Raw genomic sequence first — 46,966 nt, forward strand, 5'->3', positions numbered from 1 at the left:
AGCGGCGCCTGGCATTATCCTCAGCAGGAACTCGGCGACCCTTCCCGCTTTCTTAGCCACTGGCTACAGCTTGAGGGACCTGCGTTTACGCTCTCCACCGCCTGCTCCTCAAGCGCCAGGGCGATTATCAGCGGGCGACGCCTGATTGAAGCCGGGCTTGCCGATGTTGCCATCGTCGGCGGAGCCGACACGTTAAGCCGCATGCCGGTCAACGGCTTCCACAGCCTTGAGTCACTTTCCGCCGAGCTGTGCGAGCCCTTCGCCAGAGATCGCCACGGCATTACAATCGGTGAAGGCGCCGCGTTAATGCTGCTGACCAAAGCGCCGCAGCCCATCGCGCTGCTTGGCGTGGGTGAGTCCAGCGATGCTCATCATATTTCAGCCCCTCATCCGGAAGGTGAAGGGGCTATTCGCGCTATTCAACAGGCGCTTGCCGACGCAGGAATGACGCCGGGCGAGGTCGGCTACGTCAACCTGCACGGCACCGCCACGCCGCTAAATGACAAGGTTGAGTCCAGCGTCATGCACGCGCTGTTTGGTGAGCAGGTTCCCTGCAGCTCGACCAAGCATCTTACGGGGCATACGCTGGGGGCGGCGGGCATTACCGAAGCGGCCATTGCCATGCTGATTTTGCAGCGGGACCTGCCCCTGCCTCCGCAGGATTTCAGCCGTTCACCTCGCGATCCGGCCCTGCCGCCCTGCGGCATTATTGACAGCACGAGGCCGCTTGAGCGCCCGGTTATCCTCTCAAACTCTTTCGCCTTTGGCGGAAACAACGCCAGTATTCTGCTCGGGAGAATGCCATGAGCCACTACTTACACCCGGCGGAATACCTGCCGCACGACACGCCAATGCTGCTGCTTGAAGACGTCATCAACGTCACGGACGACACCACCATTTGTGAGGTGACGGTCACCGAAACCGGCGTGCTGGGGCCGTTTATTGATGATCGGGGGAGCCTGCCGGGCTGGTATGCGCTTGAGCTGATGGCACAGACCGTCGGCGTCTGGTCCGGCTGGCATCGTAAACAACATGGGCAGGACAGCATTAGCCTTGGCATGGTGCTTGGCGCACGAGAGCTCGTCTGCGCGGCCGGCATACTGCCTGCAAACGCCAGGCTCACCATTACGGTAAAATTATTAATGCAAGACGAGCGCTTCGGCAGTTTCGAATGCGCAATTAGCGTAGGCAATGAGACGCTGGCAACCGGCCGGATCAACACTTTCCAGCCCACCACAGAAGAGTTAACAACGCTTTTTCATCAGGGATCTACAGCATGAGTCGTTCTGTTCTGGTTACCGGTGCCAGCAAAGGCATTGGCAGCGCCATCGCCCGCAAGCTTGCCGCCGATGGGTTTGTTATCGGCGTACATTACCATCGCGATGCCGAAGGGGCGCAGCAAACGCTCGATAGCATCCTGGCCGCGGGCGGTGCCGGCCGCCTACTCTGTTTTGACGTGGGTAACCGCGAACAATGCCGCGAAGTGCTCGAGCAAGATATGGAAGCACACGGCCCGTGGTATGGCGTGGTGAATAACGCAGGTATCGCACGTGATGCGGCGTTTCCGGCGCTCAGCGACGATGACTGGGATGCGGTGATCCACACTAATCTGGACAGCTTCTACAACGTTATCCAGCCGTGCATTATGCCGATGATTGCTACTCGCCGGGGCGGTCGCATCATCACGCTTTCTTCGGTGTCCGGCATAATGGGTAACCGCGGCCAGGTTAACTACAGCGCGGCCAAAGCGGGTATTATTGGCGCAACCAAGGCACTGGCCATTGAGCTGGCAAAACGTAAGATTACCGTGAACTGCATCGCTCCGGGCCTTATCGATACCGGCATGATTGAAATGGAAGAGGCGGCGCTGAAAGAGGCGATGTCGATAATCCCCATGAAGCGCACCGGCCAGGTAGAGGAAGTCGCCGGGCTGGCCAGTTATTTAATGTCTGATATTGCGGGCTACGTAACCCGACAGGTTATTTCCATCAACGGAGGGATGCTATGACACGTCGTGTCGTGATTACGGGCATGGGCGGCGTCACCGCCTTTGGAGAGGACTGGCAGAGCGTATCCGCCAGGCTGCTGGCGTATGAAAATGCGGTGCGCAAAATGCCGGAGTGGCAAGTTTACGACGGGCTGCATACGCTGCTCGGCGCCCCCATTGATGACTTTACACTACCGGAACACTATACCCGCAAGCGCATTCGTGCCATGGGGCGGGTCTCACTGATGTCGACCCGCGCGACTGAACTTGCCCTGGAGCAGGCAGGGTTAATCGGTGACGCCGTGCTGACCAACGGCGAAACGGGCATTGCTTACGGCTCATCAACCGGCAGTACCGGCCCGGTGAGTGAGTTCGCCACCATGCTGACGGAAAAGCACACCAATAACATTACCGGCACGACCTATGTTCAAATGATGCCGCACACCACCGCCGTCAATACCGGGCTGTTCTTTGGTCTGCGCGGCCGGGTTATCCCGACCTCCAGCGCCTGTACATCTGGCAGCCAGGCCATTGGCTATGCGTGGGAGGCTATCCGCCACGGTTACCAGACGGTGATGGTTGCCGGAGGCGCCGAAGAACTCTGCCCTTCCGAAGCCGCAGTGTTCGATACCCTGTTTGCCACCAGCCAGCGTAACGACCAGCCTAAAACGACCCCCTCGCCTTTCGACCAGAAGCGCGACGGCCTGGTGATCGGCGAAGGTGCCGGTACGTTGATTCTGGAAGAACTGGAGCATGCGAAAGCGCGTGGTGCCACCATCTACGGTGAGATAGTTGGCTTTGCCACCAACTGCGATGCGGCGCACATCACCCAGCCGCAGCGCGAAACCATGCAAATCTGCATGGAACAGTCGCTAAAAATGGCTGGCCTGAGCGCGCGGGATATGGGCTATATCTCGGCTCACGGTACGGCAACCGACCGCGGTGACATCGCGGAAAGTCTGGCCACAGAGGCTATCTATGGCAACAGCGTGCCAATCTCTTCGCTGAAAAGCTACTTCGGACATACGCTGGGCGCCTGTGGTGCACTCGAAGCCTGGATGAGCCTGCAGATGATGCGTGAAGGCTGGTTTGCTCCGACCCTAAACCTGAGCCAACCGGACGAACAATGCGGCGCACTGGACTACATCATGGGTACAGCGCGGAAGATTGACTGCGAGTTCCTGCAGAGCAATAACTTCGCTTTCGGGGGGATTAATACCTCTATTATCATTAAGCGCTGGGCTTAATATTTTTCCCTCACCGTGGCCCTCTTCTACAGGGGAGAGGGCATTGTCGTGCTGTTCATACTTTTCCTACAAGGGCAGGCTGTTAGTCATAAATACCTACGCTTATGCAGGGGCGGCTAAGGTTCCGTTCACCCGTAGATCTATTTTCCCTGCACGTTCAGAGACGGTGAACGTGTCAGGTGGCATTACGCCATGCCCCCTGACGACCCCCGGCGCCCGGCGAGCTCATCGCCGCTGAAGCGGTAAACCCACCGGCTATCACCCAAACATTCGGGGTCGTTCGCGATTCGTTCCCGACGATCGCTCTCTTTCGCTGCTCCCGGCAGCTCAACCCCGTCTGAGTTGGGTCATAACCGGGGGCGATGAGAGCCGGGGACAAGGGCGTGGCTGTAGGTCTTGAAGCGACAGTGACTTTCAGAATTGCTGCGGGTTTAAAGCGAGGCTCGGTTCCGGCTTAAATCGCCTCGGTTTTCTCTCCGACTGGCCGGGAGTCCGGGTTCTTAGGGGAGTGACGGTGACTCCCCTAAGACGTTCACCGGTTCGGTGGTGACATATGAAACAGGACTAGAAGTGAACGGAACCTTACCCAGGCCTGCATAAGTGTCGATATTTATGACTAAGTGGCAACTCTGGCAGGGTGAGGCTCATTACTTCCCGCCAAGCTGCTCCTTCCCGGCGGCGGTCAAATCCTGGCCGGTCGCGCGGCCAACAAAATCCACCTCAAAATCGTCGGCAGCGAAATCCGGCGGCGTTTTGCCTTCGACAAAGGCTTCCCACTGGCGCGGCAGGTACTCTGCGTTCTTCTCGCACCATGGCGCGGCGGCGATGTACATCACGTTGCTGTCGAACTCGCCGAGGTGTTCATTCTCGACGGAATGAATCACATCGCAGTGCCAGAAAACAGTGTCACCCGGCTCCATATCGGGAATTGAGGAAATCCCAGTCAGTAAAAGGGGATGCCACGCTTTGTTAATGGATAATGCTCTTCCGGGCTTTGCCTCGCACAACGATTCTTCCGGCACATCATCCTGCAGCGCGCGCAGCAGGATCCAGGCCATGGCGTTGGCGACCGGCAGCAAATTCAGCGTACCGCCGTGCTTGCGCTGCGGGGTGAGTGCCGTCCAGCCCTGAAAAGTACGGAACATCGAACAGACGGCGGGAGACGGAAACTCCCTGACTTCAGTACGCCCTTCGGCGGCAAACGGATCGTAATCCTGCCACTGGCCGGAAAACACGTGGCGATAGACGTGGCGGAAGTTCTCGTCCAGCCAGCGCTCAACCGAGCCGCCGTCAACGTGTGGGGAAAGCCCCAGCGAGCTTGAACGAGGCGGGCGGCGGCGGGTACGGTCCGCGTATGACACGACACGGTTTGGGTCGAAGTGCTGCCTGCCGCTGCTTTCTGTTTGCCAGAGATTATTGAGGAACACCTGCACCGCTTTCATGCGTTCGTGCTGGCGGGCTTCGGTCTGCGGTTTCGACCAATAAATGCCATAAATTTGCGGCTTACTGTCGGCTAGCGTGCCGAAATAGTTATCTTCGGCGGCATTTTTCAGGCGCTCGACAAAATGGTTACGTTCCAGATAATTGCCGATTTCTTCATTCCATGCGGCGGCCTGCTCCTGCGGGAAAACGCCCCGCACCGTACAACAGCCGCGCTGGCGGATCAGCGCTTTTTGCTGCTCGCTGACGCGGCCTTGCAGAATGTCGTCGGCGTCGAGCTGCGGAACCGGGTTCTCACCCCGATCCATTTCAGCGCGGATCGTCTCGATCTGTTGACGAATATTGGCCTCAAGTTCGGCGAAAACCGACTGATAATCAGGCAGATCGTGGCGCAGCTTTTGTTTTATCTCGCGGATAGCTTTTGGCAGATCGTTAATGTCCAGGTGCATAGGTGGCTCCATCTTTCAGAGGGTAGGTTACTGAGTTGTTGCTACCTGGTTAATGTATGCCTGATTTGGAAAATGAAATAGAGATGACTTTCATTTGAAACTTCCTGTTTTATGTCACGGAAAAAATATTTTCACTTCCCCCTCGACAGGTGATTTTTATTCAGGCTATTTTCAAAACAGGCCACATCGCGTGGCAGCGTCGCTCGGACGGTCCGGGCGCTCACGTTACTCTGAGGAATTTATGGCTGACTCCAGTCCAAAACGTCGTTTTTCGCGTATCGATCGCTTGCCCCCTTACGTTTTTAACATCACTGCCGAACTGAAAATGGCTGCGCGACGCCGCGGCGAAGACATTATTGATTTCAGCATGGGCAACCCCGATGGGGCGACGCCGCCGCACATCGTTGAGAAGCTTTGCACCGTGGCCCAGCGTGAAGACACGCACGGTTATTCCACCTCGCGAGGGATCCCGCGCCTGCGCCGCGCCATTTCACGCTGGTACAAAGACCGTTACGATGTGGATATCGACCCGGAAAGCGAAGCCATTGTGACTATTGGCTCCAAAGAGGGACTGGCGCACCTGATGCTGGCGACGCTGGATCACGGTGACACCGTGCTGGTGCCGAACCCAAGTTACCCGATTCATATCTACGGGGCGGTGATCGCCGGGGCGCAGGTTCGTTCCGTGCCGCTGGTGGAAGGGGTGGATTTCTTTGCCGAGCTTGAGCGAGCGATTCGCGAAAGCTACCCGAAACCTAAAATGATGATCCTTGGCTTCCCGTCTAACCCAACCGCGCAGTGCGTAGAGCTGGAGTTCTTCGAAAAGGTTGTTGCGCTGGCGAAGCAGTATGACGTGCTGGTCATCCATGACCTGGCGTATGCCGATATTGTTTACGACGGCTGGAAAGCGCCATCTATTATGGAAGTACCGGGCGCGCGCGACGTGGCGGTTGAGTTCTTTACGCTGTCAAAAAGTTACAATATGGCGGGCTGGCGCATTGGTTTTATGGTGGGGAATCAGGAGTTGGTCAGCGCGTTGGCGCGTATCAAAAGTTACCATGATTACGGCACCTTTACGCCGTTACAGGTTGCGGCTATTGCTGCATTAGAAGGTGACCAGCAGTGCGTGCGTGACATTGCAGAACAGTACAAGCGCCGCCGTGATGTGCTGGTAAAAGGCCTGCATGAAGCCGGTTGGATGGTGGAGTGCCCGAAAGCATCGATGTACGTGTGGGCTAAAATTCCTGAACAGTACGCGGCAATGGGATCGCTGGAGTTTGCCAAAAAGCTGCTGCAGGAAGCCAAAGTCTGCGTTTCACCGGGGATTGGTTTTGGCGACTATGGCGACACCCACGTCCGCTTCGCGCTGATTGAAAACCGGGATCGTATTCGCCAGGCTGTACGCGGCATTAAAGCGATGTTCCGTGCCGACGGGCTGCTGCCGCCGTTGCCCAAAAATGCCGCCGAGAACGCTGAGTAATAAAACCAAAACAGGAGCCTTTTGGCTCCTGTTTAATGTGATGACAAACAGCCGAAAAACGTGGTTTTCGACTGTTTGGGGTAAATCAGAGAAAGTAATTCATTGTTTTTATTAAATCATGCTCTGATTTGATAGCAAACTTGCTTATCAGAAACCAAAACAGGAGCCTTTTGGCTCCTGTTCTGTTTGCGCTGCTGCCTGTGACCGTTTATTCAACCATCAGGAAGAAGGTGCCGGCCCACAACACAACAATCACAGAAATACCCATCAGAAAATATTTCACTTCACATCACTCCGCGCTGGCGCGCATCTCAACAGGTACATAATAAGCTGAAGCCGCAAACCGATTTTTGTTGCCGCTCCATCTGGTATTCGGAGGTAAACCTTACCCGGACGGCGCTAATGTACTCTCAAATCCAAAATGAAAACAAGTGTCTCAAAATTGTGACAGTTGTCTATTTTTTAAACTTTTGATTGGTGCTTTTTTTTTGTCATAAATCGTTTTAAAAACATTTGGTTAGATTGAGTTTTTGTGGGTAAATTACCACAAAAAATAAGTGCATTTGCTCACAATAAAATTTATGAATTTTTATCGTTAACAAAGGGGAAATTATGATCGTTTCAAAAGAAAATGCGGAACACTATCTGTGGGGCGGTGGTTGCGACGGATGGCACTTGCTAAAGGATCCTGCGCTAAGCGTGATTCACGAACGCATGCCCGCAGGTCGGGCCGAGCAAAGACACTATCATTCGACGGCGCAGCAGTTCTTTTTTGTGTTATTCGGGGAATTAACGATGGTGCTGGAAGGGCAATGTTATGTGGTTTCATCCGGAAAGGGGATCCCGATTCCGCCACAGGTAAAGCATCAGGCCCGCAATGATTCCGGGAACGAGGTCGAATTTTTGGTTATCTCCCAGCCCATGACGCGCGGCGACAGGGTTAATCTGGAATAACGAAGTCAATGCGCTTTTCAGAGTTTTGATGCAGCTTAGGCGGGGTTTAAGCAGGTATCTTTACACTTTCAGCAAACCGCCCGGGCGAACTGATTCCCCCTTTAACGAAAACGACGATGACAACTTCTGAAACCACTTCAGCCGGCTTGCCGAAAACAACCTCCGTGCGCCTGCTTTTCGCCGCCCTCATGTTAGTCATGCTGCTGGCTGCGCTGGACCAAACCATTGTTTCTACTGCCTTGCCTACCATCGTGGGAGAACTGGGCGGGCTGGACCGGCTTTCCTGGGTTGTGACGGCCTACCTGCTTGCCTCGACGATAGTGGTTCCGTTGTACGGAAAATTCGGCGATCTGCTGGGGCGTAAAGTCGTGCTGCAAACGGCCATTGCGGTGTTTCTTCTCGGTTCAGCGTTGTGCGGCCTTGCTCAAAACATGACGCAGCTTATTTTAACGCGCGCGCTACAAGGGCTGGGGGGCGGTGGGTTACTGGTGGTCACCATGGCGGCCGTAGGAGATGTGATCCCGCCTTCTGAACGCGGTAAATACCAGGGACTGTTCGGCGGGGTATTCGGCCTGGCAACGGTGATTGGCCCGCTGATTGGCGGTTTTCTGGTGGAACATTTTTCCTGGCGCTGGATTTTCTATATCAACCTGCCGCTGGGGATTTTTGCCCTATTGGTCATCGGCACGGTGCTCAGGTCCCAGACCGCACGTGTGCGCCACCAAATTGATTTTCTCGGCGCGGGTTATCTGACGATTTCACTGACTTGCCTGATTTTATTCACCAGCGAAGGCGGCACGGTGTTTGCCTGGTCCGATCCCCAATTGTGGTGCGTCTTTGCGTTCTTTGTCGTGACGCTTGCCGGGTTTATCTATGAAGAGCGGCTGGCGATTGAACCGATGATCCCGCTGCACCTGTTCCGTAACCGCACCTTTTTATTGAGCTGCCTGATTGGGTTTATCGTCGGCATGTCATTGTTTGGATCGATGACCTTTTTGCCCCTCTACCTGCAGGTTGTGAAATTCTCTACGCCATCCCAGGCGGGGATGCAAATGCTGCCGCTGATGGGCGGGCTTATCCTGACCTCAATCATTAGCGGGCGCATCATCAGTAAAATAGGCCGTTACCGCATCTTTCCTATTATTGGCACGTTGCTAAGTTTTATCGCTATGGCGCTGCTCGGTACGCTGAAGCTTGATACCCCGCTCTCTACGCTCTATTTGTACATCGCGCTGCTGGGGCTTGGTCTCGGTATGGTAATGCAGGTACTGGTGCTGGCGGTGCAGAACAGCGTGGAAATCAAGCTCATCGGCGTGGCGACCTCAAGCGCGACGCTGTTTCGCTCCATCGGTGGATCTATCGGCGTGGCCGCGTTTGGCGCGGTGTTTACGTCAGTATTACGCCGCAACCTCGAAACGCTGATCCCCGCAGGCACGCAGCTGCCGCGTCAGACTGGAGCCACAGCGGTGCACCAGTTGCCAGAAGCCATCCGTAACGACTATCTTCAGGCTTTCGGCTCCGCCATTCATTCCGTATTTATTATTTCGGCGAGTGTGATAGTGCTGGGGTTCGTGCTGGCGTTATTTATGAAAAATGAGCCTCTGCGTAAGGAATAACGATGAAAAAAAGAATCGATTTAAACAGCGACTTAGGCGAAAGTTTTGGCCAGTGGACGATGGGAGATGATGCCGCCATTTTGCAGATTGTCAGTAGCGCGAACGTTGCCTGTGGTTTTCATGCCGGATCTCCCGCGGGCATTCTGGAAACGCTTCGTGCCGCCAGAGTACAGGGTGTGGCCGTGGGAGCTCATGTGGCTTACCCGGATCTCGTTGGTTTTGGGCGGCGCAATATGGACATTGCCAGCGACGAACTGACGGCGGATGTTATCTACCAGATTGGTGCGCTACAGGGGCTGGCGCAGGCGGCGGGGACAAGCGTGCGTTACGTGAAGCCGCATGGCGCGCTGTACAACACGATTGCCGATAACCGGCGCCAGGCCGATGCGGTACTCGACGCTATTCTGTCGGTCGCACCCGCTCTGCCGCTGGTGGCGCTGGCGGGCTCACCGCTGCAAGCATGGGCGCGGCAGAAAGGGGTAAGAACCATTGCCGAAGCCTTTGCTGACCGGGCCTATCACTCTGACGGTTCACTGGTGTCGAGACGCGAACCCGGTGCCGTTTTGCATGATGCCCGGCAGATTGCCTTGCGCATGTTCAGGCTGATTACCGAAGGCGGCGTTGAGTCGATAGAAGGGGAGTTTACCCCTGTTCAGGCCGACTCTATCTGCGTTCATGGAGACACCGCCGGAGCCATCGCCATGGCGGGAGAAATCCGCAGGTTATTTGAAGCGGAAGGGATCGTCATTCAGGCTTTCGCCTGATAAGTAAGATGGCATGTTAGAGAACGATCGTTGCCTCTTTATTTTTCGTGGCAATTGAACGTAACCCATTGCAGACGCTGCTGGCAATGGGTTCTGGCAGGCGGCATAGTCCGCTTTTTACTTGTCCTGTAGCATGCTCATTCCCTTTTCTTTTGTCTTCCGTGATTAACAATAAGATAACATTATATCTAACAAAATTGTGACAAAGCACAATATACATATAACTTAATATGTTTTATAAAATGTAGCCATTGCCTGCAACTATGCCACCTAAAGAGAAAGACATATGGAACAGACATCTGCTACAAAAAGTACCGTACCGCCGCCGGAGAAGGGCCAGCAGTTCAACCGCTCCATCGGCCTTGTGTCCAACTTTGCGCTTGGCTTTACCTACCTCTCGCCGTTGACCGCCGTTTATTCCCTGTTTGCGCTGGCGATAACCCTCGCCGGGCCGCCGGCTATCTGGTGGATCCTGATTGCCGCCTGCGGGCAGCTGCTGGTAGCGCTGGTGTTCGGCGAAGTCGCTTCGCAATATCCGATAACCGGCGGGCTATATCCGTGGGCCAGAAGGCTGTGGGGGAAAAAATACGCCTGGATTGCGGCGTGGATTTACCTTTGGGCGCTGGTGGTGACGATTACGTCTATTGTTGAATACACCTCGACCTTCGTGGCTTCGCTCTTCCATTACGGCGATACGCCGCTGGCGATGCTGCTGACTTCCGTGGTGCTGCTCACCATCATGATGGGCGTGAACATGTCAGGGACGAAAAACCTGGCCAGAGTCGCCGGCTTCGGCTTCTGGTGCGAAATCATCAGCGTGATTGCGCTCGGTATTTACCTGTTGATTTTCCACCGCAATCAGCCATTCTCCGTGGTGTTTGACGCCATGGGCGCGCTGGCGAAAGATGGCAGCTACGGCACGGCGTTTATGTCGGCGTCGCTGATGGGCCTGTTTATGTTCTTCGGCTTCGAAGCCTGCGGCAACGTGGCGGAGGAGGTCAAAAATCCAGGGCGTAAGATCCCGGTGGCGATGATCCTCAGCATTGTCTTCGGCGCGATCTCCGCGGTGATCTCTATCCTCGGCTATCTGCTGTCATCCCCGGACCTGATGAACATCGTTAATGGCAAAATTGCCGATCCGATCCCGGCGATTCTCAATGACGCGCTGGGCGAGAAGGGCGCAACCGTGTTTATCGTGATTGCCATCGTGGCGATGCTGTCCTGCATTCTGTCTCTTCAGGCCGCGCTGAGCCGCCTGATCTTCTCGTTCTCCCGCGACAAAATGCTGCCGGGCAGCGAGTGGATGGCGAAGATTTCGAAGCACAGCGTGCCGGACAACGCGATGCTGATAAGCTGCCTGCTGCCGATGGTGATTTGCGTCTGGGTGTACTTCCAGCCGGGTAACCTGGCCAGAATCACCGCGTTTGCGGTTATCGGCATCTACGTTTCGTTCCAGATGGTGATTCTTGCCGCGCTGCGCCAGCGGCTCAAAGGCTGGAAGCCTGCGGGAGAGTGGACGCTGGGGGCGTGGGGCATGCTGGTTAACGTGCTGGCGCTGGCCTACGGCATTGGCGGCATCTGGCTGCTGGCCCAGCCTGCCGATAGCGCAACCTTTCTTGACCGCTGGACGGTGCTGATTGGCCTGGCCCTGGTCATTGGCTCGGGGCTGGTCTATATGTCGATAGCCAGGCCGTTCGGCCACTCTGATGCGCCAGAAAATGACGCCATTGAATACGCTAAACGGCTAAATCTTTCTCGCGAATATTAATAAAAAGGGCCTTATGGCCCTTTTTTTCTGTATGCTTTTGTCCACATTATTCATGGGGCTTATGCCCCTTTTTTAATCAGCTCATACAACGTGCAGTATTCTGTTTTATAGACTTCGACCGCGTCATTGTCGTTCAGCAGTTCACCTACGCGATATTTTGGATAAGTAGAGAAAATAATCCGCTTATCTAAATTAGTCAGAATAACTTTGTGGTTATTAAACAGCGGAAGTAATTCTTGCTCCACTTCGCTGACCAGCACATCAATAGCGGCAACGCCGATAAAACGTCCGGCACAATAAACCGGCATCGCCGACGTCAGGGTATAAGACGTATTACAAACGTAATCCACGTAGGGGCCATGAATATAGGCTTGACCGTTCTCCTGAGCATCTTTAAACCACTCGAAGGTCCTGAAATCCAGCCGCTGCTGGGTGGCCTGGTCCAGGTCGAGGTTAACCTTTTTCACGCCATCAGCTTTTTTGTACCACCACTCCAGCAGCCAGTACTCTTTATCTTCATTGCTGCCTTCAATATGGCTGGCAAAGCCGGAACCGGAACAGTAAGGCGTCCGGTTGAGCGTCTCTTTGATATGCTCCTGAATAATGCGTTTTATCGAGGGATCCAGCAGCAGTTTGAGGTTATTGCCCTGGCACGCTGCCAGGGTGGACTCGACCTGTTCGGCAAGGGCGATGGTTGCGTCAATGGTGGTGGTAATGATGTCGTCAATTTTACGGGTAAAGGGGGTTAGGGTTGCAGGTACATTCATAGTGATGCCCGTGTTGTTGTGTTGGTTTTATTTATATTTTAATTTACTTTCAATAAGATAGAAGGTGAATGTGTCGATAAGCTGCGTGGCTAACCGCACCGCCTCCTGCTCGTTATGGTTCTCCAGTGCAGCGATCAATTCGGTGTAGACATCAATAATTTCGCGGTGAATAGCCTCGTCGCGATAAAGAATGGCAACCAGTGAAGCCCACTCAGCCTGAAGCAGCAGCTCCTGGTTGGCGAGCCTTGCGGACTGAGAACTGGCGGAGAGCGCCAGCAGGCAGCGCATATCGGCCTGCGTTTTAAGCTCCGGCGTGCTGGCGGACTTTAGCGCCTCAACAAATTCCCGTAGCCGGGTAATATCCGCCGTGGTCATTCTTCTGGATGCCAGCTTTGCGCTGTGGCTTATTATTGCGCAATGCATTTCACCCAGGTCAGAAATATAGTCGGAGCTAATGTTCTTAAAGGGGTGAAGGGAGGTATTAAATTCACCGCTATTTTCACAAACAAAGCTGCCGCCGTTACGCCCACGAACCGTATGGATTAAATGGTTTGCCCGTAGGGTATTTAATGCTTCCCTGATGGTGATGTGTGAAACCCCCATCATTTTGGCAAGGTCGGCCTCATTAGGCAGCTGCTCATTAGCCTCAAGTAAACCAGTAATAATTGCATTTGAAAGGCGCTGCACAATCTGATCGGAACGACTTGCCTGTCCTATAGGTGCGAATATTACTGCATGAGTAATCATATTCATCTCTGATTAAAAGTCCCTGAATCAACGGTTATTGATAGCACAGGCAAGCCTTTTAAGAAAGGTTTTGGCAGGCTACCAGAACCGGGCGTTTTCTCATTTTCTCGATCCTTGTCATGTAAGAGCATTGTTAAATTGTGGGGTTGATCATGTTGCAGCTAAGTGTAGATTGAAAAGCTATCGATCAAAAGATATTACATAATATTGTTTATGTTTAATCTGAGGAGAAGGCGATGCAAATCCTGAAGCATTTCATCAACGGCCAGTATGTGGCGGGCCAGCAGAATGCGCTGTTTGATCTGATCAGTCCGATTAACGGCGAAGTGTATGCCCAGTCGCCTGACGGCGGCGCTGCGGAAGTTAGCCAGGCTTATGCGGCGGCAAAAGCGGCTTTCGCGATATGGAAACATTCACTGCCGTCCGAGCGGCAGCGTGCATTGTTGAAGCTTGCTGACGAAATTGAACGTAACGCTGCACGCATTGTTGAAGTGCAAAGTCAGGAAACCGGCCAGCTTAAGCGCTTTATTGAGCGCGATGAAATCGCTGCCTCCTGCGATGCAATTCGCTTCTTCGCCGGGGCGGCTCGCTGCCTTGAGGGCAAGGCTTCCGGAGAATATGCCGCCGGTTTTACCTCTACCATCCGCCGCGAGCCACTGGGCATTGTCGGCCAGGTTACGCCCTGGAACTACCCGTTCATGATGGCGGTGTGGAAAATCGCACCGGCGCTTGCGGCGGGCAATACCGTCGTGCTTAAACCAAGCGATACCACGCCCATCAGTACCTTACTCCTGGCGGAAATTGCCGCGCCGATTTTTCCTCAGGGCGCGTTTAACGTGGTACTGGGCAAGGCCAATACCGGGTCGCTGGTGGTGTCAAACCCTGAGGCGTCGCTGGTGTCGATTACCGGCTCCGTCCGCGCCGGGCTACAGGTCGCTGCTTCTGCTGCCGCGAACCTGACTAAAGCTCACCTGGAGTTGGGCGGTAAAGCGCCGGTGGTGGTGTTTGCCGATGCGGACATGAACAAAGCGGTAGAGGTCATTACTGCCGCAGGCTTCTCGAATGCCGGGCAGGATTGCACCGCGGCAACGCGCATCATCGTTGAAGCTTCCGTTTATGACGCCTTCCTTGAGAAGCTGATTCAGAAAACAAAAGCGATTACCTTTGGTGAACCGGATGATCACAATGCGCTTTACGGCGCCCTAAACAGTCGCAACCAGCTGGAACAGGTCACGGGATTTATTGAACGGCTTCCGCCTCATGCAAAAATTGAAACCGGTGGCAAAAAGGGCGCAGGCCCTGGCTTCTACTTTGAGCCGACGATTATTTCCGGGCTGAAGCAGCGCGACGAGGCTATCCAGCACGAGGTCTTTGGTCCGGTAATGACCATTCAATCTTTCAGCAGCGAAGAGGAAGCGCTCAGCAGAGCCAACGATGTGGAATATGGCCTGGCGGCAAGCGTCTGGACCAGCAGCCACAGCCGGGCACAGCGCTTCAGCACCCGGCTGGATTTCGGCACCGTGTGGATCAACAACCATATCCCGCTGTGTGCGGAAATGCCCCACGGCGGCTTTAAAAAGTCCGGCTACGGCAAAGACCTTTCTTCCTATTCACTCGACGAATACACCCGCATCAAACACATCATGTGCGATATCACTGAATAAGGATTTTTGCGATGAAAATAATCAATGCCGCTGCGCTGTCGCTGGTTCTGTTCTCAACCCTGGCGCTGGCCGAAAGCTCTCCGCTCACGGTGGTGAAAAACTACATGGCCGCGTGGAACGCCCATCAAGCCGGACAGGCGGCGGAATACCTCGCCAGCGACATGGTGTATTACGACGCCGCGGTCGGTACGCCCGTCGAGGGTAAAGAAAAAGCGGAAAAAGAGGTGATTGGCGCGTTTATTAAAGCGGTGCCGGACCTGCGCTGGCAGATGACCAGCGAGCCGGTTTACAACAAAGATACCATCGCCTTTCGCTGGACGTTCAGCGGCACCAACAGCGGCGAATGGAGCGGCAGCCCGGCGACCAACAACCCGATTAAGTTTGAAGGCGTGAGCTTCATCAAAGTCAGCCACGGCAAAATCAGCTGGCAGGGCGACTATTACGACTCGAAGAAACTCGACGAAGAGCTGAAGCCGCGCAAATAGACGACAGAGCGCCGCTGCCGGGCGGTTTCCGGCCAGCGGCGTGCAGGCCCCCGTTACCAGAAATGACATCAGAGCTAACAGGCTTATCGCGTAGCGAAGCGGCAATGAGTTTGTTATCATTTAGTGAATAATATGTCTAAAGGACTGATAAAAAAGGTTATCTATGTCTATTACCCGACGTGACTTTCTTAACGGGATGGCCATTGCAATTGTCTCTGGTTTAACGCCTCTGCAACTGGTGAGAGCTAACGGCAACGCGCCCGGCAGCGCCGTTATCAATACAGATTACTATCCTCCGAGCCTCACCGGGCTGCGCGGTAACCATCCCGGATCGTTCGAAATGGCGCACGCTCTTGGCCGCGAGCACGAAAAATTCGACTTCGGCAAGCTGCCGGTAGAAGAAGAGTACGATCTGGTGATTGTCGGCGGCGGCATTAGCGGCCTGGCGGCAGCCTGCTTCTGGCAGGAAAAAATGGGCAAGGAGGCTAAAATCCTTGTCCTCGACAACCATGATGACTTCGGCGGGCACGCCAAGCGCAACCAGTTTAACGTTGGCGGAAAAACGCTGCTCGGCTACGGCGGCAGCGAGTCATTCCAGTCGCCCAACAGCAACTTCAGCCCGGTGGTTCAAGGCCTGATGGACTCCCTGGGCGTTAGCATCACGCGCATGAAGAGCAGCTTTGACACGACCTTCTACCCGGACCAGCACCTGAGCCGCGGTGTGTTCTTCGATAAAAAGAACTTTGGCGAAACCAAAATCGTCAGCGGCGACCCTGGCCGCGCGGTGTCGGACGACATTCCGCCGGACAGGCTGAATGGCCGCAGCATCGAAGCCTTTATCAACGACTTCCCGCTGAGCGAAGCAGACCGCAAGGCGCTGCTGGATCTTCACGTAAACCCCGCCGATTACTTGCAGGGGATGACGGTCGAGCAGAAAACCGAATGGCTGGATAATCACAGCTACCATGAATTCCTCGAGATGAAAGTCGGCTTAAGCAAAATGGCGCTGATGTACTTCCAGCAGCGCACCAACGACTTCTTCGCCATTGGCATTGAAGGCGTGAGCTGCGGCGACGCGCGTGCCTGTGCGCTTCCGGGGATGGAGGCGATGGGCCTGCCGCCGCTGGATGGTGAGGCGCTGGCCGACCTTGAAGAGCCGTACACCTATCACTTCCCGGACGGCAATGCCGGGCTGACGCGCCTGATGGTGCGCAAGCTGATCCCTGAAGCGCTGCCGGGCAGCACGATGGAAGATTCCGTCACCGCCAGGCTGCACTATGAGCTGCTGGACAGGCCGGAAAACGGCACCCGCATTCGCCTCAACAGCAGCGTGATTAACGCCGCCAATGTCGATGATGGCGTGGTGGTGAGCTACATCAACAATCAAAGCGGCAAACTGCACCGCGTGAAGAGCCGCAACGCCATTATGGCCGGCTACAACATGATGATCCCGTATATCGTGCCGGAGGCGCCGGAGCAGCAGAAAGAAGATCTGCGCCTCAACGTCAAAGCGCCGCTGGTTTATACCAACGTGGTGGTGAACAACTGGCGAGCCTTTAAGAACACAGGCGTGCATGAATTCTATTCCCCGGCCGCGCCGTACAGCCGCGTGAAGCTCGATTACCCGGTAAGCATGGGCGATTATCATCACCCGCAGACGCCGGATGATCCGATGTGTATCCACATGGTTTACGTCCCGACCTATCCGGGCAGCAACATGTCTCCGCGCGAGCAGTTCCGCCGGGGGCGCGCTTTCCTGCTGGGCTCCACCTTTGAAGCCCATGAGCAGATGATTCGCTCCCAGCTGCAGGAGATGCTGGGCCATACCGGTTTTGACCACGCGCGCGATATCGCGGCGATTACGGTCAACCGCTGGGCGCACGGCTATGCCTATTACGCTAACTCCCTGAGCGATGATATGGAAAAGATGCCCGAGATTATCAACCGCGCTCGCCAGCCGATAGGCCGCATCACGATTGCTAACTCTGACTCCGACTGGAGTGCTTATGCTCATGCGGCGATTGACCAGGCATGGCGTGCGGTGAACGAACTTGTGGCGATGGGGTAACCAGACATGAAACGTATTTTAGCGGCTATCTCCCTTCTCTTTTCCGCCAGCGGCTATGCTGCCGTTTCGCAGGGCGAGTACGTGGCGCGCGCCTCTGACTGCATTGCCTGCCATACCGTAGACGGCGGCCAGGCGATGGCCGGAGGCAAGAAATTTGCCACGCCGGTGGGTGATATTTACTCCACCAACATCACGCCGGACAAAACCCACGGCATCGGGGATTACAGCTACGAAGATTTCGAGAAGGCTGTTCGCCAGGGTATTGCCAAGGATGGCCACGCGCTCTACCCGGCGATGCCTTATCCTTCCTACGCCAAAATGACCGATAAGGACGTGAAGGCGCTGTACGACTACTTTATGAAGGACGTCACTCCGGCGGCGACCGCCAATAAAGAGAACGACATTCCGCTGCTGCTGTCGGCCCGCTGGCCGCTGCGCGTGTGGAACGGCCTGTTCGTGGATGATGTAAAATCCGGTGGAGTCGTGGTTGAAGCCCGTGGGGATAGCGCCGAGAAAATCAAACGTGGCGCCTATCTGGTGCAGGGGCCGGGCCACTGCGGCGCTTGCCATACGCCGCGCGGCATGGCAATGCAGGAGAAAGGCTACGATGACTCAAGCCCGGAATTCCTGAGCGGGGCGATGATCGACGGCTGGTATGCGCCTTCTCTGCGCGGCATGAATATGTCGACGCAGGAAGTGAAAGATCTGCTGAGCAAAGGCCGCAGCCAGCATCACGCCATTGCTGGCCCGATGGGCGAAGTGGTGACTCAAAGCACCCAGTACCTGACGGATGCAGACCTGGAGGCTATCGCGCTGTATATCGCCAACTTCACGTCGCAAAAAACAGCGGCCACGCCGGTGAATGCTGCCGTGTTCTCACAGCCGTCCGATGGAAAAACTCTCTACATGCGCTATTGCTCAACCTGCCACAGCCCGGACGGGAAGGGCACCGACTATAACGTACCATCGCTGGTGGGGAATTCTGCTGTGATGGCGAAAGATCCGTCGTCGCTGATCCGCGTGATAGCCGACGGCGCGCATACGCCGCAAACCCAGGGCACTATTCCGTTTATGATGCCCGGCTACAAAGGCGTGCTGTCGGACAAAGAGATGGCCGATGTGGTGAACTATGTACGCGGCTCCTGGGGCAACGGCGCGCCGGCCGCAAGCGAAGCTGACGTGAAGACGATTGTCGGGGAAGCTAAGTAACAAGCTTACCTGACCAGTCATAAAGGGGTCTCTATGACCCCTTTATGGTTTCCAGCTACCGTATCCTGCAGAATTATCCGCGTGTGGTTAAATTCTCAATGTGTTTTCAATAGTAGAAACATATTTAATGATAAAGTTATTGATGCTTCCTCTCTTACAGGAAAGTTAAGTTCACCATGAGAGTATGGCAGGGGGATTAGGCATTGATTGGCTAATTCTTGCTTGTTATCAATAATGCTTTTATTTTTAACTGTAATTCTTCTCATTAGCTGTGATGAATTTTCTTATTTTATGATGGCGAATGTTGATAATGGTTGAGTGGCTTACCCACCATAACGAGTTATGGCTTGCATGGTTTTACCCTGAACCTATGATGTTCAAAGAGTAAATGTAAATAAAGGAGCTATATAAGCTGTTCGCTGAGCATGGTATCGGTTAACCTGCTTAAAACAAAACATTCAGCCATGCCAGGGTACCGCGCCCCGTGTATGCGCTGTCTACCCTCTTGATGACTATTGATGCCACCCTCGGGTGGCATTTTTTTTTACCCACGCACGCCGCTGATTTGTTATCAGGTGAGAGGGGCTGGTGATTATTATAAGTCGTTACATACCCGACATGGCGATATAAATATTTTGTAATCATTAGCCTTATTAATCAGAGAGAAGTAAAAAATTCTCTATAACTCTTAATACATTTCAAATGAGATCTCTGATGAATAATGAGCTTCTTGATTGTTCAGACGTTTGGTGATAGTTTTCCGGCAAAAAAATAAAAGCATATAATTGATTCTAAGTTAAATCTTATTCTCAGCTGCGAAGAGGGAGGTTGCAGAAAATGGATGTACATTGTACCGCAGACCAGAGTGATTCATTGATTTATATACTGGAGAATGGAGTGAGATTTTTCCCATCCAGGAGGTATATCACTGCTCGCTCTGGCGTTGTCATCAATCTTACAGAAAATAGCTATCGTTTTTTAACGTTGCTACTGAAGGGGGAGACAGATAAACAAAATATCATTAATCAGGTTTGGCATGAGCAGCGGGGAGCGGTAAGCGACAGCAGCTACTACGGGCAAATATACTTACTAAGAAAAACGCTGGATCAGGTTGGTATTTCAAGCGCGATGATAAAAACACTGCCTCGTCGCGGTGTTAAGTATATGGGGAAAGTAGAAATGATACCGGATATGGCGGAACTTTCTCCCACACCCCTTAATCATAACGAGTCCTCCAGGATGCAGGAGAATAAGCCTGAAGCAGAGCCTGTTATAAGAGAGCTGTCAACGTCGGTAGTTTCTAATATTAATAATAAATTCTCGGAATTCGCTTGGTTTAATTCCCGGCACTTTCATCTGTTGGTAACTATTATTGCTATAATCGCCGTTTGTTGGCTTTCTACGCTGGCGGTGGCGGTTTTTATTTTCCTTATCTAAGGTAAGATAATCTGAAGGATAATATGACCACATTGAGGATTTTCAAGAATTGGATTGTTAGCATAGTTCTCGTTTACTGGTGTGAACAAAATTATATTAACAACTTAAAGAAAAGGACTCTCAATGAAAAACTTTATGATTAAAAGTCATGTTAATTGCATGCTGCGTTTTGAGCAGTTTTGCAAAGATCAAAAAGGGGTGACGGCAATTGAGTATGCGCTGATTGGTGTGGCTATGGCGACGCTTTTAGCCTTTATTCTCGGCGATCAAGACTCAGGTTTCCTGGGCGCATTAAAAGAAACCTTCGATAAAATTGCTGAAGCGATTAGCAGCGTGACTATATCAGGCTCAGGTAGCTAAAAAGCACGTAATACAAATAGCTGCAAGTCATCTTGCAGCTATTTTGTCTGCGCAAAATGGAGGTTGCTTGTGGACAATATCCTACAGGGTTTGGCATATATTGACTTTGCAATAATTACTTGCCTGTTATTATTTATATCCTGGCAAGATATTCTTCTTAGAGTTATCTCGAACAGTAGCCTGATTGTTTTACTATGTTTAATTGTTCCCTTTATAGCAATACAGCAGCGTGTCCCCAATATCGTTGCAGCACTGACTGTGATTATCGTTCTCTTTCCACTCTTTATTTATAATATTATGGGGGGGGGAGACATTAAACTCATGGCGGTATTATCGCTGTCGTTTTCATGGCATCAGGTCGCCGACTTCTTCTTTATTATTATTTTCCTTGGTGGCGTTGTTGGCCTGGTTGGAATTATTTTCTTTCGACAATCAGTTCGCGAACGAGGCATACCCTATGGCGTCCCTATTTCATTAGCTTTTATTTTATTCAATGCTGTTGTATTTAACTGAGGTAGATATGAATCACCGCGTGCTTTTTTTTCTCGCAATTACTGCTATTGCCGTCGGTATCGTCGGTATTTTTGTTCAGCGTTATCAGAATCCCTCAGGAAATCAGCTACAGGTGGAGCAACTCTCCGGTGTAAAGGTTATTACAATTGCTGAGGCCAGCAGAGCATTACGACCTTATGAGCTTATAGAGAGTGGTGATTACAGAATAAGAACGGTTGAGGTTGATAGTGCGAAGAAAGATATTCGCGACTTATCTTCTTTATCCTCATTGAATCTCAATGGTTATTTGGTTCGTAACAATATCCCGGAAGGAAGTGCTATTATCCCCGAATTAATTGAAGCGCCGGGAAGTAAAAATTTCATAATGAATAGCCTACGAGGTAATGAGTTGTCTTATGGTTATATAGTGAAGTCTCGGGAGGGATATCTTTTATCTTCACTCAAAGTAGGAGAGAAAGTTTCACTTTTTATCAGGGTTATTGAAGTAGAAAAAGGGAAGAAAAGTGATGTGACCTACGTACCAGAGGGAAGCAATAGTCCCGGTAAAAACATGAAGAAATACGCACTTTCTCCTGTATTGAGCGGGCTGAGCATTTTGGATGTTCAACAGGAGAAAATGAAAGAGGAAAAGAACCACTTATCCGATCCAGATGCCGTGGTGGGGAAAATTATTCTGAGAATGAACCAACAACAGCTTGCCGATCTCAGGGTGGTTGAAAATGCGGGTGAGCTGATTCTTTTCCCGGCTGAAGGCGGCCAGGAGAATAATAAGAAAAAGGGAATGGATGAGGTATTACCTCAGTTCCGGGCAATTAAAGAATTAAGAGGTGGGAAGTGATACATCTTATAAAAATGTCTCATTGCTGGCGTGCTAGTGTTGTGAAAGTGAGCGTCATTTTTCTATTTTTGACTATCTCTTACGCACACGCGCGCGATATCTATATGGTACCGGGTGATTCCCAGGTTATCCAGGTACAGGACAACATTGATACAGTATTTATTTCCTCACCCGATGTGGCTGATTATGAAATTATCGGCGATCGCAGCGTGATGATTTACGCGAAGTCTCAGGGGCGTACCGATTTTGCGCTTTTTGATAAAGAAGGAGAGGTGATAAGCAAAAGTACGTTAGTGGTCGATGCGCTACTCAGCGACATCCAAAAAAAGATTTCGCAAATTGCACCGGACAGTCAGGTGACAATCGAGAAGCTGGGACGAAGCTACGTTATTAGCGGCACCGTTGCCACGGAAGAGGACCGCGACAAGGTTTATCAGATTGTCGGCGAGGGCGTTGGCGCGCAGAAGGCAGTGACGAAAAAGGATGTTGCCAGTACCGGTGGCGCAGGAAACGGTGAAGGGGCAAGCGGCTGGCTTGACTATGTGGCCTATCAAGGCGTGCTCAATAAGCTACAGCTCCCCATGACTAACCAGATCAACGTGAAGTTGTCGGTTGTTGAGGTGACAAAAAGTTTTACTGACAACGTTGGCATTGATTGGGGAACATCAGGATCTACTCCGGGCACGTTCCGCTTTGTGAAATTTGATGCTGAGACGCTCACCGGCCTGGTTCATGCCATAAGCAACGACTCGGTTGCGCGCGTGCTGGCTGAGCCTAATCTGTCTGTGCTGTCGGGAGAAACGGCGGAGTTTCTGGTAGGAGGAGAGGTGCCTGTCGTCACGACGTCTGCTAACAATGGCACCAACGTGCAGTACAAGGAATTTGGCATCAAGCTCAATGTGGGTGCCAAAGTCAGCAGCCGCAAACGTATTCGCATCACCCTCAGCGAAGAGGTCAGCAATATCGATACCGCTTACAGCAGTAAGGCGGGTGACAGCTTTCCTGCTTTGCAAATGCGCAGAGCGCGGACGACGGTAGAGCTGGCGGATGGCGAAAGTTTCCTGCTGGGCGGCCTGCTCAGCAATAACGAGACCGAGGCGCTTGCCCGCATCCCGTTTATTGGTGATGTCCCGATTCTGGGCGCGCTGTTCCGCAATGCCTCTACCTCCCGCACGCGCAGTGAGTTAATGGTTGTGGCAACGGTTAATCTCGTTAAGCCTGTTGGCCAGAACGCAATCGTAGTGCCCGATTTTCAGCGTACCTCTACCTGGGCTCGTTTTTTGAATCTTGATGGCATTCTGAATGCGAGGGATCGAAATATGGCCCAGGAGTTTATTGAACAAGGAGGTTTTATTAAATGAAAAGCAGCGGTTGCGTACTTTTATTGACGTTATTTCTTGCTCCCTGTTTACAGGCTGAAACCTGGGGGGATCCCAGAATAGAAGAGAGGGACATGACGTTAACCAATACTGGCCCGATAGCGCTGGAAATCATGGTTAATAAGATTATCGGTCAGAGTATTAATAAATTTGACGGCAACATCCGCCTTGGCTGGGCCGATGATAACTACTCGGAGACGGCACGACAACTGCGCTCAGCATTAATTCAAAAAGGGATTGCGCCGGAACGGGTATTACTGACCCGGAAGAGCGGCGGTTATAAAAATAATGCCCTTGTCGGTATTGAGATTCGCATCCGGCATATCGTTATGCGGCTGCCAGAATGTGACTATTTGTCACAGAACTATCACTTTAATAACAATGAAACGCATGGCTGCGCGCTAAATAACACCAGAAATTCAACAATGGTTAATTTAAATGACTATTTCTTCTAAGGGCTGTTGCGATGCTGCTATTTCCTCAGAAAAATGAGAAAGCGACCGGAACAGATCAGGCATTCTATGTTCTGTCAGAGCGTAAAGACGTAACTGAAAAACTGGGGCAATTATTAAGGCTGGCGGGTTTTGCGCAGGTGGAAGAGATCCACAAGTCCGTAATGTATGTTACGTCACTTCAGCTAGCTCCTCAGACGCGGGGGATCATCATTGATATTGATGATAGCCTGAATGCGCAGGAGACTATCCAGGCGATTAAAACTTTGGTACCGCGCGATGTCTGGTGCTGCGTAGTGGGGAATCAGGACTCCATCACCCTGGCGCAACGCTATGCCAGTCAGGGGCTTCACTATTTCTATATCGGGGCTCAGGATGATGAGCTGATTCAGGTTGTGACCTCCGGCCGCCGCGTAACTCCCTTTCGCTGGGCGGTTAATATCAGCGTGCTGGGCTGCAAAGGCGGTATCGGCAATACCTCGATAGCTCATCAGCTGGTGAATAACATCATTCAACTGCGGCAGATGCCAACGCTGTTTATTCAGGGGAAAGCGGGTTCAAATGATTTAGATTTGCTCTTCGATAAGAAAATGAACCAGGCGCTGATACCCGCGAATAAATATCTCGACCTCATGTGTTTGCAGGACGATTCACTACCGCAGTTAAAATATGAAACCACCGAAAAATACAATTTTGTGGTGTATGAAGAGACGGCAAATTCTGTTGAGAAAGAGCGGCTAAGGCAAATTATTGAGCATTCATCCTGCCTGATATTAGTTCTGGATCGCTCAATGTCGTCGGTTCGCGTTGTGCGGCAGATGATTGAAATTAACGATTCTATTAGTCGCTCCCAGCGCACGCCACGTCGCGTGCTGATATGCCTCAGCGATAGCAGGCCCGTTTCAGGGGAGATGCTGAGCGTGGAGGATATTCAGACGCTGATTCATCGCAAAATTGACATTGTTTTCCCCTGGCGCAAAACGCAGCTGCGGCCTCCGTTTTTCTCGCTGAAACAGAAATTAAGCCCGGCAGATGCACTCACCCAGCGCGTACTTGGCGCGTCGGAAACAACAGTAAATATTAAGGCGCGATGGAAAACCGGCAGAATGGGAGGGCGATAAAAATGGATGTGGCTATTGAGATACAGGAAAAGCTTCGCGAAGGCGTGCTGAAGAATATTGAAATTAATAAGATTGAGCACCTGGTCAACGATCGCGGGCAACTTCTTCATGAAATAAGCCGCCTGCTGGAAAGAGTCTGCGAGCAAGAAAACGTCTATCTTAGTACGCAGGCGCAGAGCAGCGTCGCGGAAATGATTGTTGATGAGATAATGGGATTTGGACCGCTTCGGTCGCTGCTGGATGACGACACGGTGAGCGATATTCTGGTGAATGGCCCTTCACAGATTTACGTCGAACGGCGCGGAAAGCTTGAGCATACCGACTGCCGCTTTATCAACAATACGCAGCTCACTGATATTGCCAAACGACTCGTGCAGCGGGTGGGGCGACGGCTTGATGCGGGGCAGCCCCTTGTCGATGCGCGCCTGCCCGACGGCAGCCGACTGAATGTTGCTATACAGCCTATTGCCCTGGATGGAACCTCAATCTCTATTCGAAAGTTTGGTAAAAATAATATTGAGCTGGTGGATTTAATCCGAACCGGGGCAATGGATGGCGCAATGGCTAATTTCCTGATCATTGCGGCGCGCTGCCGGCTCAACATCATTATCTCCGGAGGAACCGGATCGGGCAAAACTACGCTGCTAAATGCCCTGTCGAAGTATATCGATGCGGACGAGCGCATTATCACTATGGAGGATGCGGCCGAGCTACGCCTGATGCAGCCGCATGTTTTGCGCATGGAAACGCGGTTAGCAGGGGTTGAAAACACCGGGATGGTGACCATGCGTCAGCTGCTGATCAATTCTCTGAGAATGCGGCCCGACCGCATTATTGTCGGGGAGTGTCGTGGAGAGGAAAGTTTCGAGATGCTGCAGGCCATGAATACCGGGCACGACGGCTCAATGTCGACCCTCCATGCCAATAATCCGCGCGATGCCATATCCCGCCTTGAAAACATGGTGATGATGGCTGGAATGAATATTCCGATTGAATCGATTCGCCGCAATATTGTTTCAGCAATTAACCTTGTTATTCAGGTTTCAAGGCTAAATGACGGTTCCAGGAAAATAATGGCTATCAGCGAAGTTATGGGCATGGAAGGCGACAGGGTCATTCTTCAGGATATTTTTAGCTTTAAAAGCAACAGCGAACGTGATGAGCACGGCAAGATAACCGGCGAGTTTATCAACCACGGCCTGCTGGTACGTTCGGCGGCGATGAGAAATGCCGTCATGTTTAGTCTGGATGAAGAACTAAAGAAAATATTCAATATGGAGTAAACATGTCTTACTGGATAGTGATAGCCGGTATGGTTATTTTCATTATTAATTTATACCGCTGGAGAAAAATTAAGTTAACAATAAGCCAGCAGCCATTGGCGCGGCGTGAATATCTGCCGATTACCTGGTTTGTTTCCTTGTGGAATGAGTGGCGCCAATACGCGCTTGGTGACGGCACCCTCCAGGGCGCGAAGGGGGCAATCGTGGCGGCCGCCGTGGTTGCCGTACTGATTTTTCTCAATAGCAACTGGCTGGAAATAGGTTGGGATATTTTTATTCCGATGGTCGTCGCAGGGGCCTTTTTTGCTCAGTTGCGTATAGGCCGCTCGCTATTACGCCGGGATTTTGAAAACCGCTTCCCGGAGGTGCTGTCGGTGGTGAATGCGGCCGTGTCCGCCGGGAACGGTATCCATCAGGCGTTAAGCCGCTGCGGGAAAAGCGTGGAGGGGAAACTTGGCGAGACCTTTAACCGCATCGATCGACGGCTTAACCTGGGGGAAGAGCCCGAGCGCGTATTTAAGGATGCCTGGCAGGATCACCGCTATCGCGAATTTTATTTTTTCGTCATTGTGATGTTGGTAAGTCTCGAACACGGGGGGCAGCTTCGGGTACTTATTGGGCGTCTGTCTCGTATTATTGTTAACAGCAAAAATATGGCCAGACGAAAAGCGGCCATGACTTCTGAAGCGCGTGCCTCGGCTAAAATTGTCGCTGCCATTCCGCTGTTGTTCTTTTGTGGCATGAAATATTTTAGCCCGGAAAATTTCAATTTTATTATTCACGATCCAACCGGGCGCCTCATCCTGTATTACGTCATTGCCAGTGAGGCCATTGGGATGATTATTATCTGGATCCTGTTAAGAAGGGCTACGTAATGGAATATCTTTTCTGGGGCGTTTTTATACTGGGCGCTGGAATGTGCTTCATCCTAATCAGAAGTAATCAACACTGGAATAAAAAAAGAAAAATTATTGAAACCGATGAAGATCCTTATCACCAAAACGCCGGTGGGATACTTGATTATAAAGCCATTATTATTGATAACAGCAGCACGTTAAGTTTTCTTCATAAAGTTGACAGCGGTCTTACGATGAAGCTACGCATCTGCCTCGGCTGCAATGGGGTGCTGCTGGCAGGTAACATCATGGGGATATTTCCCTTCGGTATGAAAGGCCTGGCAATGTGCGCGCTGGTTAGTATGGTCGCCGTCATTGTTTTACCGGGGATGATAATGAGACCGATGATTGCCACCAAAATCAAGCAGCTGCTGGATGCTTTGCCCTATTTTATTGATCTTATTGCCGTGTGTATTCAGTCCGGTATGACGGCAGAAAGTGCCATTAAATTTATTGCTCAACATGCCGACGAGCTGGATAAAAATCTCGCCACATTGATGGCTTATCTGATTAAGCGTGCTGAGGTGAGCGGGCTGGAGGAAGGACTGCTGGATTTATATCGCGCAATGGATATGACCGAGATGCGTATGTTTTGCTCGACGCTGCAACAGAGTGTGTATTACGGCACATCACTGTATGAAAACCTCATGGAACTCTCAAAAGATATCAGAGAATTACAATTGCTCGATTCTGAAGAGAAAATAGGGAAGCTATCTGCAAAAATGAGTGTGCCATTAATTCTTTTTATCATGTTCCCCATCACTGTGTTAATTGCCGCGCCGGGTATTTTAAGGATGTTAAACAATGCGCTGTTTTAATCAATTTATCATGTTGGCATTAAGCGTTATGTTGCTGGCTGGATGCGTAAATCGCCCATTAAAAAATGAATCTGAGGTGAATTATCAGGAAGATATTCTCCTCAAGGCTAAAAACTATAATGGGCTGATTGCCATGTACCGCAGCTGGCTCAGGCAGAATGATACGCCGGAATCCAGACTGAAACTCTCACGTTATTATTATTTGGCCGGTGACTATAAATCGTCACTTTACTACCTGCAGCCGTTAAACATGGGTAAGGATATGCGGGTCTATATTTTGCAGGCGCAAAATATGATTGCTCTGGGTGATTACGGCCCGGCGATCAGGGTCACCGATAAAATGCTTCAGCAGGAGCCCAACGGTGCCGAGGCCTACAACTTACGCGGCGTTGCGCTGGCTATGTCCGGCAAGCTCGTAGAAGGCAAGGCATCGATTGAGCGGGCGCGAGAGCTGTTTATCGCTGACGATGTTGCCATCAACAATCTGGCGATGATTGCGATGGTTGACGGTCGCTATCAGGAGGCGGTTGGATTGCTGCTGCCGCAGTATTTACGGGGTAAGAAGCAGACGCAAATTTTACACAATCTGGTGCTGTCGCTGGTGAAGGTGGGGGACCGCCGTTACGCGAGAAATATTGTTGAAAGCGAGGGGCTGTCGAAAAAAACGGCTGAACTGATTGAGGCCATGGCGAGTATCTCGCTGCGGGCGAAGGGGGCAAGCTGATGAGGAGCTCCTCGCACAGCCTCCTTCACGAACAGCAGGGTGCCGCGACAATTGAATTTTCTCTGACGGCGATCATTTTTATTTTTATGGTGCTTTTTGTCGCCGAAACAGCACGGCTGGCCTATGTCTCTTCGGTGGTCGATTTGGCGGTCTCTGAAGCCGCTAAAGAGGCAAAGAATGCGCCGTCCAACCTGGAGGGGGGTTATCGCAGCCGTTTTGAAAAACGCTTAACTGAACAGGGCGGTGTCTTGTGGGGTTTTCTGACGCGTGCAGATGCGGTGAATATCACCATTGCCTATGCCGACTCCATCGACAGTATGGCCGCCACGGGTGGCACCAGCGGCTTCAGCAAACAGCCGTTGGCGCGTTACAGGCTCTCTTATCGCTATCATCCGATGTTTTTCCCCTTTCCCGGCTTTTGGGCTAACAACTTACTGACTCGTGAGGTGATTTTTGTTCAGGAATATGAACGTTCACGGTTTATGTACTGATCGGCGTGGCTCGGTAGCCGTTGAATTTGCAATGATGATGCTTTTGCTGCTGGCGTTTATTTTCTTTCTCACCGACCTGGTAGTACGTCAGGCCACGATAGGGCGGCTGGATCGCGTTTCCTACTCCGTTGCCGGTGCCCTGCGTGAACGGATCCAGCTTTACGACGCGCGAGAAGAATTGAATCAAAGAGATGTGGATCAAATTGCCAGGCTGGCCGTGCGGATGCTAACGGATATGCATGAAGAGGCCAGTCTTTCAAACCTGGGGCTGGTGGTGGAGGAATTGCATTTTGAAGATACCACCAGCGTGGGCAGCACCAACAAAGATATCAGCCTTTACCGTCGCTGGCAGAGCGGCGCCGGCGGTACCTGCAGCGCACCTCAGACGCTAAACAAGCTGACGCAGTTGACCCCGAGGGGAAGCTACGGGCGCTGGGTTCCGCTCTATCAGGTGACGGTTTGTCTGCCAACAACCAGTTGGTACACGAGGCTCACCACGTCATTGACGCAAGATCCTCTATTGACCTCCTTCGCCATCGTTATGGCGAGGTAAAGCATGGGACGCTATTTTTGGGGGATTTTAGCCTTGCCCTTTGCGCTACTGGCGCAGCCGAAAGCGGTGATCTTTATCGACTCGGCGGACCCCGGCCAGGCCGTGCTTGCTGAAAGTATTAATGAGATGCTGTTTTATAGTCCAACCCTGCGGTCGCTGCTGGCGGTAGATATTTTTGATATCAACGTTGCGGCGCCGGGCTTTGGCGGCGGTCTCCACTACGCCCGGGATCGCGGCGGAAAGAGCGTTTCGCAGTATCGCCCTGCGGTGCTGCCTTTTCTTATTTGCTTCGATGATCAAAAAGAAAAGCTGCGGCTGAAGCTGGAACAAAAGGAGCAATTATGTCTGTGTACGCAAGGATGTTGAAACCCCTCAAGCGTTTTTCCGTCGATGAACGCGGGGTTTATGCGGTTAGCTTTGTCATGCTGTCCGGATTGTTACTGGGGATGGCGGCATTCGGCCTTGAGGGCTCACGTTATATTACCGAGCGGGCCCGGCTTTCCGATGCGATGGAGCAGGCTGCGCTGGCGCTGACTGCCGAAGATAATGGTGAAGGCGCAGCCCGTAACTATACCCTGTCTCAGGACTATTTCCGCGCCTATATGCGCCATGATATTGCGGTATTCACGCCCAAAGTGGTGGTTAATCGCGGGACCTCATCGAATAACAATAACCTGACTTATGTTGAGTACCGGGTCAGCGGGAAAACGCTGCAGGACACCTGGCTATCCTCAGCGCTCTTTCCTGGGTTTGATAAACAGGTCACCATTGGTGATAACGGTGCGGCACGAAAATACCGCTCGAATATGGACGTTATATTTGTCACCGACTTTTCCGGCTCAATGAATGACCGCTTTGACGGCAGTACCAAGCTTGCCGAGTTGAAAAGGATTGTCTTACAGCTTTCTACTGAGCTTTTTTCTTACGACATTAATAACAAAGTCGGCTTTGTTCCTTTTGGCTGGGGAGGCCGTGAAGGGGGATATTGCGATTTTCCTTTTGTGACCACCAGCACCTGGCCCTATAACCGACTTACGGTTGCGGATTACCGCAGGCTGGAGAGCTACGTTGATGTACCGGCCACGGTGGCCGCGATCCCGAATAAGGTTAACGACATTAAAATCCCGTTGCGTAACGTAGACAGCAGTACCTGCCTGAGTGCGAGTTCTTCGTGGAAGGTGCCGCTAACGCCGTCAATGTCCGATATTCAGCAGATCCAGAGAATGACGGCGCAGGGGGGAACCCTGGTCAGCACCGGCGTGCTGCTGGGTGTTCCTTATCTGGCTTCGGGCACGGCGTCGCGCAAGGTAATGGTGATTGTGTCTGACGGGGCTGATGACCCGGACAATATCTCGCTAACGCCGCGTCTGATTCGCGCCGGCATGTGCGATAAAATCCGTGAAGTTATTTCAACCGATGAGTCGGTGGGTAAAATCTCATTTATCGGTATTAATTACAAACCCACCGTAGACTGGAAACAATGCGTTGGTGAAAAGAACTTTTACCTGCCACAGAATATTCGTGAGCTTGAAGATGACCTGCGGCGCGCGGTGTTTGAAGAGGTGGGTCATAATATTCTTAAAGATTAATACGGCTTATCATATTAACAATGAATCTCAATTTAATACCCCTGCTCCGGTAGTGAATATTTATGAGGGGAAATAAGATCCGGAATCAGGCATTACTTTGCTGTCTCTTATAAGATTAATAACGTAATGCATGAGGTGTGCTCAGTGTTATATCAAGGACACATGAATATCACGCTTGCGGTATTTATGTTATTTTTCTGTGTTCAAGGACTTATATGTTATGAAAACTAAAATTGTAATTTCGACGCTGGCTGCTGTGGCCATGTCTGCATCCGCCCTGGCCGCGACTCCGCAAAGCTATGACACACGTTTTAACGTCAGTGCTAACGTACCTGACGGCGCGATGATTACCGATCCGAGCGGCAAGCCGGTGACTGACCTCGACGTTGAACTGGTGCCGGCTTCTTCGGGGCGGATGGAGGCACAGACTATCGCATTGAAGCTCTGGAATAACGATGTGACTAAGCTTGAAGTTGGCCTGACGCTTGATGATAGTCAGTCAGCAACCGGCGATGCGTTCACCCTGTACAGCACCCAGGGCGGTACGCTGAATACGCTAAATTATAAAGTCAGCACCATTACCAGCACGGGTGAAAAAGCGTTCGCTAAGTCCGGTGATAAGTTTGACTACACCCTACAGGCGAACGGCACCCACGGCGAACTGCCGGTTATCTTTAAATTTGTTTCTGACAAAAATTATTCTCAACTCGGCCAGGGTAATTATACCGGCGTTGTTTACGCGAACGTGGTTGCAAAACCGTAATCTCTGATAAGGGGGTAGCCTGCGGGCTACCCTGTCTCTCTTATGATAACTAAAAACCGTTTAACCCCGGCGGGTTTCCTCTTGCTTTTGTGGGGCCAGCTTGGCTTTGCTATTCCAAACTCGCAGCTGTCAGTGGATATTTCTGCTGAATCAGTAGCAAGGGTTTCACTTTATTATAGAGGACTTCCCGTTCCCGAAAGGGGCATTGATTTTGTATTGCCCGTTAATGGACTCTCACAGAAGCTGGAGAAAACCTCATCAAATTTCTACGTAGTTGGCAACGTGGCGCAAGCGGATATCGTCTTTGCTGAGAGTGAGTTTATTTTACCGCAGGTTTACGGCGGTAATACCGAGATGGTGCTTGATGGTGACTTTATATTTAGCGGCGTGGCAACCAGTGCGAGTCAGACATTGCGAGTCCCTGTTCTCGCAAATATTAATGAGGGAACGTCGGCTAATGGTTTAAAAGTAAAATTTTCTTCACGGCTTACTTCCGGGAACTATACCAAGGGTGATTATGCCAATGTATTTACGCTGATTGTCACGCCTGTTATTTGATGTCAGGGATTGGACTTATGGAAAGTAAAATAAAAATCAGGATATTGGTGGCCGGTATTGTGTTATTGAGCGGAGGGCCACCGCTGTTAGCGTCAAGTATTCCTTTGCCGGCGGGATTTGAAGACATTTTCGACGCCAGGCAGAACGGTATTTTTAACGTTGTTTACACTGACCGCTCTCTGGGCTCCGTGGCGGTAGAATACGATCGTCAGAATGTCTTATTTGCCTCTCCCGATCTTATCGTCGAACAGCTTATGGCGCCCGATATGCCTAAATTGAGGCTGTCCAGGAAGGCGCTGCTGCAAAAGATCTCCAGACCGTTGCGGCGCAATGATAACCAGAGCTTTGCCAGCGATGAGATTCTTGTGCAGGTGATTGAGTCCGACAGCACGTTACGGCTGACATTTCCCGAGTCGATGTTTGATTCCGCTGAGCAGGCGAACGAACGCGTCTTTATTACCCAGCGCAACCAGTCCGGGTTCGTTCACAGCCATAACCTCAATTTTCTCTCTGACTCCTGGGGTGACAGCCTGAGCGTTTCATCGAATGAGACGCTGAATTTAACCGGCAATAGCTATCTAAAAGGCGGATGGAGCTACGCGAAAGATATTGATTTTAATCTCGATGAACTGGCGCTCTTCCTTGAGAGCGATGCCACGCGTTTCAAGGCTGGCCGCCAGCGTTTGAGCGACAACTTCAATAGCAGCACCCCTTCAGCCGCCTACAGCTTTTTTAACCCTGTCAGCTTCGACGGTGTGTCGCTGGGCTATATGACGGATAATTATCTGGACCTTGGCACCGGAGCCGCCTCACCGGTTTCCCTCTACCTGCCCCAGGCCGGAACGGTTGAAGTGTATCGAAATGGCCGGATGATCGACATTCAGCAATTTGCCGCAGGCCTACAGTATATCGATACCCGCAGCTGGCCGAACGGTGGCTACGACGTTTTGTTGGTCTCAAAGCTGGCGGACGGCAGCCGGGAAGAGAAGCTGATGCCCTTTTTTAAGCGTAATGGACAATTTCGCGCCGGAGACATTGAGTACATTATCCAACTGGGACGCTACGACAGGCGCCAGGGATATATAGCGTCGAAAACCTGTCGTCAGTGCGTCAGCGATCGAAACCTCGGGGCAAATCATTTCGCCGATTTTTCCGTCGGTTACACCACTGACTCTGCAACGTCGTTGAGCGGTGGGGTGATGATGGACAACGATCGTTTGTATACCAATGCCAGTATGGATATCCCCATTAATAGTCTGTTCGTTGAGCGTTTGTATCTGGATGGCCTCGCGGGCAACGATAGCAGCACCGCCTATCAGCTGGGGGTCAGTAAAAGCTACGAGCGGTTGGGGCTAAATGCGAGCTATCGCGATAATCGCTACCGCGGAGATGAAGCGGATTTTCGCCAGTATGGCATCACTCCGGCCTATGATTTTTCAACGTTACAGTTCAGTGTAACCACCTTTCTGCCGTGGAATGTTGGCTTCGGTATTAACTACGGGCTCAATACGCTATTTCAGAATTACGGAAGAAAAAATAAAAATGAAACGGAAAGCTGGGACGTGACGCTGAACCGTGACTTTACCTTACGGGACAATCTTAACCTGCGCATGGACTTGGGTTATCACCGGGGGCTGAATACCTACGCCAGTCTTTATAATACGCAACGTACCAGCGAAGACCGTTTCTATGCCCAGTTCTCTCTCGGCATGCGAGAGCGCAGCTATAACCATTACCAGTCTTTATATTTACGCTCACGAATAAATAACGGCAGTGTAGATAATAATACCTACAGTGGCGATTATTCGCTGAACGTCGATAACCCGGAGTTCGATCGCGGCGGGAAATACCTGGTCAATGCCAGTATTAATCAGGGGCCGAATAATTCGAGGAACGGCAGCGCGGGCGTGGTGATGGATAACGCGGCGGGCTACACGGCTGCCGGTATCACCCAGTCACTGGATGGTTCTCACTATAATCAGCAATACCTGTCCCAGCGTAGCGGCTTCGCGATAGGTGAAGGGGATATTGCCTGGGGAAAACTCGACAATACGGCTGCGATCATCGTCGATGCGACGGATTTACCTGAAGATCAGTATTTTGAAACCCGCAACCGAAGTATGGAGCCGGTGGTGGTGAAAGGCGGCCAAAAAACCACCCTGACGGTGACGCCATATCAAAAAGTGGACCCTAAAGTGGAGCAGGTATTCACCGGCAAAACGGACGCTTTTTATAACCTGACCACCGAATCAACCGCCGGCTGGGCGTTACCAGGGCAAGTTTATAAGGTCAAGCTGGCGGCGACGAAAAATCAGACCGTGACCGGTCGTCTCTACTTTGAAGGAGGGCCGCTGGCCAATGCCAGAGTGGTAGGCGGCAATGCCATGTCGGATGAAGAAGGATTATTTGTTGGTGATTTTTCGCTTAAGGCCGACGAGCGTTTAGCGGAGCTGACGGTAAAGAAAGAGGGAAAAGCGTTCGTTTGTCCGCTACTGGAAGAAAACGTCAAACTTACCCAGGGAATTATGCAAATACGTGAGGTTAATTGTGAAACTCAGTAAATGGGGAGCGCTGTCGCTCTGTATTACGGGATTATTTTCTGCCTGCCCGACATTCGCTATTGAAGTTTTTCCGGTGATCAAAGAAATTCGCGAAAATACGCCAAGAGATAATTATATTACCGTTAAGTCGATGTATCGCACGGATGACGCGGCTGACGAAAATACATCGCGTAAGCAGATTTATGAATTCGTTACGCTGGAGCTGTACCACGTCCCTAATCCGGGTGATGAAAAAGAAGAAAGAGTCAAAGAACTTGGCGCGGAAAACCCCACGTTGGTGTTTTCGCCCACCAAATTAATTATTCCGTATGGGGAAGAGAGAAAGGTCCGCATCATGCCGCTGCAGCCGGTTGAGCGCGAGCAGGTTTATCGCCTGCGCGTACGGCCAAGTTACCCGGAGCAGGCGCTGGAAAAAGGGAAAGTGCGTTTTGCCGTTGGCTACGATGTGCTGCTTCGCTATCTCCCTTCGGGGACCCAGACTCAGGGTATTGCGCTTAGCTGCAGCCACAACCAATGGGTGCTGAAAGCGACCGGTAACGTTCGCAGTGAACTCAGTAATCTGGTGGTGGACGGCCGCCCAACCCTTCCACGCTTTAACGTCTACCCCGAAAATAGCCGTACTCTGACGGTAAACAAGCGGCTGGCTTTTGAAATGAACGGCAAGCCGCAGGTTTACGAACAGTGCCAGCGCAAGGAATAACCCATGCGAATAACCACCTTATTGATCGCTTCGTTGCCGCTGCTCGCACAGGCGGACGGCACGCTGATGATTCAGCCTCAGCCTGACAAGAGTATCCGTTTTATGGCTCAGGGGGCGACCGGCAGCGGCGGTGACGATGTGCTGGGTTTTCTGCAGCCTGCGAGCGGCACGCTGACGTTGAGCCTATCCCCGTCCGGCATTAGCCAGTGTGAGAACGGCGATATCGTGCTGGATAACCTGCGCGTTTCCTTCACCAACATGCTGGATAACAGCAGGGTGCTTTGCGGTATGCCGGTGACCTTTAGGGGGCAGAGCAACGGGCGTGAATTACCCCTGAAGGTGACCGCTACCCCTCTGAATCGCGGAACGCTGGCGCGAGGGGTTACGCAGGCCCAAACGATGCTGCCGGCCGGCAGCGTTAGCGCGGTGGCAGAAGGCGGGGGAAGCCAGCAGTATCCGCTTTATCTCGACCTTAGCGCCGTCCAGCAGCAACTGGAGATACTGACGGCTTCCTTTTCGCGTCCTTCGCTGTACCTCGGCGCCGTAGGGGACATTAATGATGCCGCCGCCGATGTTCAGCTGCGGGTGAAGAAAACGGCCCAGGCGGGCAGCGAGGCGATCGGGTATTCCCTCAGCTTTGAGTCTTCCCAGCAGCACAACAATAAGTACCGTATGCGGGCCGCCGGCCAGGATCGCATGGTGCCTTACCAGATTCTGGTGGCGGGGCGAGAGATCCTGCCGGATGGCGTCTTGCGCGGAACTGTACCGGCGGGAATGGGGAATGGGGATGTGGTGAATATCCAGTTCAAACTTTCAGGTAAGCAGACGCGGGGAATGGCGGCGGGGGTTAGCTTGCAGGATACCGTCACCGCCGTGATCGCACCTGATAGCTAGCATTTAAGGAGAACAGAATGAAAAAGGTATTTTTCCCCGCACTGTTGATGCTGACCTCACTGAGTGCATCCGGCGTAGTAAGCGTAAAAACCGCTATCGATATTCAGGCGGATGTCAGTACCAGCGTGCGCATCTACGTGAACGGCAACGATGTAACCAACGGCATGATTTCATTAAGCCTGGGGGATAAAAGCGGCTATATGACCGGCACGACGCCAGAGTTCCAGTTTATCGGTAACGCCAGCGCCGTATCTCTGTCGCTGACGTCGCCGGCAAACCGCAGCCTGGTTTCTGAAAATGGCGATGAGATGCGCCTCAATACCGCATGGGTAAAACCTGGTGGGGGAGAAGTGTCGACGTCTTTCCCCTTCAATAATCTGCCGGTTTACCCTACTTTATCTGACGCTCCGCAGGACAGTGGCGTAAAGGTACGTTTTACCTCTGCCGCCCGCAGCGAAACCTATCCGCTGGGCCTCTACAGCGGAACCTACGAGGTTATCGTCACGCCTTCGGTCTGATGTTGTTTTAATGTGTCGGGGCCTTATGGCCCCTTGCTTAATACCCGGCAGATTCGCCTGTCGTCTGGAAATTCGCTATCATCCGCCTCCACTCTCCAGCCGGGCAGCCTGATGTCTACGATTATTGATACTTTTATTGCCCCGCCTTGCCACCACGAGATAGACATTCTTTATCAGGATGAGCATCTGGCGTTAATCAATAAACCCACCGGGCTGCTGAGTCTTTCGGGGAAAAATCCGCAGAATTTCGATTCGGTGCATCACCGGCTGGTGCAGATATTCCCCGGCTGCACGCTGGTGCATCGCCTGGATTTCGGCACCTCCGGGCTGATGGTCATTGCCCTTAATAAGGCGATAAATGCCGCGCTCTGCCAGCAGTTCAGCAAGCGTTCGGTTGCAAAGGTGTATACCGCGCTGCTTTGCGGGCATCTGGAGAATGATGAAGGGGTCATAGACGCGGCGATTGCCAAAGATCCGGCGCTGTTTCCGCTGATGTCGATTTGCTCCGTCAGCGGCAAGCCCGCGCGCTCTCGCTACCGGGTCATCGAGCGATTTGAGCGTGAGCTGGGGGACGGCACGTTGCCGCCGGTAACGCGGGTACAGTTAATCCCGGAGACCGGGCGCACCCATCAGTTACGCATACACGCTCAATATCTGGGGCACCCTATTTTGGGCTGCGACCTGTATGGCGGCCTTACATGGCCGGGCACCGAACGGGCGCCGCGGCTGATGCTACACGCCAGCGAGCTGCATTTTATTCACCCCGTCAGCGGCGAGCCGGTTGCCGCCCGCTGCGACAGCCCGTTCTGAAGGGGAAACGCTTCGCGATAGCGGCCTACTCGTTGCCCCACTGGTTCAGGAACTCGGCGATTTCGTCGATGCGCTGTTCGGCAATGCCGGCTTCAACGGCCATCTCTCCCTGCGCTTCCTCGCTGATTTCCTCGTTGTTCATCAAGCGAGTAACCAGCAGCTGGAAATAGCGCGCTACGGCATCACGCTCATCATCGGACACGGGCTTTGCCGACTCCGTCGAGTACTCGTCCGCGATGTCATAGTATTTCAGGTCGATTTCGTTATTCATGGTTATCTCTGCGTTTGTTAGCCTGGTGGCGATAATAACATTGTTGCCCGGAATTCGGCGCGTTAAGGCGTGACGGAAATACTTGCGGATAAGCCTACGACTCACTCAACGCCCTCAGGCAGCCTGTCGATAGGTATGCGTACCGGTACCGGCTGCGCAAGGCGCACCCAGCTAAAGGTAGGATTGACGTCCGGCAGGCCAGTGGCACCCGTGGCAGAATAGGCGGTGTTGTCACTCAATCAATCCAGGGTACAGGCTCACCCATATAGGTGTGTGTGCAGCAGCGGCAAGTCACCTTAACGTCATGCCCCGTAATCGAAGGGTTTACCTGTTGGAGAATTCCATTCCCATCAACAAACAGGCCAGGGTAATAGCTGCTCTCGTCAATGCAGACTAAATCCCTTTGCTCATTCTCATGTAGCGCGACCAACCAGAATACAGGTTCAGTGGTATCAAGACGTCCACATACTTCGCTGAATATTTCATCCCACGGTTTGCCAATATGTTTGATAAGAAAGTAAAACAATGGCGTGTAGTCCCGGCCTCGCTTTTGCCTGCCATGCATTGTCTCACGCGTTGCCAGTCGCTCATCTTCCACTTTTTTACGATTGCGTTCCCGGCGATACTCGGCACCTGGATTATTAGAGCGATGCCGTGTAGTCGTGTTGACGCTGCGATACAGTTTGCGGGACTTGTTCAGTTGATGAGTGCGCATAGCTCGATCTCTTGCATCACAGTGCATTAATCAATGAGGAAAAGGTCCAATACGTTCGGTTTTTCTGCTGGAGCGCGTGACAGTTGCTACAGCAGGATTACCCATAAGGTAACGTTAATTAGGGCACAAACCGCTGGGCTTTTTTATTGGCCCACACTCGCTAAAGCCATAAACCTGATAACCTTTGCTTTCCATGCAGGCATAAATCTTGTCATTGCGGCGAACAATTTCTTTCAGCGTTTCATTTCCCTGTGCCGCATTTAACCCCCAGTTTTTATCATCAAGATTTTCTTTTCTATCGACACCGCAACTGTAGAGCGCTTCCTTCCGCTCACGGATGTTTGTCTGCCCCGTCGAATCCACCTTCTGAAAGAGTTGTATCCAGGGGACGTAGTGATAGTTAGACGAATCCATATCCGCCACCACGCAGCCGGTTAAGCCAAGAACGCCTGCCAGTAAAAATATCGCTCTAAAGTACATATCTATCCTTTTGATATTTAATTACTTTATCTGGGCTGATGTTTTGTTTTTTATCTGTCTGCCCTTAGACATAAATGTGCACACTTTTTCAGCTGCAACATCTGGTGTTCAAAATCCGCTCACGCTAGATTACTTTTCTGGTTATCAATGGTGGGTGATTAAATGAAAGTATTAAGTATCGTCGGCGCAACGTTGTTAGCGACATCATTCCATGCAGCCGCATTCGTTTCCAGTTCCTCTGTTCATTCCGAGCAGACAGCGAACACGAGCAATAACGCCGCCAATGGGCATGCCATTCCTTCGGAAGCCAACTACGACATCACCAAAATTATCCCCATCGCAGGGTGTAACTGCGCCTTTTGCACCGCGCTGCGCGGCGCAAATTGATAACCTGACGCCGCTGTTGTAGGCCCGATTTTCACAACGATAGCGGGCCTGAACCCGCACGGAAATCCGTCAGTCATACCAGGGCTGGCGATCGCTGGTGGCAATCTCCATGCTGACAATCAGCTCTTCCGGCACGATACGCGTCAACGACAGCTCCGGCAGGTCGTTAATGTCGAAGAAGCCGATATCGGTAGATTCGTGGCTGATGGCAAGGCTGCCGCCGGTTTCTTCACACAGGAAGATGAGCTTGTAGACGTGCCAGGGCAGCGGTGGATGGCCGTGCAGATTGCGGTCCCATACGCCCAACAGTCTGGTCACCTTTACTTCCAGCCCGGTTTCTTCGGCTACCTCGCGGCAGACGGCTGCAGACGGGGTATCACCCACATCGGCCCAGCCGCCGGGTAAGCTCCACTTGCCATCTTCCGCTTCTTTGACCATCAGCAGCTTGCCGTCGCGAATAATAAAGGCGCGAACGTCGGTTTTCGGCGTGGCGTACCCGGTCTCAAAGACTGGGTTTAAGGTTTCTGAATCGATGTTAAAACGGGAGCGGAGCAGATCTTCGGCGATGTGACGCAGGATTTCGTAGCGTTCCTTGTCAAACACATCTCTGGCGTACGTCAGCCCGGTCTGGGCGATAGCATTGAGTTTCTGAGCGACGGTGTGGATATCGGTATCTTTGCTGGCGTCCGGCATTGTTTTCACCTGTGTCATGCATAAAGGAGCATTTAGTCAGCAGACAACCGTAGCAGTAAAATCAATGGATTAAAATGCGTGCTGAGCAGGGTAAACGAGACGGTTTCCGGCTAACACCCTCATTTCTGGTATTATATTGCCGTGAATCTTTGCGCTATCCGAGTACGCTTTCGGAAAATGATGAATAACCTATGTCAGGAGACTTTATGCGAACTCGACCATCATCCCGGTTAATTGTTCTTTCACCTGAAAATCATGTCTTGCTTTTTAGTTTCTGCCATAAAGATGATGCTCTGAGTGGAAAAACATACTGGGCAACGCCGGGGGGAGGGCTCGAGCACGATGAATCATACGAACAGGCTGCTTTGCGCGAACTATTCGAAGAGACGGGTATAGCAAGAACAACAGCAGGGCCGCAGATAGCATCCAGGCGTTTTAAAATGATGCTACCCAGTGGTGAGACTGTTCTTGCGGAAGAGCGTTACTTTATTATTCATGCTGATAAATCAGATATTGACCGTTCGAGGTGGACTGACAACGAAAATAAAGTCATTCGGGATCACCACTGGTGGACAATTGAAGAGCTCAGACAGAGCCGTGAAATAATTTTTCCACTCGATTTGCTTATTAATATTATTGAAAAAAGTTAACCAGGCGGCCCTGCAAAAGCAGGCCGCCTGAACTCAACACATCGTTACCACATCAAATCGTCAGGCACGACGAAGTCCGCGTACGGATCGTCTTCGTCTTTCGCTTCCTGAGTAAGCTCGCTGCTCAACACAATGAAGCTGGCATCGCGCTGTTTAATTTTGTCGGCAACGCCTGCGGGGATGATCGCATATTCCCCTTCAGGATTTTTATCCGACATCAGGCGGGCAATGGCCAGGCGGCCGTTAGTCAGCTGAGCCTGAGTGATTTTATCGACGTAAACTTTTTTGATTAAGTTATTGTCCGTGAAGTTATAGCCGATATCGCCTCTTGAAATCACGATACGGTTCATTTCAATCAGCTGCTTGATCTGCGCTTTATATTCTTTGGCTAAAGTGGCCTGCTTTTGCTGTTCGCTGAGTTCTTTATCGCGCTCAACCTGCGCCTGCTTGTTGGCTTCAACGGCTTCTCTTGCCTCGCGGGCCTGAACGCGTGATTTCTTCGCGGTGCGCTGCACTTTGGCCACTTTTTTGCTGCTGACGAGGCCAGCTTTGAGCATCTGCTCTTGTAACGTAAGTTTTGTCATGTTCTTTTCGACGGCTGAGGGATCGTTAAAGGGATTATATCCTTAATGCTTCCGGTGATTCCAGGTTGAGGACATGCAAAGCTTACGGTGTTGATTCTGCGAGGTGTATTTAATAAAGAATTTGTGTGAACGGGAGAGAGGAGGAGCGAAATCTAATGGCGTTCCCTGCAAACATCGAATCTGATTGTCAGGGAGCTGATATGAAAGGAGTATTTCTGGAGTGTATTTTATTTTACCCGCAATTTTACCCATCAGAGCGGGACAAAAGGCGATTTTTGAATTCGCAATGTTCACTATACGTCCAGCGCGACCGGCCATGAATCTTCTTAGCCGGGGGCAGGTCTCCAGACTTTATCCGATCATAAATGAATGTCTTGCCGAAGCCAGTATCATTCATGATGAATTTCAAATCAACCAGGCTGTCTGGTCGCATTTCATGTTGCATGGGTGTTATCTCCAGATTGGGAATCGAACCTGTCACTCAGGTTGAAGGTAATAAAAAACCGGCTCAGTGGCCGGTTGCTTTAGCGATTACTTGGTTTGCTTTCTCAAGCGCTTTAACCTGAGCGGTGCAGTTTTTAATTCCATATGTGGATGCGAAAACCAACTCCCGAAGCGCCTCCAACAACTCAGGGGCCGCAGCCATAATCCTGGCATTTGCCTCTGCTTCTTCTGCCGTCTCTTTGCTGTCCGTCCATGTTGTGCAGTAGGCAACGTGATATCCCTTAACATTACTGCCATGTGTCTGAATGACGTTCAGGTCACCCTCAACAGTAACGTCAGATTTCGGTGATACAAACCACGGCCCAGGCGTATGCTTCAATTCCATATCTCTCTCCATAAACAACAAAACCCGCCATCGGCAGGTTCAGATAAAAAGAAACCCGCACTTGGCGGGTCGGGGTTTTACTAAGCCCTTACGCTTAGTTCTGGCAATCATAAACAGTAAGACCATGGCTCTGTGCTGCCTCATTCCTTCTGTCATCACTTCACCTCCGGCTTTGGTGCTGCGGCTATCAGCGCTGATTCACACTCTGATGCTATACGGATCACTCGCTCTGTTAATTGCTGCTGAGCCTCCTCAACGGTATTAGGGCCGCCGGGGTTAGTATAGATTTCTGCAACCCCGGCGAAAAAGTCTGCTATCTCGCTGGCAATCAGCGCTTCGAGTTGTTTAGTCATTGCTGTAGCTCCAACATTGATTCAATTTTCGTAACTATCCCCTGATGAAGTAGGGGGTGTATTACGTCACACTCATCTTTCATCGAGATTGCCTTTTTCATTTTTTCCCTGTGCCAGGCCAAATGCGCCTCAAACGGATCACGGAAGTGACCGAGGAGCTTCCTCCGGCTATCAATGCTGATACTTGCCATAAACAGGCCGCGATTTTTATCAAAGCAGACGCCCTGAGGTAGGGCACCTCTCGCGGAATTACTAGCCGTGGTGAAGTTATTGATATAGCGGGGGATGAATACGCACCGCTGAGAGGAATACGTTCTGTTTCCGATTACCAGCAGATCTTTATCAAGGTGGTATCCGTCATGAAAACTGCCACGGTAGAATTGAAGGAACTCACTAAAGAAGTGCCACTCAGAGCTAACAGAGCACCCAATGTAAGAAGGGTTCTGCATCTGTCGTTTTTCTGAATAACAACGCGCCAGCATTGAATGCCATACCGAATAGGCTGGATGAGAAACCATCGATTTTCCGATCATCACATGGGAAGGAAAATCAGCGTCATAAATACCATGCCCATAAAGCGGAGTACGTTTTTTACCTCTGGATGACTTTGATTCAATGAAAGCGGCAAGGTCAGATTTGCTCATTTGCCTTGCTCCTTGCGAAGTTGCTCCGAGAAATCACCGCCTGCATCAATTGCCCCGGCAATAACCGCTATTTCATCGCCGACGAAATCACCTTCATCAATATGCTTTTGTAATGCTGCAACGAACATCTCCACACCCTGCGCCCGCATCTCTGCCAGCGCGGCGTCGGTGATTGGGGTTTCTTTAGATGATTCAAGCCACTGGTTGTAGTGATAGTCGAACATTCCGGTAGGGTGCCCGCATCCTCCATGAGCGTGGCTTTTCATCTCATCCCCGCACATGCAGTAGTTGTTATCAGCATTGCTAATAATTTGAATAAGCTGATTCATGCGCTGCTTTACTAACTCATTCTCCGCCGCCAGCCCCTGCGCCTGCGCCTTAAGGTTCGTCACCGTGGCTTCGTAGGCGGTTAACTGGCGCTGGAGTTCGGCGTAGTCTTCGTATCGGACAAACTTTCCTGACTCGTCGTCCCATACATCTCTGTGCATTGCTTCGTAGCGCTTAACTGTCATTTCCATACCCTCAATGCTGTGCGTGTTGTTCGCGCTCTTGCTTAGTCGCATAGCGCCATGTGTAACCGCGATGAGATTTAGCCCGGCCACTAATTGCTTCATTAATGCCGCCGCGTTTAAATCCCGGCGCGTAGTAAGGAGAGGGGAAATAGAGTGCTTCCCCGGTCTGTTGGTTGGTGCCGATAATTGCTTTCTGACGCATTGCTTGCTGTTTCATCACCGCTCCTTAAGCGTCCCGTTAATGACGCCAATGTGATAGAGGAGTTGATAGATAGTGAATCGTGGAGATATGCGGCGCTCGTAGCTGAGAAGGATTCTGCGGTTAATGACTTCCCTGTCTTTTATGCTCTTGGCTTCCTCTGCCTTCCATGCTCCCTGAATCTCTTTCCAGCACTGACGAGCGGTGGCGCGAATGGCGTTAAGCTCTGCTGTTTCCATTGCGTATCATCCGGTCCAGGTGACGATTGGTGTTCACACTCGGAAAGCTGCAGCGAGCTAATAGCTCTGCTTTGGTGGGCATGGGGGACTGCTTGAATTTAGGGCGAGCAACGATATCTCCCGGTGTGATATCGGGATTGAACTGATGGCTAAACATGCTCACGCTCCACGTATTCAGTGATTTGTTTGCTGACGGACTGGCTGAGGTTTTCAATATGCAGAACCAGCGCCTGTAAAGATTGAGCTTCAGAGGTAAGGATTTCGCGGTGGCAAAGCTCTTTCACTAGGTGTTCAAATTTGGAGTAATAACGAGCCGAACTGAGTCCTTCTTTACCAGCGTTATCCCCCTTCTCAATGATTACCTTCTCGCGTAAAACTAGGTCGTGAGCAGTCCCGGCAATGACGTATTTACCGATTTCGATGTGAAGCTTCATGATGTTTTCCTGTTATCAGGCGCAAAGACCTAGCGAGGCGGCCAGTAGCTTTAGCCGCTCGTTTTCTTTCTCTGCGATTAATTGGGCTTTGAATACGTTGGTTTCGATTCGGTTATCTGGTGTAATCCAGCCGCGACGTTGGTAGAGATAGGGAAGGGTGACGCGGCCTACGGTTATGGGGTCGTAGATGCCTTTCATGGGCTATTTCCATTGCTCTCCGAAGGTGAAGCCGATTTCTGCCAGTGCCTCGTCCATCTTCTCAATGAACTCAGGCACCATTTCGTCGAAGTCCTTCATGTATGCATCATCGCGTTCAACTACCACATGATGAATGCCTTCTCGCTTCATGCGCGGGTCGTAATTTGCGAAGAACCAGGCATCTTTTCCGGTAACCCACATGCTGTATTGAACCTGCGCCATGTAGTCTGACTTGATGGCATCGAATCCACCCAGGCGAAACTTCATAAAGTCGCGGGAGGTGAACGGGCATTTAAGCTCAAGGCCAAATCCGTTGCTACACAGGCCGTCAGGAGAACAGGCGGTACGTAGGGAGTCATCCTTGAACAGTATTGGTGCTTCGGTCACCTGAACATCCGTGGTGAACTCAAACAGCGTCCTTGCCGAGTCCTCATGCTGCTTACCCCATGCTAGAGCTTTGGCATTAATCTCCGGCGCCACTCCGGTGCATACTTCAGCCAGCAGAGTGTGAAAGTATGAGATTTTCATGCCTGACCACTTAGTACCACTGCGAGGTTTGGAGATAACGTTAGAAACCTCTGAAGCGGTAATGACGCCAAGCCTGAGCCTTAACCAGTCTTCGCTTCCCTGCTCAACATGGAGTATGTCAATCCCTGTGAGATCCAGAATTATTTCAGGTGTCATGCGGCCGCCTTTTTACGTAGGAAGTCGAGAGCCTTAACTGCTTCAATCTCTGTAAGTTCTGCAGCTGCCGGTATCTGGCGACGGAAGAGTTGAGAGCAAAGAGGCAGCAGGTCTGCTTCCCACGTTTTATTTAGCTGAATGAGTAAGTCGGTTATGGTCTGTAGGGTTTCATCAGAAGCTGGGGAGATGTCGCGCTCTGGCTGGCGCTCCTGGTTGAAGTTGATTCCTTCGCCACCTTCCGTGTTCACGTAGTCAATGGCGGCGTCCAGGCGCTCGCGGCGAGGCCAGTATTTGGCGGCCTGCTTCACTACGGTCTTGAGTATCATCTGCTCTTCGTCGGTAACCCATGGACAAACCTTTCCTTTCGCCTTGTAGGCTTTGTATGCCTCAGACCTGTCACGAATAGAGAAGATGTCTTCTGCTCGCATGGTGTGCGTCAGATAGTCGCCGTCATCTGTTTTTACGACTGTGTAGGCCCCAACCACATCGCCACGATTTTCGATCGTGTCGAAATCTTCAAACTCATGCATTGGAGGTTTATCTATGCCGGTGCGCTTGAAGTTGTCGTTCTTTCTGACAATTTCTGATTGGCACCATTTAATCGCTCCACACTGCTGGGCGATGTGCATCAAGCCCATGTAGCTAATGTCGAGGCAAATAGCGCCTTTGCGAGGAACCAGATATGCAAGTTTCTGAGCCGGGTTAAGAGTTACGCCGATAGCTGCGACATTCATAATCGCGCTGCGGGTCGATACGGTATTATTTGCTGCGACTCCGGCCAGATAATCGTTGTTAGCGAAAATCTGCATAGCGAACTCAGACTCGCGCTTGAAGTTGATCGACGGCTCGCTGCATACCTGCTCGAATTCTGCTTTAAGCGGGTTAACGATATCGAAAACCCGCTGAACGATATTGCAAGCCATTACGCTGCCTCCCTGTGTATAGCTCTGGAAATTTCGATTACGTGCTCTGCCTCAACCCTTCGCGTCAGTATCTTGCTCCAGATGAGAGCTAGTTCTTCCGGGAAATCGACGTCATATTCAAGAAGCCATGTAGTGGCACACTGATACTGGCCACCTGATCGGAAGGTGATATTCTCACCTCCCCAACACCACAGGTGACCCAATGGCAAAACATTTCACGGCAGAATTTAAACTCGAAGCTGCAAAGTTAGTTGTCGACCACGGCTAT

General features: G+C 51.7%; 58 protein-coding genes and 1 pseudogene (1 of these 59 cut by a window edge). 37 read left to right on the forward strand and 22 right to left on the reverse strand.

Annotated features, from left to right (window positions below):
* The 4 genes in view from VGM55_RS11430 to VGM55_RS11445 are tightly spaced (each overlapping or abutting the next) and all read left to right on the forward strand, a layout consistent with a single transcriptional unit that may run on beyond the window.
* Positions 1-807, forward strand: partial view of a beta-ketoacyl-[acyl-carrier-protein] synthase family protein gene (locus VGM55_RS11430; protein ID WP_154185231.1) — the 3' portion only. It extends 363 nt beyond the left edge of the window; only the last 807 of its 1,170 coding nucleotides appear in the window; its start codon lies off the left edge, out of view; the stop codon is at positions 805-807.
* On the forward strand, positions 804-1,280 hold the full coding sequence (locus VGM55_RS11435) for a 3-hydroxy-fatty acyl-ACP dehydratase (RefSeq protein WP_331635498.1): 477 nt from the start codon (positions 804-806) through the stop codon (positions 1,278-1,280). The genes VGM55_RS11430 and VGM55_RS11435 overlap by 4 nt, the downstream gene beginning before the upstream one ends.
* Entirely contained in the window at positions 1,277-2,008 is a 732-nt protein-coding gene (locus tag VGM55_RS11440) for a 3-ketoacyl-ACP reductase FabG2 (protein ID WP_331635499.1), read from the forward strand. The genes VGM55_RS11435 and VGM55_RS11440 overlap by 4 nt, the downstream gene beginning before the upstream one ends.
* Positions 2,005-3,234, forward strand: coding sequence for a beta-ketoacyl-ACP synthase (locus VGM55_RS11445; RefSeq protein WP_154185234.1), 1,230 nt, complete (start codon positions 2,005-2,007; stop codon positions 3,232-3,234). Before VGM55_RS11440 ends, VGM55_RS11445 begins: the two co-directional genes overlap by 4 nt.
* 647 nt (positions 3,235-3,881) lie before the next feature.
* Here the strand turns inward: VGM55_RS11445 and VGM55_RS11450 are convergent.
* A complete protein-coding gene (locus VGM55_RS11450) occupies positions 3,882-5,123 on the reverse strand; it encodes a DUF1479 domain-containing protein (RefSeq protein WP_331635500.1) in 1,242 nt (413 codons plus the stop codon).
* 241 nt (positions 5,124-5,364) lie between these two features.
* Between VGM55_RS11450 and alaC the strand changes: the two genes are divergently transcribed.
* The gene (gene alaC / locus VGM55_RS11455; protein WP_154188715.1) at positions 5,365-6,603 is read left to right on the forward strand and encodes an alanine transaminase; all 1,239 of its coding nucleotides are present in this window, start codon (positions 5,365-5,367) and stop codon (positions 6,601-6,603) included.
* A gap of 208 nt (positions 6,604-6,811) precedes the next feature.
* Here the strand turns inward: alaC and ypdK are convergent, their stop codons facing one another.
* Positions 6,812-6,871 (reverse strand): membrane protein YpdK, encoded by a 60-nt coding sequence (gene ypdK, locus VGM55_RS27490; protein WP_154188806.1) that lies wholly within the window; start codon positions 6,869-6,871, stop codon positions 6,812-6,814.
* 344 nt (positions 6,872-7,215) lie between these two features.
* On the opposite strand from ypdK, the gene VGM55_RS11460 reads away from it, so the two are divergent.
* The 4 genes from VGM55_RS11460 to VGM55_RS11475 all read left to right on the forward strand — a co-directional run bounded on the left by VGM55_RS11460 (position 7,216) and on the right by VGM55_RS11475 (position 11,705).
* Positions 7,216-7,557: a cupin domain-containing protein gene (locus VGM55_RS11460; RefSeq protein WP_154188716.1), complete on the forward strand. Its 342-nt coding sequence runs from the start codon at positions 7,216-7,218 to the stop codon at positions 7,555-7,557.
* Between the two features lie 116 nt (positions 7,558-7,673).
* Positions 7,674-9,173 (forward strand): MDR family MFS transporter, encoded by a 1,500-nt coding sequence (locus tag VGM55_RS11465; RefSeq protein ID WP_154188717.1) that lies wholly within the window; start codon positions 7,674-7,676, stop codon positions 9,171-9,173.
* Between the two features lie 2 nt (positions 9,174-9,175).
* Entirely contained in the window at positions 9,176-9,937 is a 762-nt protein-coding gene (locus VGM55_RS11470) for a LamB/YcsF family protein (protein WP_154188718.1), read from the forward strand.
* A 286-nt stretch (positions 9,938-10,223) separates the two neighbouring features.
* Positions 10,224-11,705: an APC family permease gene (locus VGM55_RS11475; protein WP_331635501.1), complete on the forward strand. Its 1,482-nt coding sequence runs from the start codon at positions 10,224-10,226 to the stop codon at positions 11,703-11,705.
* Positions 11,706-11,764: 59 nt separating this feature from the next.
* On the opposite strand, the gene VGM55_RS11480 is transcribed toward VGM55_RS11475, so the two are convergent.
* A complete protein-coding gene (locus tag VGM55_RS11480) occupies positions 11,765-12,472 on the reverse strand; it encodes a cache domain-containing protein (RefSeq protein ID WP_331635502.1) in 708 nt (235 codons plus the stop codon).
* A 27-nt stretch (positions 12,473-12,499) separates the two neighbouring features.
* Positions 12,500-13,219 carry a FadR/GntR family transcriptional regulator gene (locus VGM55_RS11485; RefSeq protein WP_154188807.1) on the reverse strand — a complete coding sequence of 240 codons (720 nt, stop codon included), beginning with the start codon at positions 13,217-13,219 and terminating at the stop codon, positions 12,500-12,502.
* A gap of 236 nt (positions 13,220-13,455) precedes the next feature.
* Between VGM55_RS11485 and VGM55_RS11490 the strand changes: the two genes are divergently transcribed.
* The 26 genes from VGM55_RS11490 to VGM55_RS11615 all read left to right on the forward strand — a co-directional run bounded on the left by VGM55_RS11490 (position 13,456) and on the right by VGM55_RS11615 (position 37,903).
* Entirely contained in the window at positions 13,456-14,883 is a 1,428-nt protein-coding gene (locus VGM55_RS11490; protein WP_331635503.1) for a gamma-aminobutyraldehyde dehydrogenase, read from the forward strand.
* 11 nt (positions 14,884-14,894) lie between these two features.
* Complete coding sequence (locus VGM55_RS11495) at positions 14,895-15,368, forward strand: ester cyclase (protein ID WP_331635504.1); 474 nt, start codon at positions 14,895-14,897, stop codon at positions 15,366-15,368.
* A 163-nt stretch (positions 15,369-15,531) separates the two neighbouring features.
* Positions 15,532-17,436 carry an FAD/NAD(P)-binding protein gene (locus VGM55_RS11500; protein ID WP_331635505.1) on the forward strand — a complete coding sequence of 635 codons (1,905 nt, stop codon included), beginning with the start codon at positions 15,532-15,534 and terminating at the stop codon, positions 17,434-17,436.
* 6 nt (positions 17,437-17,442) lie between these two features.
* Positions 17,443-18,645, forward strand: a complete 1,203-nt coding sequence (locus VGM55_RS11505) for a cytochrome c (protein ID WP_331635506.1) — start codon at positions 17,443-17,445, stop codon at positions 18,643-18,645.
* Positions 18,646-19,482: 837 nt separating this feature from the next.
* Positions 19,483-20,082 (forward strand): transcriptional regulator, encoded by a 600-nt coding sequence (locus tag VGM55_RS11510; RefSeq protein WP_331635507.1) that lies wholly within the window; start codon positions 19,483-19,485, stop codon positions 20,080-20,082.
* Positions 20,083-20,205: 123 nt separating this feature from the next.
* Positions 20,206-20,442: a Flp family type IVb pilin gene (locus VGM55_RS11515; RefSeq protein WP_154188726.1), complete on the forward strand. Its 237-nt coding sequence runs from the start codon at positions 20,206-20,208 to the stop codon at positions 20,440-20,442.
* Positions 20,443-20,511: 69 nt separating this feature from the next.
* A complete protein-coding gene (locus VGM55_RS11520; RefSeq protein ID WP_331635508.1) occupies positions 20,512-20,955 on the forward strand; it encodes an A24 family peptidase in 444 nt (147 codons plus the stop codon).
* Between the two features lie 7 nt (positions 20,956-20,962).
* Complete coding sequence (locus tag VGM55_RS11525) at positions 20,963-21,793, forward strand: pilus assembly protein CpaB (RefSeq protein WP_331635509.1); 831 nt, start codon at positions 20,963-20,965, stop codon at positions 21,791-21,793.
* Between the two features lie 47 nt (positions 21,794-21,840).
* Positions 21,841-23,154: a type II and III secretion system protein family protein gene (locus tag VGM55_RS11530; protein WP_331635510.1), complete on the forward strand. Its 1,314-nt coding sequence runs from the start codon at positions 21,841-21,843 to the stop codon at positions 23,152-23,154.
* Positions 23,151-23,627 carry a hypothetical protein gene (locus tag VGM55_RS11535; protein ID WP_331635511.1) on the forward strand — a complete coding sequence of 159 codons (477 nt, stop codon included), beginning with the start codon at positions 23,151-23,153 and terminating at the stop codon, positions 23,625-23,627. Before VGM55_RS11530 ends, VGM55_RS11535 begins: the two co-directional genes overlap by 4 nt.
* 11 nt (positions 23,628-23,638) lie before the next feature.
* Positions 23,639-24,745: a tight adherance operon protein gene (locus VGM55_RS11540; protein WP_331635512.1), complete on the forward strand. Its 1,107-nt coding sequence runs from the start codon at positions 23,639-23,641 to the stop codon at positions 24,743-24,745.
* A gap of 2 nt (positions 24,746-24,747) precedes the next feature.
* Positions 24,748-26,028: a CpaF family protein gene (locus VGM55_RS11545; protein WP_331635513.1), complete on the forward strand. Its 1,281-nt coding sequence runs from the start codon at positions 24,748-24,750 to the stop codon at positions 26,026-26,028.
* Positions 26,029-26,030: 2 nt separating this feature from the next.
* A complete protein-coding gene (locus VGM55_RS11550; protein WP_154188731.1) occupies positions 26,031-26,903 on the forward strand; it encodes a type II secretion system F family protein in 873 nt (290 codons plus the stop codon).
* The gene (locus VGM55_RS11555; protein WP_331635514.1) at positions 26,903-27,742 is read left to right on the forward strand and encodes a type II secretion system F family protein; all 840 of its coding nucleotides are present in this window, start codon (positions 26,903-26,905) and stop codon (positions 27,740-27,742) included. Before VGM55_RS11550 ends, VGM55_RS11555 begins: the two co-directional genes overlap by 1 nt.
* A gap of 76 nt (positions 27,743-27,818) precedes the next feature.
* The gene (locus VGM55_RS11560; RefSeq protein ID WP_331635515.1) at positions 27,819-28,466 is read left to right on the forward strand and encodes a tight adherance operon protein; all 648 of its coding nucleotides are present in this window, start codon (positions 27,819-27,821) and stop codon (positions 28,464-28,466) included.
* On the forward strand, positions 28,466-28,957 hold the full coding sequence (locus VGM55_RS11565) for a TadE/TadG family type IV pilus assembly protein (protein ID WP_154188733.1): 492 nt from the start codon (positions 28,466-28,468) through the stop codon (positions 28,955-28,957). Before VGM55_RS11560 ends, VGM55_RS11565 begins: the two co-directional genes overlap by 1 nt.
* A gap of 31 nt (positions 28,958-28,988) precedes the next feature.
* Positions 28,989-29,510: a tight adherence pilus pseudopilin TadF gene (tadF, locus tag VGM55_RS11570; protein WP_331635516.1), complete on the forward strand. Its 522-nt coding sequence runs from the start codon at positions 28,989-28,991 to the stop codon at positions 29,508-29,510.
* Positions 29,511-29,513: 3 nt separating this feature from the next.
* On the forward strand, positions 29,514-29,876 hold the full coding sequence (locus VGM55_RS11575; protein ID WP_154188734.1) for a hypothetical protein: 363 nt from the start codon (positions 29,514-29,516) through the stop codon (positions 29,874-29,876).
* Complete coding sequence (locus VGM55_RS11580) at positions 29,852-31,099, forward strand: TadE/TadG family type IV pilus assembly protein (protein WP_154188735.1); 1,248 nt, start codon at positions 29,852-29,854, stop codon at positions 31,097-31,099. The genes VGM55_RS11575 and VGM55_RS11580 overlap by 25 nt, the downstream gene beginning before the upstream one ends.
* A gap of 220 nt (positions 31,100-31,319) precedes the next feature.
* Positions 31,320-31,862, forward strand: coding sequence for a hypothetical protein (locus tag VGM55_RS11585; RefSeq protein WP_154188736.1), 543 nt, complete (start codon positions 31,320-31,322; stop codon positions 31,860-31,862).
* 42 nt (positions 31,863-31,904) lie between these two features.
* Positions 31,905-32,420 (forward strand): hypothetical protein, encoded by a 516-nt coding sequence (locus tag VGM55_RS11590; protein WP_154188737.1) that lies wholly within the window; start codon positions 31,905-31,907, stop codon positions 32,418-32,420.
* Between the two features lie 17 nt (positions 32,421-32,437).
* Positions 32,438-34,981 carry a TcfC E-set like domain-containing protein gene (locus tag VGM55_RS11595; protein WP_331635517.1) on the forward strand — a complete coding sequence of 848 codons (2,544 nt, stop codon included), beginning with the start codon at positions 32,438-32,440 and terminating at the stop codon, positions 34,979-34,981.
* Positions 34,968-35,681 carry a hypothetical protein gene (locus tag VGM55_RS11600; RefSeq protein ID WP_331635518.1) on the forward strand — a complete coding sequence of 238 codons (714 nt, stop codon included), beginning with the start codon at positions 34,968-34,970 and terminating at the stop codon, positions 35,679-35,681. Before VGM55_RS11595 ends, VGM55_RS11600 begins: the two co-directional genes overlap by 14 nt.
* 3 nt (positions 35,682-35,684) lie before the next feature.
* Complete coding sequence (locus tag VGM55_RS11605) at positions 35,685-36,575, forward strand: hypothetical protein (protein ID WP_331635519.1); 891 nt, start codon at positions 35,685-35,687, stop codon at positions 36,573-36,575.
* 17 nt (positions 36,576-36,592) lie between these two features.
* The gene (locus VGM55_RS11610; RefSeq protein ID WP_154188740.1) at positions 36,593-37,093 is read left to right on the forward strand and encodes a hypothetical protein; all 501 of its coding nucleotides are present in this window, start codon (positions 36,593-36,595) and stop codon (positions 37,091-37,093) included.
* 111 nt (positions 37,094-37,204) lie between these two features.
* On the forward strand, positions 37,205-37,903 hold the full coding sequence (locus tag VGM55_RS11615; protein WP_154188741.1) for an RluA family pseudouridine synthase: 699 nt from the start codon (positions 37,205-37,207) through the stop codon (positions 37,901-37,903).
* 25 nt (positions 37,904-37,928) lie between these two features.
* On the opposite strand, the gene VGM55_RS11620 is transcribed toward VGM55_RS11615, so the two are convergent.
* The 4 genes and pseudogenes from VGM55_RS11620 to VGM55_RS11635 all read right to left on the reverse strand — a co-directional run bounded on the left by VGM55_RS11620 (position 37,929) and on the right by VGM55_RS11635 (position 39,369).
* A complete protein-coding gene (locus VGM55_RS11620; RefSeq protein ID WP_154188813.1) occupies positions 37,929-38,174 on the reverse strand; it encodes a DUF2543 family protein in 246 nt (81 codons plus the stop codon).
* A 101-nt stretch (positions 38,175-38,275) separates the two neighbouring features.
* Positions 38,276-38,386: pseudogene (locus VGM55_RS11625) on the reverse strand (efflux transporter periplasmic adaptor subunit); the annotation flags it as partial.
* Between the two features lie 23 nt (positions 38,387-38,409).
* Positions 38,410-38,889 carry a hypothetical protein gene (locus VGM55_RS11630; RefSeq protein ID WP_154188742.1) on the reverse strand — a complete coding sequence of 160 codons (480 nt, stop codon included), beginning with the start codon at positions 38,887-38,889 and terminating at the stop codon, positions 38,410-38,412.
* A gap of 114 nt (positions 38,890-39,003) precedes the next feature.
* The gene (locus VGM55_RS11635) at positions 39,004-39,369 is read right to left on the reverse strand and encodes a hypothetical protein (protein WP_154188743.1); all 366 of its coding nucleotides are present in this window, start codon (positions 39,367-39,369) and stop codon (positions 39,004-39,006) included.
* A gap of 162 nt (positions 39,370-39,531) precedes the next feature.
* Here VGM55_RS11635 and VGM55_RS11640 point away from each other — a divergent pair, with 162 nt between their 5' ends.
* On the forward strand, positions 39,532-39,756 hold the full coding sequence (locus VGM55_RS11640) for a hypothetical protein (protein WP_154188744.1): 225 nt from the start codon (positions 39,532-39,534) through the stop codon (positions 39,754-39,756).
* A gap of 69 nt (positions 39,757-39,825) precedes the next feature.
* Here VGM55_RS11640 and VGM55_RS11645 read toward each other — a convergent pair whose 3' ends face one another.
* Entirely contained in the window at positions 39,826-40,449 is a 624-nt protein-coding gene (locus VGM55_RS11645; protein WP_154188814.1) for an NUDIX hydrolase, read from the reverse strand.
* Between the two features lie 206 nt (positions 40,450-40,655).
* Here VGM55_RS11645 and VGM55_RS11650 point away from each other — a divergent pair, with 206 nt between their 5' ends.
* Positions 40,656-41,099, forward strand: a complete 444-nt coding sequence (locus VGM55_RS11650) for an NUDIX hydrolase (RefSeq protein WP_154188745.1) — start codon at positions 40,656-40,658, stop codon at positions 41,097-41,099.
* A gap of 44 nt (positions 41,100-41,143) precedes the next feature.
* On the opposite strand, the gene VGM55_RS11655 is transcribed toward VGM55_RS11650, so the two are convergent.
* The 13 genes from VGM55_RS11655 to VGM55_RS11715 form a co-directional block, all read right to left on the reverse strand.
* Positions 41,144-41,683 carry a DUF2058 domain-containing protein gene (locus VGM55_RS11655; protein WP_038480556.1) on the reverse strand — a complete coding sequence of 180 codons (540 nt, stop codon included), beginning with the start codon at positions 41,681-41,683 and terminating at the stop codon, positions 41,144-41,146.
* Positions 41,684-41,927: 244 nt separating this feature from the next.
* Complete coding sequence (locus VGM55_RS11660; RefSeq protein ID WP_331635520.1) at positions 41,928-42,128, reverse strand: excisionase; 201 nt, start codon at positions 42,126-42,128, stop codon at positions 41,928-41,930.
* Between the two features lie 63 nt (positions 42,129-42,191).
* Positions 42,192-42,512 carry a hypothetical protein gene (locus tag VGM55_RS11665; RefSeq protein ID WP_331635521.1) on the reverse strand — a complete coding sequence of 107 codons (321 nt, stop codon included), beginning with the start codon at positions 42,510-42,512 and terminating at the stop codon, positions 42,192-42,194.
* Positions 42,513-42,667: 155 nt separating this feature from the next.
* Positions 42,668-42,865, reverse strand: coding sequence for a hypothetical protein (locus VGM55_RS11670; protein ID WP_331635522.1), 198 nt, complete (start codon positions 42,863-42,865; stop codon positions 42,668-42,670).
* Complete coding sequence (locus VGM55_RS11675) at positions 42,862-43,509, reverse strand: hypothetical protein (RefSeq protein WP_331635523.1); 648 nt, start codon at positions 43,507-43,509, stop codon at positions 42,862-42,864. Before VGM55_RS11675 ends, VGM55_RS11670 begins: the two co-directional genes overlap by 4 nt.
* On the reverse strand, positions 43,506-44,027 hold the full coding sequence (locus VGM55_RS11680) for a hypothetical protein (protein ID WP_331635524.1): 522 nt from the start codon (positions 44,025-44,027) through the stop codon (positions 43,506-43,508). The genes VGM55_RS11675 and VGM55_RS11680 overlap by 4 nt, the downstream gene beginning before the upstream one ends.
* Positions 44,028-44,031: 4 nt before the next feature.
* Entirely contained in the window at positions 44,032-44,238 is a 207-nt protein-coding gene (locus VGM55_RS11685; RefSeq protein ID WP_331635525.1) for a hypothetical protein, read from the reverse strand.
* Entirely contained in the window at positions 44,238-44,459 is a 222-nt protein-coding gene (locus tag VGM55_RS11690) for a hypothetical protein (RefSeq protein ID WP_311887342.1), read from the reverse strand. Before VGM55_RS11690 ends, VGM55_RS11685 begins: the two co-directional genes overlap by 1 nt.
* Positions 44,440-44,616 (reverse strand): DUF2737 family protein, encoded by a 177-nt coding sequence (locus VGM55_RS11695; RefSeq protein ID WP_331635526.1) that lies wholly within the window; start codon positions 44,614-44,616, stop codon positions 44,440-44,442. Before VGM55_RS11695 ends, VGM55_RS11690 begins: the two co-directional genes overlap by 20 nt.
* The gene (locus tag VGM55_RS11700; protein WP_331635527.1) at positions 44,609-44,893 is read right to left on the reverse strand and encodes a hypothetical protein; all 285 of its coding nucleotides are present in this window, start codon (positions 44,891-44,893) and stop codon (positions 44,609-44,611) included. Before VGM55_RS11700 ends, VGM55_RS11695 begins: the two co-directional genes overlap by 8 nt.
* A gap of 15 nt (positions 44,894-44,908) precedes the next feature.
* A complete protein-coding gene (locus VGM55_RS11705; RefSeq protein ID WP_331635528.1) occupies positions 44,909-45,091 on the reverse strand; it encodes a DUF1317 family protein in 183 nt (60 codons plus the stop codon).
* A 3-nt stretch (positions 45,092-45,094) separates the two neighbouring features.
* Positions 45,095-45,775, reverse strand: coding sequence for a lambda exonuclease family protein (locus VGM55_RS11710; RefSeq protein ID WP_331635529.1), 681 nt, complete (start codon positions 45,773-45,775; stop codon positions 45,095-45,097).
* Entirely contained in the window at positions 45,772-46,698 is a 927-nt protein-coding gene (locus tag VGM55_RS11715; RefSeq protein WP_331635530.1) for a RecT family recombinase, read from the reverse strand. Before VGM55_RS11715 ends, VGM55_RS11710 begins: the two co-directional genes overlap by 4 nt.
* Positions 46,699-46,966: the final 268 nt, after the last annotated feature.

This window comes from Cedecea sp., assembly GCF_036500665.1.
Taxonomy (GTDB): Bacteria; Pseudomonadota; Gammaproteobacteria; order Enterobacterales; family Enterobacteriaceae; genus Cedecea.

What these genes read in the sequence shown, in the direction of transcription:
- VGM55_RS11525 (WP_331635509.1), top strand. Translation starts at nt 20,963, where the DNA reads ATGAATCACCGCGTGCTTTTTTTTCTCGCAATTACTGCTATTGCCGTC.
- VGM55_RS11685 (WP_331635525.1), bottom strand. Translation starts at nt 44,238, where the DNA reads ATGAAACAGCAAGCAATGCGTCAGAAAGCAATTATCGGCACCAACCAA.
- VGM55_RS11700 (WP_331635527.1), bottom strand. Translation starts at nt 44,893, where the DNA reads ATGAAGCTTCACATCGAAATCGGTAAATACGTCATTGCCGGGACTGCT.
- VGM55_RS11440 (WP_331635499.1), top strand. Translation starts at nt 1,277, where the DNA reads ATGAGTCGTTCTGTTCTGGTTACCGGTGCCAGCAAAGGCATTGGCAGC.
- VGM55_RS11595 (WP_331635517.1), top strand. Translation starts at nt 32,438, where the DNA reads ATGGAAAGTAAAATAAAAATCAGGATATTGGTGGCCGGTATTGTGTTA.
- alaC (WP_154188715.1), top strand. Translation starts at nt 5,365, where the DNA reads ATGGCTGACTCCAGTCCAAAACGTCGTTTTTCGCGTATCGATCGCTTG.
- VGM55_RS11610 (WP_154188740.1), top strand. Translation starts at nt 36,593, where the DNA reads ATGAAAAAGGTATTTTTCCCCGCACTGTTGATGCTGACCTCACTGAGT.
- VGM55_RS11675 (WP_331635523.1), bottom strand. Translation starts at nt 43,509, where the DNA reads ATGAGCAAATCTGACCTTGCCGCTTTCATTGAATCAAAGTCATCCAGA.
- VGM55_RS11480 (WP_331635502.1), bottom strand. Translation starts at nt 12,472, where the DNA reads ATGAATGTACCTGCAACCCTAACCCCCTTTACCCGTAAAATTGACGAC.
- VGM55_RS11615 (WP_154188741.1), top strand. Translation starts at nt 37,205, where the DNA reads ATGTCTACGATTATTGATACTTTTATTGCCCCGCCTTGCCACCACGAG.
- VGM55_RS11670 (WP_331635522.1), bottom strand. Translation starts at nt 42,865, where the DNA reads ATGACTAAACAACTCGAAGCGCTGATTGCCAGCGAGATAGCAGACTTT.
- VGM55_RS11660 (WP_331635520.1), bottom strand. Translation starts at nt 42,128, where the DNA reads ATGCAACATGAAATGCGACCAGACAGCCTGGTTGATTTGAAATTCATC.
- VGM55_RS11635 (WP_154188743.1), bottom strand. Translation starts at nt 39,369, where the DNA reads ATGTACTTTAGAGCGATATTTTTACTGGCAGGCGTTCTTGGCTTAACC.
- VGM55_RS11435 (WP_331635498.1), top strand. Translation starts at nt 804, where the DNA reads ATGAGCCACTACTTACACCCGGCGGAATACCTGCCGCACGACACGCCA.
- VGM55_RS11640 (WP_154188744.1), top strand. Translation starts at nt 39,532, where the DNA reads ATGAAAGTATTAAGTATCGTCGGCGCAACGTTGTTAGCGACATCATTC.
- VGM55_RS11470 (WP_154188718.1), top strand. Translation starts at nt 9,176, where the DNA reads ATGAAAAAAAGAATCGATTTAAACAGCGACTTAGGCGAAAGTTTTGGC.
- VGM55_RS11655 (WP_038480556.1), bottom strand. Translation starts at nt 41,683, where the DNA reads ATGACAAAACTTACGTTACAAGAGCAGATGCTCAAAGCTGGCCTCGTC.
- VGM55_RS11495 (WP_331635504.1), top strand. Translation starts at nt 14,895, where the DNA reads ATGAAAATAATCAATGCCGCTGCGCTGTCGCTGGTTCTGTTCTCAACC.
- VGM55_RS11575 (WP_154188734.1), top strand. Translation starts at nt 29,514, where the DNA reads ATGGGACGCTATTTTTGGGGGATTTTAGCCTTGCCCTTTGCGCTACTG.
- VGM55_RS11535 (WP_331635511.1), top strand. Translation starts at nt 23,151, where the DNA reads ATGAAAAGCAGCGGTTGCGTACTTTTATTGACGTTATTTCTTGCTCCC.
- VGM55_RS11490 (WP_331635503.1), top strand. Translation starts at nt 13,456, where the DNA reads ATGCAAATCCTGAAGCATTTCATCAACGGCCAGTATGTGGCGGGCCAG.
- VGM55_RS11450 (WP_331635500.1), bottom strand. Translation starts at nt 5,123, where the DNA reads ATGCACCTGGACATTAACGATCTGCCAAAAGCTATCCGCGAGATAAAA.
- VGM55_RS11710 (WP_331635529.1), bottom strand. Translation starts at nt 45,775, where the DNA reads ATGACACCTGAAATAATTCTGGATCTCACAGGGATTGACATACTCCAT.
- VGM55_RS11585 (WP_154188736.1), top strand. Translation starts at nt 31,320, where the DNA reads ATGAAAACTAAAATTGTAATTTCGACGCTGGCTGCTGTGGCCATGTCT.
- VGM55_RS11590 (WP_154188737.1), top strand. Translation starts at nt 31,905, where the DNA reads ATGATAACTAAAAACCGTTTAACCCCGGCGGGTTTCCTCTTGCTTTTG.
- VGM55_RS11605 (WP_331635519.1), top strand. Translation starts at nt 35,685, where the DNA reads ATGCGAATAACCACCTTATTGATCGCTTCGTTGCCGCTGCTCGCACAG.
- VGM55_RS11690 (WP_311887342.1), bottom strand. Translation starts at nt 44,459, where the DNA reads ATGGAAACAGCAGAGCTTAACGCCATTCGCGCCACCGCTCGTCAGTGC.
- VGM55_RS11650 (WP_154188745.1), top strand. Translation starts at nt 40,656, where the DNA reads ATGCGAACTCGACCATCATCCCGGTTAATTGTTCTTTCACCTGAAAAT.
- VGM55_RS11630 (WP_154188742.1), bottom strand. Translation starts at nt 38,889, where the DNA reads ATGCGCACTCATCAACTGAACAAGTCCCGCAAACTGTATCGCAGCGTC.
- VGM55_RS11540 (WP_331635512.1), top strand. Translation starts at nt 23,639, where the DNA reads ATGCTGCTATTTCCTCAGAAAAATGAGAAAGCGACCGGAACAGATCAG.
- VGM55_RS11665 (WP_331635521.1), bottom strand. Translation starts at nt 42,512, where the DNA reads ATGGAATTGAAGCATACGCCTGGGCCGTGGTTTGTATCACCGAAATCT.
- VGM55_RS11550 (WP_154188731.1), top strand. Translation starts at nt 26,031, where the DNA reads ATGTCTTACTGGATAGTGATAGCCGGTATGGTTATTTTCATTATTAAT.
- VGM55_RS11680 (WP_331635524.1), bottom strand. Translation starts at nt 44,027, where the DNA reads ATGGAAATGACAGTTAAGCGCTACGAAGCAATGCACAGAGATGTATGG.
- VGM55_RS11695 (WP_331635526.1), bottom strand. Translation starts at nt 44,616, where the DNA reads ATGTTTAGCCATCAGTTCAATCCCGATATCACACCGGGAGATATCGTT.
- VGM55_RS11645 (WP_154188814.1), bottom strand. Translation starts at nt 40,449, where the DNA reads ATGCCGGACGCCAGCAAAGATACCGATATCCACACCGTCGCTCAGAAA.
- VGM55_RS11515 (WP_154188726.1), top strand. Translation starts at nt 20,206, where the DNA reads ATGAAAAACTTTATGATTAAAAGTCATGTTAATTGCATGCTGCGTTTT.
- VGM55_RS11715 (WP_331635530.1), bottom strand. Translation starts at nt 46,698, where the DNA reads ATGGCTTGCAATATCGTTCAGCGGGTTTTCGATATCGTTAACCCGCTT.
- VGM55_RS11565 (WP_154188733.1), top strand. Translation starts at nt 28,466, where the DNA reads ATGAGGAGCTCCTCGCACAGCCTCCTTCACGAACAGCAGGGTGCCGCG.
- VGM55_RS11555 (WP_331635514.1), top strand. Translation starts at nt 26,903, where the DNA reads ATGGAATATCTTTTCTGGGGCGTTTTTATACTGGGCGCTGGAATGTGC.
- VGM55_RS11485 (WP_154188807.1), bottom strand. Translation starts at nt 13,219, where the DNA reads ATGATTACTCATGCAGTAATATTCGCACCTATAGGACAGGCAAGTCGT.
- VGM55_RS11505 (WP_331635506.1), top strand. Translation starts at nt 17,443, where the DNA reads ATGAAACGTATTTTAGCGGCTATCTCCCTTCTCTTTTCCGCCAGCGGC.
- VGM55_RS11510 (WP_331635507.1), top strand. Translation starts at nt 19,483, where the DNA reads ATGGATGTACATTGTACCGCAGACCAGAGTGATTCATTGATTTATATA.
- VGM55_RS11460 (WP_154188716.1), top strand. Translation starts at nt 7,216, where the DNA reads ATGATCGTTTCAAAAGAAAATGCGGAACACTATCTGTGGGGCGGTGGT.
- VGM55_RS11465 (WP_154188717.1), top strand. Translation starts at nt 7,674, where the DNA reads ATGACAACTTCTGAAACCACTTCAGCCGGCTTGCCGAAAACAACCTCC.
- VGM55_RS11475 (WP_331635501.1), top strand. Translation starts at nt 10,224, where the DNA reads ATGGAACAGACATCTGCTACAAAAAGTACCGTACCGCCGCCGGAGAAG.
- VGM55_RS11620 (WP_154188813.1), bottom strand. Translation starts at nt 38,174, where the DNA reads ATGAATAACGAAATCGACCTGAAATACTATGACATCGCGGACGAGTAC.
- VGM55_RS11545 (WP_331635513.1), top strand. Translation starts at nt 24,748, where the DNA reads ATGGATGTGGCTATTGAGATACAGGAAAAGCTTCGCGAAGGCGTGCTG.
- VGM55_RS11445 (WP_154185234.1), top strand. Translation starts at nt 2,005, where the DNA reads ATGACACGTCGTGTCGTGATTACGGGCATGGGCGGCGTCACCGCCTTT.
- VGM55_RS11705 (WP_331635528.1), bottom strand. Translation starts at nt 45,091, where the DNA reads ATGAAAGGCATCTACGACCCCATAACCGTAGGCCGCGTCACCCTTCCC.
- VGM55_RS11580 (WP_154188735.1), top strand. Translation starts at nt 29,852, where the DNA reads ATGTCTGTGTACGCAAGGATGTTGAAACCCCTCAAGCGTTTTTCCGTC.
- VGM55_RS11500 (WP_331635505.1), top strand. Translation starts at nt 15,532, where the DNA reads ATGTCTATTACCCGACGTGACTTTCTTAACGGGATGGCCATTGCAATT.
- tadF (WP_331635516.1), top strand. Translation starts at nt 28,989, where the DNA reads ATGATGATGCTTTTGCTGCTGGCGTTTATTTTCTTTCTCACCGACCTG.